This window comes from Neobacillus sp. KR4-4, assembly GCF_042136325.1.
GTDB lineage: Bacteria > Bacillota > Bacilli > Bacillales > Cytobacillaceae > Neobacillus.
Genome location: NZ_JBHHJU010000010.1, coordinates 1 through 57,671, shown reverse-complemented (window position 1 = coordinate 57,671; position 57,671 = coordinate 1). Strand labels below are relative to the sequence as shown.

General features: G+C 37.8%; 53 protein-coding genes (1 of these 53 running past the window's edge). 12 read left to right on the top strand and 41 right to left on the bottom strand.

All coding sequences use genetic code 11. The features are described 5' to 3' along the window. Window positions 1-1,457: the 5' portion of a SulP family inorganic anion transporter gene (locus ACE198_RS12305; RefSeq protein WP_375375738.1), read on the bottom strand. The gene continues 292 nt to the left of window position 1, outside the view; 1,457 of the gene's 1,749 nt are visible here — the first part of the coding sequence; the start codon lies at window positions 1,455-1,457; its stop codon lies off the left edge, out of view. Window positions 1,458-1,796: 339 nt separating this feature from the next. Between ACE198_RS12305 and ACE198_RS12300 the strand changes: the two genes are divergently transcribed. Then, on the top strand, window positions 1,797-2,591 hold the full coding sequence (locus ACE198_RS12300; protein WP_098575250.1) for a TIGR00266 family protein: 795 nt from the start codon (window positions 1,797-1,799) through the stop codon (window positions 2,589-2,591). Between the two features lie 131 nt (window positions 2,592-2,722). On the opposite strand, the gene ACE198_RS12295 is transcribed toward ACE198_RS12300, so the two are convergent. The 7 genes from ACE198_RS12295 to ACE198_RS12265 all read right to left on the bottom strand — a co-directional run bounded on the left by ACE198_RS12295 (window position 2,723) and on the right by ACE198_RS12265 (window position 9,045). After that, the gene (locus ACE198_RS12295) at window positions 2,723-3,712 is read right to left on the bottom strand and encodes an ABC transporter permease subunit (protein ID WP_375375737.1); all 990 of its coding nucleotides are present in this window, start codon (window positions 3,710-3,712) and stop codon (window positions 2,723-2,725) included. Continuing rightward, window positions 3,709-4,584: an ABC transporter permease subunit gene (locus tag ACE198_RS12290; protein WP_251460582.1), complete on the bottom strand. Its 876-nt coding sequence runs from the start codon at window positions 4,582-4,584 to the stop codon at window positions 3,709-3,711. Before ACE198_RS12290 ends, ACE198_RS12295 begins: the two co-directional genes overlap by 4 nt. Window positions 4,585-4,719: 135 nt before the next feature. Continuing rightward, the gene (locus ACE198_RS12285; RefSeq protein ID WP_375375736.1) at window positions 4,720-6,192 is read right to left on the bottom strand and encodes a DUF4153 domain-containing protein; all 1,473 of its coding nucleotides are present in this window, start codon (window positions 6,190-6,192) and stop codon (window positions 4,720-4,722) included. A 69-nt stretch (window positions 6,193-6,261) separates the two neighbouring features. Continuing rightward, window positions 6,262-6,897, bottom strand: coding sequence for an HAAS signaling domain-containing protein (locus tag ACE198_RS12280; RefSeq protein ID WP_375375735.1), 636 nt, complete (start codon window positions 6,895-6,897; stop codon window positions 6,262-6,264). Further along, the gene (locus tag ACE198_RS12275; RefSeq protein ID WP_375375734.1) at window positions 6,878-7,225 is read right to left on the bottom strand and encodes a PadR family transcriptional regulator; all 348 of its coding nucleotides are present in this window, start codon (window positions 7,223-7,225) and stop codon (window positions 6,878-6,880) included. Before ACE198_RS12275 ends, ACE198_RS12280 begins: the two co-directional genes overlap by 20 nt. Before the next feature lie 110 nt (window positions 7,226-7,335). Then, window positions 7,336-7,509 carry a hypothetical protein gene (locus ACE198_RS12270; protein ID WP_251460573.1) on the bottom strand — a complete coding sequence of 58 codons (174 nt, stop codon included), beginning with the start codon at window positions 7,507-7,509 and terminating at the stop codon, window positions 7,336-7,338. 93 nt (window positions 7,510-7,602) lie between these two features. Next, window positions 7,603-9,045 (bottom strand): amino acid permease, encoded by a 1,443-nt coding sequence (locus ACE198_RS12265; protein WP_251460570.1) that lies wholly within the window; start codon window positions 9,043-9,045, stop codon window positions 7,603-7,605. Window positions 9,046-9,526: 481 nt separating this feature from the next. Between ACE198_RS12265 and ACE198_RS12260 the strand changes: the two genes are divergently transcribed. The 3 genes from ACE198_RS12260 to ACE198_RS12250 all read left to right on the top strand — a co-directional run bounded on the left by ACE198_RS12260 (window position 9,527) and on the right by ACE198_RS12250 (window position 11,561). Then, window positions 9,527-10,945, top strand: coding sequence for a sigma-54 interaction domain-containing protein (locus ACE198_RS12260; RefSeq protein WP_251460558.1), 1,419 nt, complete (start codon window positions 9,527-9,529; stop codon window positions 10,943-10,945). A 16-nt stretch (window positions 10,946-10,961) separates the two neighbouring features. Continuing rightward, window positions 10,962-11,129, top strand: a complete 168-nt coding sequence (locus tag ACE198_RS12255) for a hypothetical protein (protein ID WP_375375733.1) — start codon at window positions 10,962-10,964, stop codon at window positions 11,127-11,129. A 225-nt stretch (window positions 11,130-11,354) separates the two neighbouring features. Beyond that, window positions 11,355-11,561, top strand: a complete 207-nt coding sequence (locus ACE198_RS12250; protein WP_098575244.1) for a DnaJ-like cysteine-rich domain-containing protein — start codon at window positions 11,355-11,357, stop codon at window positions 11,559-11,561. An 87-nt stretch (window positions 11,562-11,648) separates the two neighbouring features. On the opposite strand, the gene ACE198_RS12245 is transcribed toward ACE198_RS12250, so the two are convergent. Then, window positions 11,649-12,680: a VanW family protein gene (locus ACE198_RS12245; RefSeq protein WP_375375732.1), complete on the bottom strand. Its 1,032-nt coding sequence runs from the start codon at window positions 12,678-12,680 to the stop codon at window positions 11,649-11,651. A 356-nt stretch (window positions 12,681-13,036) separates the two neighbouring features. Here ACE198_RS12245 and ACE198_RS12240 point away from each other — a divergent pair, with 356 nt between their 5' ends. Next, window positions 13,037-14,179: a polysaccharide deacetylase family protein gene (locus ACE198_RS12240; RefSeq protein WP_375375731.1), complete on the top strand. Its 1,143-nt coding sequence runs from the start codon at window positions 13,037-13,039 to the stop codon at window positions 14,177-14,179. Between the two features lie 58 nt (window positions 14,180-14,237). Here the strand turns inward: ACE198_RS12240 and aspA are convergent, their stop codons facing one another. Next, a complete protein-coding gene (aspA, locus tag ACE198_RS12235) occupies window positions 14,238-15,656 on the bottom strand; it encodes an aspartate ammonia-lyase (protein ID WP_375375730.1) in 1,419 nt (472 codons plus the stop codon). 208 nt (window positions 15,657-15,864) lie between these two features. Then, window positions 15,865-16,287, bottom strand: a complete 423-nt coding sequence (locus ACE198_RS12230; protein WP_098575240.1) for a MarR family winged helix-turn-helix transcriptional regulator — start codon at window positions 16,285-16,287, stop codon at window positions 15,865-15,867. 197 nt (window positions 16,288-16,484) lie between these two features. Between ACE198_RS12230 and ACE198_RS12225 the strand changes: the two genes are divergently transcribed. After that, the gene (locus ACE198_RS12225; protein WP_375375729.1) at window positions 16,485-17,729 is read left to right on the top strand and encodes an MFS transporter; all 1,245 of its coding nucleotides are present in this window, start codon (window positions 16,485-16,487) and stop codon (window positions 17,727-17,729) included. Between the two features lie 138 nt (window positions 17,730-17,867). Here the strand turns inward: ACE198_RS12225 and ACE198_RS12220 are convergent, their stop codons facing one another. The 9 genes from ACE198_RS12220 to ACE198_RS12180 form a co-directional block, all read right to left on the bottom strand. Next, the gene (locus tag ACE198_RS12220) at window positions 17,868-18,752 is read right to left on the bottom strand and encodes a YitT family protein (RefSeq protein ID WP_098575502.1); all 885 of its coding nucleotides are present in this window, start codon (window positions 18,750-18,752) and stop codon (window positions 17,868-17,870) included. Window positions 18,753-18,950: 198 nt separating this feature from the next. Beyond that, entirely contained in the window at window positions 18,951-19,679 is a 729-nt protein-coding gene (locus ACE198_RS12215) for a sirohydrochlorin chelatase (protein WP_375375728.1), read from the bottom strand. A gap of 95 nt (window positions 19,680-19,774) precedes the next feature. Continuing rightward, complete coding sequence (cysC, locus tag ACE198_RS12210) at window positions 19,775-20,374, bottom strand: adenylyl-sulfate kinase (protein WP_375375727.1); 600 nt, start codon at window positions 20,372-20,374, stop codon at window positions 19,775-19,777. A 15-nt stretch (window positions 20,375-20,389) separates the two neighbouring features. Beyond that, window positions 20,390-21,538, bottom strand: coding sequence for a sulfate adenylyltransferase (gene sat / locus ACE198_RS12205; protein WP_251460540.1), 1,149 nt, complete (start codon window positions 21,536-21,538; stop codon window positions 20,390-20,392). Between the two features lie 111 nt (window positions 21,539-21,649). Beyond that, window positions 21,650-22,363, bottom strand: a complete 714-nt coding sequence (locus ACE198_RS12200) for a phosphoadenylyl-sulfate reductase (protein ID WP_251460538.1) — start codon at window positions 22,361-22,363, stop codon at window positions 21,650-21,652. Next, window positions 22,360-22,425 (bottom strand): DUF2292 domain-containing protein, encoded by a 66-nt coding sequence (locus ACE198_RS12195; protein ID WP_373561726.1) that lies wholly within the window; start codon window positions 22,423-22,425, stop codon window positions 22,360-22,362. Before ACE198_RS12195 ends, ACE198_RS12200 begins: the two co-directional genes overlap by 4 nt. Window positions 22,426-22,616: 191 nt before the next feature. Then, complete coding sequence (locus tag ACE198_RS12190; protein WP_375375726.1) at window positions 22,617-24,653, bottom strand: YhgE/Pip domain-containing protein; 2,037 nt, start codon at window positions 24,651-24,653, stop codon at window positions 22,617-22,619. A gap of 123 nt (window positions 24,654-24,776) precedes the next feature. Then, window positions 24,777-26,726 carry a lipoteichoic acid synthase gene (gene ltaS, locus ACE198_RS12185; RefSeq protein ID WP_251460533.1) on the bottom strand — a complete coding sequence of 650 codons (1,950 nt, stop codon included), beginning with the start codon at window positions 26,724-26,726 and terminating at the stop codon, window positions 24,777-24,779. A gap of 262 nt (window positions 26,727-26,988) precedes the next feature. Next, a complete protein-coding gene (locus tag ACE198_RS12180; protein WP_375375725.1) occupies window positions 26,989-30,147 on the bottom strand; it encodes an efflux RND transporter permease subunit in 3,159 nt (1,052 codons plus the stop codon). A 153-nt stretch (window positions 30,148-30,300) separates the two neighbouring features. On the opposite strand from ACE198_RS12180, the gene ACE198_RS12175 reads away from it, so the two are divergent. Together ACE198_RS12175 and ACE198_RS12170 are read left to right on the top strand one after the other, a co-directional pair. Next, window positions 30,301-31,161, top strand: a complete 861-nt coding sequence (locus ACE198_RS12175; protein ID WP_251460527.1) for a TetR/AcrR family transcriptional regulator — start codon at window positions 30,301-30,303, stop codon at window positions 31,159-31,161. 110 nt (window positions 31,162-31,271) lie between these two features. Continuing rightward, window positions 31,272-32,876 (top strand): MDR family MFS transporter, encoded by a 1,605-nt coding sequence (locus ACE198_RS12170; protein ID WP_375375724.1) that lies wholly within the window; start codon window positions 31,272-31,274, stop codon window positions 32,874-32,876. 42 nt (window positions 32,877-32,918) lie between these two features. Here ACE198_RS12170 and splB read toward each other — a convergent pair whose 3' ends face one another. Together splB and ACE198_RS12160 are read right to left on the bottom strand one after the other, a co-directional pair. Continuing rightward, window positions 32,919-33,947, bottom strand: coding sequence for a spore photoproduct lyase (splB, locus tag ACE198_RS12165; protein WP_098575230.1), 1,029 nt, complete (start codon window positions 33,945-33,947; stop codon window positions 32,919-32,921). Further along, entirely contained in the window at window positions 33,940-34,188 is a 249-nt protein-coding gene (locus tag ACE198_RS12160; protein ID WP_251460523.1) for a transcriptional regulator SplA domain-containing protein, read from the bottom strand. Before ACE198_RS12160 ends, splB begins: the two co-directional genes overlap by 8 nt. Before the next feature lie 188 nt (window positions 34,189-34,376). Between ACE198_RS12160 and ACE198_RS12155 the strand changes: the two genes are divergently transcribed. Continuing rightward, window positions 34,377-34,712 (top strand): hypothetical protein, encoded by a 336-nt coding sequence (locus ACE198_RS12155; protein WP_251460521.1) that lies wholly within the window; start codon window positions 34,377-34,379, stop codon window positions 34,710-34,712. A gap of 63 nt (window positions 34,713-34,775) precedes the next feature. On the opposite strand, the gene brnQ is transcribed toward ACE198_RS12155, so the two are convergent. The 3 genes from brnQ to ACE198_RS12140 all read right to left on the bottom strand — a co-directional run bounded on the left by brnQ (window position 34,776) and on the right by ACE198_RS12140 (window position 38,349). Beyond that, window positions 34,776-36,089 carry a branched-chain amino acid transport system II carrier protein gene (brnQ, locus tag ACE198_RS12150; RefSeq protein ID WP_251460518.1) on the bottom strand — a complete coding sequence of 438 codons (1,314 nt, stop codon included), beginning with the start codon at window positions 36,087-36,089 and terminating at the stop codon, window positions 34,776-34,778. Between the two features lie 134 nt (window positions 36,090-36,223). Next, window positions 36,224-37,435 (bottom strand): GNAT family N-acetyltransferase, encoded by a 1,212-nt coding sequence (locus ACE198_RS12145; protein ID WP_251460515.1) that lies wholly within the window; start codon window positions 37,433-37,435, stop codon window positions 36,224-36,226. 143 nt (window positions 37,436-37,578) lie between these two features. After that, complete coding sequence (locus tag ACE198_RS12140) at window positions 37,579-38,349, bottom strand: L,D-transpeptidase family protein (RefSeq protein ID WP_311315830.1); 771 nt, start codon at window positions 38,347-38,349, stop codon at window positions 37,579-37,581. Between the two features lie 43 nt (window positions 38,350-38,392). Between ACE198_RS12140 and ACE198_RS28030 the strand changes: the two genes are divergently transcribed. Further along, on the top strand, window positions 38,393-38,719 hold the full coding sequence (locus ACE198_RS28030; RefSeq protein WP_483870110.1) for a YczF family membrane protein: 327 nt from the start codon (window positions 38,393-38,395) through the stop codon (window positions 38,717-38,719). A 2-nt stretch (window positions 38,720-38,721) separates the two neighbouring features. On the opposite strand, the gene ACE198_RS12135 is transcribed toward ACE198_RS28030, so the two are convergent. From ACE198_RS12135 to ACE198_RS12060, 16 genes are all read right to left on the bottom strand, one after another. Continuing rightward, entirely contained in the window at window positions 38,722-39,822 is a 1,101-nt protein-coding gene (locus ACE198_RS12135; RefSeq protein WP_251460512.1) for a GerAB/ArcD/ProY family transporter, read from the bottom strand. A 17-nt stretch (window positions 39,823-39,839) separates the two neighbouring features. Beyond that, window positions 39,840-41,024 carry a Ger(x)C family spore germination protein gene (locus ACE198_RS12130; protein ID WP_251460509.1) on the bottom strand — a complete coding sequence of 395 codons (1,185 nt, stop codon included), beginning with the start codon at window positions 41,022-41,024 and terminating at the stop codon, window positions 39,840-39,842. A 1-nt stretch (window position 41,025) separates the two neighbouring features. Further along, window positions 41,026-42,549 (bottom strand): spore germination protein, encoded by a 1,524-nt coding sequence (locus ACE198_RS12125; RefSeq protein ID WP_375375723.1) that lies wholly within the window; start codon window positions 42,547-42,549, stop codon window positions 41,026-41,028. A gap of 155 nt (window positions 42,550-42,704) precedes the next feature. Beyond that, on the bottom strand, window positions 42,705-43,553 hold the full coding sequence (gene kynA, locus ACE198_RS12120) for a tryptophan 2,3-dioxygenase (protein ID WP_375375722.1): 849 nt from the start codon (window positions 43,551-43,553) through the stop codon (window positions 42,705-42,707). 56 nt (window positions 43,554-43,609) lie between these two features. Then, a complete protein-coding gene (locus ACE198_RS12115; protein ID WP_375375721.1) occupies window positions 43,610-45,025 on the bottom strand; it encodes an amino acid permease in 1,416 nt (471 codons plus the stop codon). A 23-nt stretch (window positions 45,026-45,048) separates the two neighbouring features. Then, a complete protein-coding gene (gene kynU, locus ACE198_RS12110) occupies window positions 45,049-46,320 on the bottom strand; it encodes a kynureninase (protein ID WP_251460498.1) in 1,272 nt (423 codons plus the stop codon). A gap of 54 nt (window positions 46,321-46,374) precedes the next feature. After that, on the bottom strand, window positions 46,375-47,163 hold the full coding sequence (locus ACE198_RS12105) for a 2-keto-4-pentenoate hydratase (RefSeq protein ID WP_251460495.1): 789 nt from the start codon (window positions 47,161-47,163) through the stop codon (window positions 46,375-46,377). Window positions 47,164-47,207: 44 nt separating this feature from the next. Continuing rightward, window positions 47,208-47,987 carry a 2-keto-4-pentenoate hydratase gene (locus ACE198_RS12100; RefSeq protein WP_251460478.1) on the bottom strand — a complete coding sequence of 260 codons (780 nt, stop codon included), beginning with the start codon at window positions 47,985-47,987 and terminating at the stop codon, window positions 47,208-47,210. A 68-nt stretch (window positions 47,988-48,055) separates the two neighbouring features. Further along, complete coding sequence (locus ACE198_RS12095; protein WP_375375720.1) at window positions 48,056-49,522, bottom strand: aldehyde dehydrogenase; 1,467 nt, start codon at window positions 49,520-49,522, stop codon at window positions 48,056-48,058. Further along, a complete protein-coding gene (locus tag ACE198_RS12090) occupies window positions 49,515-49,988 on the bottom strand; it encodes a RidA family protein (RefSeq protein ID WP_026566857.1) in 474 nt (157 codons plus the stop codon). Before ACE198_RS12090 ends, ACE198_RS12095 begins: the two co-directional genes overlap by 8 nt. Before the next feature lie 23 nt (window positions 49,989-50,011). Beyond that, window positions 50,012-51,022, bottom strand: coding sequence for an amidohydrolase family protein (locus ACE198_RS12085; protein ID WP_375375719.1), 1,011 nt, complete (start codon window positions 51,020-51,022; stop codon window positions 50,012-50,014). Next, window positions 51,007-51,546, bottom strand: coding sequence for a 3-hydroxyanthranilate 3,4-dioxygenase (locus ACE198_RS12080; RefSeq protein WP_375375718.1), 540 nt, complete (start codon window positions 51,544-51,546; stop codon window positions 51,007-51,009). The genes ACE198_RS12085 and ACE198_RS12080 overlap by 16 nt, the downstream gene beginning before the upstream one ends. 35 nt (window positions 51,547-51,581) lie before the next feature. Next, window positions 51,582-52,148 (bottom strand): NADPH-dependent FMN reductase, encoded by a 567-nt coding sequence (locus ACE198_RS12075; RefSeq protein WP_375375717.1) that lies wholly within the window; start codon window positions 52,146-52,148, stop codon window positions 51,582-51,584. A 60-nt stretch (window positions 52,149-52,208) separates the two neighbouring features. Continuing rightward, window positions 52,209-52,733, bottom strand: a complete 525-nt coding sequence (locus ACE198_RS12070; RefSeq protein WP_375375716.1) for an FAD synthetase — start codon at window positions 52,731-52,733, stop codon at window positions 52,209-52,211. 33 nt (window positions 52,734-52,766) lie between these two features. After that, window positions 52,767-54,245 (bottom strand): 4-hydroxyphenylacetate 3-hydroxylase family protein, encoded by a 1,479-nt coding sequence (locus ACE198_RS12065; RefSeq protein ID WP_375375715.1) that lies wholly within the window; start codon window positions 54,243-54,245, stop codon window positions 52,767-52,769. Window positions 54,246-54,418: 173 nt separating this feature from the next. Beyond that, window positions 54,419-55,690, bottom strand: coding sequence for an MFS transporter (locus ACE198_RS12060; RefSeq protein WP_375375797.1), 1,272 nt, complete (start codon window positions 55,688-55,690; stop codon window positions 54,419-54,421). Between the two features lie 464 nt (window positions 55,691-56,154). Between ACE198_RS12060 and ACE198_RS12055 the strand changes: the two genes are divergently transcribed. Beyond that, window positions 56,155-56,787, top strand: coding sequence for a Crp/Fnr family transcriptional regulator (locus ACE198_RS12055; protein ID WP_375375714.1), 633 nt, complete (start codon window positions 56,155-56,157; stop codon window positions 56,785-56,787). Beyond that, complete coding sequence (locus ACE198_RS12050; RefSeq protein WP_375375713.1) at window positions 56,787-57,443, top strand: Crp/Fnr family transcriptional regulator; 657 nt, start codon at window positions 56,787-56,789, stop codon at window positions 57,441-57,443. Before ACE198_RS12055 ends, ACE198_RS12050 begins: the two co-directional genes overlap by 1 nt. The last annotated feature ends 228 nt before the right edge of the window (window positions 57,444-57,671 follow it).

Genomic DNA, 57,671 nt, shown 5'->3' with positions numbered 1-57,671 from the left:
GTTGTATCCATTAATGGAACCCTACTCATGCGCAACAAAAGAATCTTCGGACGATAATTGATGGTGCTCATGATTGTTTTCTCAAAAGTTTCCGCCGCCCCGAAAAATAATGGCCCTTCCACATTAAAAATACTAATTTGCGGACAATCATTTGTATCAGAGACAATACCCGTTTCAACTTTTTCATGCTTGTGTTTCCGGTTCGGTAATGCTTTCGCCGTAACCATGACGTCGCTCATTCGTTTGGCAAAAAGGATGGCAGACATAACTAAACCCACCTCTACTGCCGTGGTTAAATTTACAAAAACCGTTAATAAAAAAGTAACCAATAAAACTAGTGAATCTGTCGATTTTGTTTTTAATATATAGGAGAAAACTTTTCTTTCACTCATATTCCACGCCACGACCATCAAAATTGGCGCCATACTCGCTAACGGGATATAAGATGCATAAGGTGCAAAAAACAATAAGACCAACAAGACAACTACCCCATGAATCATTCCAGAAAACGGTGAAATTGCTCCATTCTTTATATTTGTTGCAGTCCGTGCAATTGCCCCTGTTGCTGGGATCCCGCCAAATAAAGGCGTAATCATATTGGCAATTCCTTGTCCGATTAACTCTTTATTGCTGTTGTGTCTGCTATTCGTCATTCCATCTGCCACCACGGCTGATAACAATGATTCTATCCCACCGAGCATCGCAATGATGAAGGCTGGCTTTAGCATCTTAACAATCGTCTCAATGTTCAGATCCGGAATATGGAGTTCAGGTAAAGTACTTGGAATTTGTCCATAGGCAGTTCCAATCGTCGCAATTTGTGTTGGGTAGAACAATGTTGCAATGACCGAAGAAACCACTAAGCCAATCAGCGGACCAGGAACTCTTGGCGCTATTTTTGGTGTTAGAATGACCGTGGATAAACAAATTGCAGCCGTTAATAGACTAAACATATTAATAGTGCCTAAATGAACAAGAATTTCTTGGACATTTCTAATAAATTCCTCGTGTTTCTTTATACCCTCCAAACCTAGGAAACTAGCAACTTGACCAGTAAATATTGTCACGGCGATTCCTGTGGTGAATCCAATCGTTACAGGTCTAGGAATATACTTTATTAAAGATCCAAGTTTAAAAATGCCCATTAACATGAGAATAAACCCTGCTAGAAACCCAGCGATGAGGAGATTTTCATAACCGTAGGTCATTACAATACCAAATAAAATTGGAATAAACGCACCGGTAGGGCCGCCTATTTGATATTTCGATCCGCCACATAAGGAGATAAGAATCCCTGCAACAATAGTCGTATAGATTCCATATTCTGGTTTCACACCCGAAGCAATAGCAAATGCCATCCCCAGTGGAATCGCGATTACCCCGACAATCAATCCAGACAGGAGATCCTTTGGCACACTCCTTATGGAATAATTATGGAATCTTTTATCAATTAACATATTAACCCTTCTTATCCTCTTATTTTTGTATATCTGATTATTTGAATATATGATAATTTATCTCCAGTTTCAAGTATTTCCGTTAAAAATTTATTTTTTAAGAAATTACTTGTTTGACTGACATTGCCATGGTACAATAGCTAAGCGATGAGCTGAGTTGTGTAAGTCGAGAAACATTCCTTTATGGAACGCACTATGTGGAGTGTGGTTTTTCGCCTCAATACGCGAAGGACGTCTGTGTAAACAGGCGTCCTTTTTTATTGGCTAAAATTAGCACTTTATTCCTAAATTCCTTATAATATAAATAGATTTGCCATTTTAAAAAGTGGAGGGAATAGTATGAATAACCACGAAATTGATTTTAAAATCTTTGGAGATGACATGCAATTTGTTGAGGTTGAGCTAGATCCGCAAGAGACTGTAGTTGCTGAAGCAGGCAGTTTTATGATGATGGATGATGACATACATATGGAGACTATTTTTGGTGATGGCAGTGCCTCTGGGGGTGGAAGTGGCCTCATGGGAAAATTATTTAGTGCCGGAAAACGCGTCCTTACTGGTGAAAGCTTATTTATGACAACCTTTACCAATAATGGCATGGGCAAAAAGCACGTTTCGTTTGCTTCTCCGTACCCTGGAAAGATCATTCCAATGGACTTAAGCCAACTGGGAGGGAAAATTATCTGCCAAAAAGATGCTTTCCTTGCTGCAGCTAAAGGAGTTCAAGTTGGGATTGAGTTCCAACGTAAAATCGGGGCTGGCTTCTTTGGCGGTGAAGGGTTTATCATGCAAAAGTTAGAAGGAGACGGGCTTGCTTTTGTCCATGCGGGCGGAACAATTATTAAAAAAGACCTTTTGCCTGGCCAGTCATTAAGAGTAGATACTGGTTGTTTAGTGGCGATGACCAGCAGTGTTAATTATGATATTGAATTTGTAAAAGGGGTTAAAACAGCGTTGTTTGGTGGTGAAGGGTTGTTTTTTGCTACCCTAAGAGGCCCAGGTTCGGTATGGATTCAATCCTTGCCATTCAGCCGTCTGGCAAGCCGGGTATTTGCGGCAGCCCCTTCACGCGGCGGTGCAAAGGATGAAGGAAGTATTGCACGGGGCATTTTCGATATGTTTAATGGTGACTGATTTAAGAGAGCGGGACCAATGGGTCCTGCTTTTTTTATACTATAAAAACCGAGCATCCGCCCGGTTTCCATAGAAAAATCTATTAATCAAAATCCCGATTATATCCCATGATCCTTGATTTTTACGAATGGCTATTTTTGAACAAACTCAAATTGTTCAGCAGAATAAGCGGCAACTTTTGAACTTAGATCTTTTTTCTTTTTCCTCTTAACCAACTTTATAACATTTAAATTACCTTCTAGTTCATTCTTCATCATATTTACGATAACGATCACTATAAAAAATCCGAACACTGGAGTTAAGATGGCCCATGGCGCACGTACAAATTCACTAAAATTTTGTCCGATCAAACCTGCCCATTCATTTGTTATGGTTGCTGGCTTCTCTGGTTCCTCATACCCCATGACACCTGCCCTATTTCTTCCTCCAAGAAACATTCCAAACAGACCAAGCTGCATGGTAATATGGAGGGTACTTATAAATTGCTGGACTGAAAACAGAATTCCGTAAGAACGGATATATGGCATCAACTGTTTTCTGACAATATGTAATTTCCCAGCCCCCATCAACTTTGAGCTTTGTATAAATGAAGTTTGTAATAATTGATCCGTTACATCAGAGGCGAAAATAGTGACTGATGGAAATCCGATAAATACAAGAATAATAATTTGATAGGTTACGATTGATGAAATAGCAACATCATTAAAATCGCCCACAATCGGAATCATCAACAGTATCGCAATGAGAATTGATGGGATGTAACGGAAAGTTAGGAAAAAGTCTTTCACATAACCTTTTAAGAATGGAGCCCACATGGATAGAAAAATACCGAAAATCCCCCCGAGAAAAACTCTTAATAATGCAACTCCAAAAGCTGAAATTAAGGTGAATTTTGCACCATAAAGTAATAACCAATGCATGTCTTCACCATTTCGGTTCGTTCCTAATAAATGTTGTTCAGAAGGTGGAAATGGCGCCCTTCCGATGATATCACCCTGTTCATTTTTAACAAGCACCTGATGATTAAAATCCTTTGGCCCATAATAAGGATATAAGAGACTCATGATCAATAGAAGAAGCAGTAAGGTTGATCCAATAATCGTCTTTTTGTATTTTCTCATATACTAACCGCCCCCTTCCCTTTGATTAACTTAGAAATAAACCATCCTGCAGTTTCGATTATCACCAATGGAATGGATAACATAAGCAAACACATAACAAGGATAAAAAATTCTCCATCCATAAAAATGATTTTAAACAATTGTTGATTAAACCCGCTAATATTAAATAAAATTTCGACCAAATAAATATTGGATAGTAATATCCATACGATTGTTCTTAACTGCAATATTAAAAGTGGAAAAATGTTTCTCAGCATATGGACAAGTAATGTCCAAACTCTGTCCATTCCCTTTGCCTTCGCATAGAGAACATATTGTTGTTCTTGTTCCTCATCAATAATCTTAATGAGAAATTGTAGTAATAAGAAAAATGGTAGAAAAGAAACGGTCATAATTGGAACAAAATAAGGCTTATGACCAAATAATCCATACAGTTGTAAAAATTTTAATCCTGTTGATTTATATAGGGTGATAACAAAAAACTGGAATAATAAAATAATGAGTAAATCCGGAATACCTTCGAAGAAATTAAGTCCATTTTTCAATTTATTTTTTACTTTTTCTGGTGAGAGGAAAATCAATAAAGCCGAAATCATTGCAAGGAAAATGATAAATAAAAGACTGCATAATAGAATTGTCATCGTATACTGATAGCTCTCAGCAATATGTAATTTTTTAAGAATTTCTATGTATTTATCTTGATTTGCTTGAAGTAACAATTGAAAATCGGATTTAAGATTAACCCAAAAACTTTCAAAGTTAACTTCTATATGATCCTTTCCAATCCCTAATAATGAGGGAAGATTAAAAATAAAAAGAAATCCTCCTATTATTAATACAATTCTGACAAGTCCCCGGAAAAATCGCTTCATTTTATCCCACCCTACTATTTTTGTTAAAAAATTACAGTCCCTTTCCTTTTTACCATTTTATTAGTATTTTTGCAATATTCCTAATTTATTTTAATAAAAAGACGCTTCGGCCCTCCCTCCGAAACGTCTTTTTATTCATTGGATATCTAACTTCCTAAGTTCAGATTCTAGCTGCTCTCGTTTTAGATTATACGACTGCCAGGGGAGGTCTTCAGCAAGGACATCCTGTTTTCGTTCTAAGAGAACTGTTTTTAATTCCGGAAAATCCTGGTCTTTTTCATAGAGTTCGATTAATCCTAAAACTCCTGTAAAAGATAGGTTATTGAGGTAATGAACATCAATTTTCCCGCTGAACTCGTACCGATTCAGATTCTCACTCACGACAATTTTATCTAAATCAATCATTGTAATAGCCGTATAATAGATTAATGATGAAATAAAGTAAAAATGAAATAATGATAGCTTATCCACCCATATTTTCACAAGTGTATACGTAAAAATAATAACAAGATAAATCATAAACGAATGGACAAGAACCCTTGTGAACGTAAATCCATACGCATCTTCATACATACTTAACCGCATATAGGCAGAAGTAAGCATAACAGAGCTCGCGAGGACAAGGATGGTTGACATTATTTGTGTGGCTCTTTGCAAAAACCCTGCTGCCCTCTTTACGTACGTTAATACGATGACTGTTATTGATAAATTGATCAGTGTAACAAACAGGAGCTCAAAAAAACCCTTTCGAGCGTATTCTGCATAGGTAAAGTCTTCCGATAAAGACCCGCTGAAGAAATACCGAAATTGAACCAGTATAAACAAAAGATACACTAAATTAATGATCACAAGAACTGTAATGGTGATTATCCCATCTAGTTTAAGGGGGTTCTCATTTGTTGGCTGTCTCATTACATTAATACGTCGGGTATAAAGGATTTGCATGAAACCAAAGAAGGCAAACGTGCAAATTAAAATAACTATAAGTCTAAAGATTCGTTCCCCATTGATGACTTGAAACCATTGGGGGATGCCGCCAATTAATTGTTCGAATTGTGAATCTGCCGATATTAGTAAGTTCAATACAACAAATAAGATTGGCAGTGAGATCGCAATCCCGAGAAATACCTTTTTCCATACTATTAGTTTGTCATCATGACCGCTTTGTTTTAAGATCTTCCCAATCAATGATACAAAACCGATATTAAATTTTACTGATTGGATTAAGCGTATAAATATCAATGTAATAAAAGCAGGTTTATTCCATTGAAAATTTTTCGGACTAGTTATTAACACCAAATGAAAGATTACCAGCCCAGGGATCACCAAGATATTTAAGCCATAAAAGAGAAAGTTATTAGTTAGGAAGTAGTTGGCCGACATCAGCCAAACACAACAAAGAATTAAGTATCCTAACCGTTGATGGGAAAATTGATAGCGTCGGTACCGCCAAAGAAACACTGAATAAATTGCGGAAATAAACACGAAGTAGGAAATCCCTATCTCACTGCGAAAAAATGCTTCTTCTGCTAAAATACCAAGCAATAAACATAATAATAAGAAGATCCAAGCAGGCTTACCTATTTTTGTTTCTATTTTCGTTTCCATCTTCATCCCTCATTTTGTATAGATTTTCTATATATATAGTTTTACTAGGTATGTATCCAAAAAAAATGCTTATACCGAAGCTTTTCTTCCCCACTGATATCCAATCCAACTGATTGGATATAAGATGATGGTAAAAAGGATACAAGCAAAAATAAACGTTTTCGTTAACAATGGGGCAAACCATGAATGCGGAATAATTTGAAACACAGTAAGGATCATTAGAATTAAATTTGGAATAAGAGAAAGTAAAAACGTTTTATTTAGAAGCACCCTTCCATTATGGCCAAACCCCTTTCCTATTTCGTATCCTAATAAGGCCCAAAAAAATAGATACAAAATAGCAATCAAGGCGGGAATCGCTGTCAGGTGGTTCCAAGCAGCTGTGATCCATTTCCATTGATAGACATTGTGAGCAAGGGTAAGTAAACTCCCCCCTCCGAAAAAAAGTACATTTAAAAGGATAAACAGCCACTTCATATTGCTGGGAGTAACAGAAAACTCATCTCTCCAAATTTGGATAATTTCCTCTGGAGTGCCTAGGCGGGATACAATTAAATCATAAACTATATCCACATCCTGAACTCCTAATTCAAACAGAATTTCATCGATATGTGACTCATATTCACGGAGAATTTCTTCTTTATCTAAATGGTCTCCTAATCCCTTTGCCAATTCATTCAAAAACCTATTCTTCGGCCGTTCCATGCTTCGATCTCCCTATCACCTTGTTCATCACTTTAACAAAGTCCTGCCATTCACGTGTTTTTTCACCCAATAATTCTTTTCCTGCTTTTGTGATCTTGTAGTACTTCCGTGCCGGCCCCTTTTCCTGTTCCTTCCAGTAACATTCAATGTACTCTTGCTTCTCAAGTTTATGTAGTGCAGGATACAAGGTTCCCTCTTTTACACTCAGATCATTATCACTTCGTTGTTCCAGCTCTTTCACGAGTTCATAGCCATACATATCTCGTTCGTTTAATAGCTGAAGCAGGATTAAGGAAGTACTGCCCTTTACTAATTCCCGGTTAAACATCTTCTCACCTACCTAGATATTTTAGGTACATAGATATTCTATATTGAATCCTTCTAAATGTAAATAGCTTAAAAAAAAGTGACGATGCTTTCATCGTCACTACACTTTGCTTATTTTGCTCTCCCGTTATTTCTAAGCACCTTAATGTTTTGGTCACGCTCGCCTCCATCAGATAATTCCTCTGAAAACTCGTGTTTCGCTTCGGCTCCAACTACTTCACCATGCTTGATAGTCCTTGGTGGCAAATTATTATTTGGCGCCGCTTGTTCATTCCAATCTCCCATTACTATCACCTCGATACATAGTATTTAAAGTTTGGGATTATCCTATGCAAAAAAACAAAACGCTTGGATTTTTCCAAGCGTTTTTCAATGGAATTAGATCACCATTTTTTTATTTTCGATCAGTTCAATTTCGTGTTCATCAATCATATCCTGTTCTCGAAGCTTTTTAATTTTAAAATGGTAAATCAAGTAACATGCACCCACAAATGGAACTCCTAAATATAGAGCTAAGCGTTGTGCTGGGTCAAATGCTAAACTTACTAAAACCGAAACGTTTAATACTAAGGCGATTAGTGGTAAAACCGGGTAAAGTGGTGTTTTGAACTTAAGGTCTGCGACTTTTCCACCTTCGCGGATAAATCTTCTGCGGAAGGCAATTTGTGAAGCAGTAATGGAAATCCAGCCAACTTGAGCACCCAAACCAGCGACGGAAAGAAGCCACATAAATACCGTTTCTTCTGCAAAGAAACCTGAAAGTAATGATAATAAAGCAATACCAATTGTGAAAAGTAGTGCGTTAATCGGTACGCCTCGTTTATTTACTTTTGTGAGAATAGGACTCGCCATTTTTTCTTTTGACATCGCATACAACATCCGGGTTCCCGCATATAATCCAGAGTTTCCAACAGAAAGCAGTGCTGTAAGGATAACAAAATTCATAATATCTGCAGCGTAAGGAATACCAATACTATCAAATACGACAACAAATGGACTTTCAACAACCCCTGCTTTGTCCATTGGAATTAAACTAGATACAACAAATATAGCTAATACAAAGAACACAAGGGTACGCCATACAGTTTGTTTAATTGATTTTGGGATGGTCTTTTCTGGATTTTCGCTTTCCCCTGCAGCTATCCCAATCAATTCTGTTCCTTGGAAAGAAAAATTAACCGCGATCATGGTAACAATTAATGCTGAAAATCCGTTAGGTAAAAGACCGTGTGCAGTAAAATTAGATAAATATGGTGCAGCTTGACCGCCATTCATGTCAATTAATCCAAACATGGCAGCGCCGCCTAATGCGATAAACAGAATAATTGCTAAAATTTTTATACTTGAAAACCAAAATTCTGCTTCACCAAATGCTCTTGCAGATAGAGCATTCAGTAAGAATAAAATGACCGCAAAAATACCACTCCAAATCCATACTTGAACATCAGGAAACCATCTTTGCATAAGTTGACCAGCAGATAGAAACTCTAAGGCAACTGTAACGGACCAGCCTAACCAGTATAGCCAGCCGAGCGCAAATCCTGTTCCTGGTCCAATAAATTTTGTCGTGTACGTTTGAAACGAGCCTGAAACAGGCATGGCTACAGACAATTCTCCGAGACAAAGCATGGTTAGAAACATGATAAAACCGCCAACTATATAGGCGAGGATGGCACCTATTGGGCCAGCCTGACTGATTGTGTAGCCAGAACCCAAGAATAAACCTGAACCGATTACCCCACCCAAAGAGATCATAAATAAATGTCTCGTCTTCATCGTCCGTTTTAATTCATGATTCGAATTGTTTTCCTGCAAATTCATTAAATTTCCCCCTTCTCCCCAAACAAAAGAATACGCTTCCAACTCTCAATATCCAAAAAAGTAGGATAATTTTTTGCTAAAGGCAATAATTAAACCTTTACCATTAGAAATTATAGAGAAATAGTAGTCTATTAACAACAGATAATAATTTCTAAATTATCACTATATTTTTATAAATGTAGAATGCAAATTTTGTGCCAAAATTAAAATCATCTAAAATGTGTATATTCTTTGAACAGACAAGCAAAATATTTTTGCATCTCAATAAAAATTTTGCACTTATGCTGCAAAAATAATTTTTCCACTAAAAAGGAAAACCATTTATCTACAAATAGGGAAAAATAAAGGAAATACCTAACTAATGCCAATATTCTTTGCAAATTTAACACTTTTTCAATAAAACTGCAAAACTATTTTGCATTATTAAGTTTTATTTGATTAAATAGTTGCATAAAGGATTAATCAAAGGGAATGAATCTAAATGGAGAAAAATAATCATACCGTCAATTATTTGCATTACCTAAATCGGATTTATAAACGGATCTTAGACGAGGTAGATGTGGGTGTCCATGCAGTAGATGAAACGGGGAAAACAATTATTTATAATAAAAAAATGATGCAAATGGAGTCCATGGACCTTCAAGATGTTATAGACAAAAACCTGCTTGATGTATTTATGTTTAAAGACGACCAATCTAGTACACTAGTAAAAGCACTCCAGGAGGGCAAAGAAACAAGAAACGTCAAACAAACTTATTTTAATAATAAAGGCAGCGAAATTACGACCATTAACAATACCATTCCTATTTTTAACAACGAAAAACTACAGGGTGCTGTCGAAATCGCCAAGGATGTAACAAAGCTGGAACGTCTCATTAAAGGCAACCTAAATAAAGGGCAGACCAGATACACTTTTGATAAAATCATTGGAAACAGTCCAGCTATTAAAGAAGTTATTGAATCTGCCAAACGTGCAACTAGGACCTCTTCCTATGTTTTAATTGTTGGAGATACTGGTACAGGGAAGGAACTTTTTGCTCAGAGCATCCACAATGGGAGCACTCGGCTATCTGGCCCGTTCATTTCACAAAACTGCGCTGCCCTGCCTGATAATCTAATCGAAAGTCTTCTGTTTGGAACAAAACGCGGTGCCTTCACGGGGGCGGTCGACACCCCTGGGTTATTCGAACAAGCCAATGGAGGTACCTTGTTACTCGATGAGATTAACTCATTGAATCTAAATTTGCAGGCAAAATTACTACGTGTTTTACAGGAAAAAACGATAAGGCGAATTGGGGATACGAAGGATACGCCTGTGGATGTTCGAGTCATTGCCAATATGAATGAAGATCCGATTGATGCGATTGCTAATAATCGGATGCGCAAAGACTTATATTATCGTCTGGGAGTTGTCACTATTTTTATCCCTGCGTTAAAGGAGCGAAAAGAGGATATTCCATTATTAGTGGAGAGTTTTATTCAAAAATACAATGAACTGTTTCAGATGAATGTAAAAGGTTTATCAGAGGAAGTTAAACAGTCATTTTTCGAGTATGAATGGCTGGGGAATGTCCGCGAACTTGAGCATATCATTGAAGCTGCGATGAACATTATGATTGATGAGGAATGGATTTCCTACTCTCATTTACCCTACCAATATCGAAGCAAAATGCAGATGAAAGAGAGAATGATTCCCCTTTCCACGGTGGACACCTTTATTAAGGAACATTCAGATGCAGCAGTACCACTAAAATATCAAATGGAGCTATTTGAAAAATCTTATATTGATCATGTATTATCCAAAAATGATTTTAATATATCCCGGACTGCTAACCTTCTCGGACTAAGCCGCCAAAGCCTGCAGTATCGGATGAAGAAATTAAATATTACAGGAAAATGAGATTTTATTAATTGCTGTGTTAAAGGTTAATGCTGATTTTGGCACTCTGTTGATTGGAGCGGAAGGCACGAAGACTCCTGCGGGAGTACGGGGCAGGGGAGACCCCGCAGGAGCGCAGCGACGAGGAGACTCCCCGGACCGCCCGCGGAAAGCGAAGTGCCTGGAGCGGAAATCAACAGACTAGTTTAACACAAACTATTAAATACGTCGGAAAGCTAGATGCTTTCCGCTTTTTTTATGCTGATCCAGCACAAAACTACCTTTTTTTACATAAAATTATTATAGAAAAGTAAATTAGTTTGATAAATGGAATCTTTATTCCACTGAATTCCCTATAGGCAATAAACTAATACAAGCATAAATATTCCATTTATTCTCCATACTAAGAAGAAAAGATGAGGTGAATAAAATGGGACTACTCAACTCGTTTAACCAATGGAAAGAGACTAAATATCAAAATCATGTCTCAAATATGAAAGAGCAAGGCAAATGTCCTGACTGTCACGGCCGTGGCTATACCGTATATCCTTATAATGAATTTGCTTACTTTAATTCATTTGAATGCCCAGGCTGCCAAGGTACAGGTCAATATACTGATTGGGAAGAAATGCAGTAAATTGAGAATAAATACAAATCCCTCCATTAATTCCGTTTGGATTAATGAAGGGATCTTTTTGATTTCATACCTTTATCATTTGGCTACTTAGATTCGTTTCTTAAGTTGACTTTGATACGTTTTTGACGTCCTAACTTCAACAGTTAGTGAGCCTCCATTTACGGTCGCTTTTAAAATTAAAGGCACACCCGTAGTATTTTTAAATCTAAAATCTTTACCCCCATAAGAAACTGTCGCATCTCTTCCTTTTGGCACGTAACCTACTGTTAATGAATGGTGGTGTTTTTCGATGTACTGGACGGCCAATTGATCGATCGCATTATATAAAGTAGAAGAAGTTTGACATATGCCCCCGCCATACCCTTCAACCAACTTACCGTAATTTATTTCCGGTGCTTTTTGGTAACCGTGTTCAGCATCACTCGGGCCAACTGTTGTATTATATGAAAAAGAATCATTGGTCCCAAGGATGACATTATTTATTGCCTCTGCTGAGAGTTTAATATTTTTAGTTCGTCCCACCGTCCCACTATTAAAATGGGTCGTATATGAGGCGACTACTACGTCATCTAATTGGGAAGCCTCCTCAGCCTGATACCCGCTCGCATTCACATATAATGGCAATTCCACATTGCCGCCTTTTTCTGAAACCAACATAATCTTATCTGCCAATTCTTCTTCATCAAGAATTTGTTGAGGGGTCCCTTTGATGATATTCCCTTCTTCATCAAGTTTATCAAGAATCATTCTTTTGTCGTAGCCAGGCTTTGATTGGGTTCCTCGAGCTAGTTCTCTTGTCAATTTTGATATTTCGACTTTATAATTGTCAGGATTCGTTATGTATCCTAAATCCTTTGTATTAAAAGTTTTTACGATGTCTTTTGTGTTTGGATCCAAAATATTTACATATACAGGTCTTGCTTCTTCCCGTTTTCGTTCTTCTTCCCGTTTCTTTGCTTCAGCCAGCTTCTTTTCTTCTTGTAACTTCTTCTCTTTTTCAATTTGTTGTTGCTTTTCTGCTGCCTTTGCCTCTTTTACTTTTGCAGTTTGTCCAGAACATCCAGTGCCAATTAAACACACCGCTGCCAATAGTGATATTACCCAATTACGCTTCGCCATTTTCTACCACTTTACTCCTTTTTGTATAGCCTTATGCCCTTTTATATTGTTAGACGATATTCAAGGGGATATGTTTCATATGACTCTCCTATTCTATTCCATTTTTTATGCCAATGTCCTGCTAAAAAATTGGAAATCCTTATATAAAAAAGGAGATTAATTTGATGTTCGGGATTTGTTAAGCTTTTTTTAAAAGGTACGTAGCAACTAAGCCCAAATTCTCATATGGTATTATCAAAGCAGAAATTAATTTAATATCAATACTCCTTTAGTCCTCAATTTACTCCATCAAATGATTCCTTGCAAACAAAATGATTCTGCTCCCTAGCCATAATTGAAATTAAGGGGGACATACCATGAGAGAAATCTTAATTTTAGTTAGCATTTTATTATTTTCTGTATCTCTAGTTTTAGGCTTAGTATCTCAGGTCCATCGAAAAAGCGGAAAAGGAATTTATTATTCTCTAGCCACAATCTGTCTAGTATGCGTTTTTTTCTTATTGTTTTTTCAAAACTGGAACATTGCTGGCCTTTGGAGTGGTGAACCTGTCAATCCCCCTAAAACGGAGTCTCCTATAGGGCCTGGACAAAATAATGATGGTAAGGACATTGCTGATGAGGAACACCCCCCATCCGTGGAGCCTGAGGAAGAAGAACCAAATGACCCTCACCCCACTACTCCTGAACAAATTATTCTGGGTGATAACGAAATAGTTGAATACAAAGTTGTTAAGGGAGATACTTTATTTTCCATTGCCACTAGGGCCGAAGTGACGGTGGAAAAAATAAAGCAATGGAATAATCTATCCTCCGATGCCATCTTTGTAGATCAAATCTTAAAGCTTTATGGAAAGAATGTGAAGCCGACTCCACCTAAGCAGGACCCTCCACCGACAACAGCTTCCTCTGTTATTATTTCAGAGGGAAGCCCTCAGCAAAAACAGATCTCATTTACCTTTGATGCTGGAAGTGATGCCGCAGGGATAAGAATATTGGATGTCCTTAAAAAGCATAAGGTCAAAGCTACGTTCTTCCTTACAGGTAAGTGGGTTGAGAAGTATCCTAGCCTTGCCAAGAAAATTGTCGAAGAAGGACATGAAATTGGTAACCATTCTTACTCTCATCCTGATGCCGTAAAAACAACTGCCAATGCGTTAAAACAGGATATCATCAAAGCAGAAGAAGCTATTAAGGAGGCAACAGGAAAATCTCCACAGCCCTATTTTCGTTTTCCTTTCGGGTCGTACAATTCTACCGCCCTCAAAACTGTTGGTACAGCGGGATATCCCTTTAGCATCCAGTGGTCACTTGATACAATTGATTGGAAGCAGCCAGCCACTGAAGTCATCATTTCCCGTATAAAAACAGGAGCAAGCAACGGTGATATCATCCTTATGCATATCGGAGGAATAAATACACCGGAAGCCATCGACCAAGTCATTCCATGGCTAAAGGACCAAGGCTACCAACTCGTCCCGTTAGGCGTTCTATTAAAATAAAAAATGGTGCCTGACACCCCAATGGGTGTCAGGCACCAAATAGACTTAAATCTAAATATTAATCTCTATCTAGGAGGGCTGCCCCAGATATTCCAGGCTTGGTCATTTCATAGATGTTTAAAATCAGATCTAATTCTTCTTCAGTAAGGACATCATACTTTAAGCATAGTTCACGAACCGATTTCCCAGTTACAGTTGCCTCTCTGGCGATTCTTGCTGCCACTTCATAGCCGAGATGCGGGTTTACTGCCGTTATTATGCCGACACTCTTTTCGACATTCTCTCTTAAGCGTGCCTCATTAGCCTCGATACCTACTAAACAATGGTCGGTAAATGAACGAAAGCCGTTGTTCATAATGCTAATTGATTGAAGTAAATTAAATACCAATACCGGTTCCATTACGTTCAATTCAAGTTGCCCTGCTTCTGACGCAAGACAAATGGTATGGTCATTCCCAATCACTTGGAAGGCAATCTGATTAATTAACTCTGGCATGACAGGATTCACTTTTCCTGGCATAATCGATGAACCTGGCTGACGTGCGGGCAGTGAGATCTCACCTAAGCCAGCACGGGGACCCGAAGCCATTAACCGGAGGTCATTGGCAATTTTTGACATATTCATCATACATACTTTAAGGGCAGCTGAAACTTCAGTATATGCATCCGTATTCTGCGTGGCGTCAACTAAATGTTCAGCATTGACCAATGGAAGCCCACTAATGTCCGCCAGTTCTTTAACAACATCTTCGATATATTGAGGGTCTGCATTTAAACCTGTTCCAACCGCAGTAGCTCCCATGTTCACTTCATACAAATTTTCACGGGATTGGTTAATTCGCTTTATATCCCGTTCTAGCACACGGGAATATGCTTCAAACTCTTGGCCAAGGCGAATAGGAACAGCATCTTGGAGATGGGTACGACCCATTTTAATTACCGTTTCAAATTGCTTTGCTTTTTCTTTAAATACCTTATGCATATCTTTCATCGTCATAATTAACTTTTCTAATACTCTTAGTGTGGCAATATGAATGGCAGTTGGAAAAACATCATTTGTGGATTGCGACATATTGACATGCGTATTGGGACTTAAATGCAAATAAGCACCTTTTTCATATCCAAGCAACTCAAGTCCACGGTTGGCAATCACTTCGTTTGCATTCATATTCATGGAGGTCCCAGCCCCACCTTGGATTGGGTCTACAATGAACTGATCGTTCCATTTCCCTGCAATAATTTCATCTGCTGCTTGGCAAATTACATCCCCAAGTCCACTATACAAACGCTTCGTTCTCGTGTTTGCAATCGCTGCAGCTTTTTTAATCATCGCAAGAGCAATAATTAATTCTTCATGAATTCGATAACCTGTGATTGGAAAATTTTCAACTGCCCTTAGTGTCTGAATACCGTAGTAAGCATTTACTGGTATTTCCTTTTCCCCTAAGAAGTCTTTTTCGGTTCTTGTAGTTTCCATGATTACCTCTCCCACCCTTTATAAAAACTCTTGATGTGTAATTGTTACTCACACCAAAATAATAACAGTTAAAACAACCTTTGTCTCTCTTTTCACTGTAATTACTCTGTTAATATAAAAATATCTGTAAAAAAAAAGAGGTTGATCAAAAAAAGTCTATCATAACTTTTGAGATCAACCTCTTTTTTCAATTAACTCGAAATAACTATTATTTAAAAGACCGATTGAATTTTTCCAAAAGTACCCCGAATAATTCACGTTCCTCATCCGACCAATCTTCTAGTAATTCAGCAACTCTCTTCAAGCGTGCCTGTTGATAATCAAATAATTCCGTTGCACCCAGTTCAGTTAATTGAAGAGAATATGCTCGACCATCCAATGGATCGGGAATTCGATATAAATATTCTTTATGTTCTAGAGCGGCTGCCTGTCTACTGACTGTCGAAATATCCAGATTAAATTCATCTGCTAATACTTTTACTCCGACAGCACCCTTTTCATTAATTCTTCGTAGGATTAAATAGGCCGATCGATCAAGATTCCCCAATTTCTTATTACTCGAAATTGACGTGGTTCGGCGGATCAGAATGGCTAATTCAAGCTCGATTAATTCTAAAGAATGTCCATGCATTTACTTTTCTACCTCACTGTTATTTCCTCATATAAATTATGATAACATACTCACATTCTCATTTGTAAGAAACACTATTTGACTGTTATGGCAAAAGCACTATTGACGTAGTGGAAATTGATTGTATAATACAATCATATACTTTCATCATACAACTAATTCAAGAAGATGGAAAGAATCACATAGGGGGAAATTTAATGGCATCAGCATCAAAAACTAATACCGCACCACCTCAACAGAGACAGTTGAAACCCAATGAAAAGGCAGGTTTACTTAGCCAGCCAAAAGCAGTTTGGGCCGTTTTTTTTGCAAGCATTATAGCGTTCATGGGGTTGGGTTTAGTTGATCCTATTTTGCCGGCAATTGCCGAACAACTTCATGCCTCACATAGTGAAGTTACCTTGCTGTTCACTAGTTATAATGCAGTTATGGCGGTTGCCATGCTTATTACTGGGGTGATTTCTACAAGGCTGGGCATCAAATGGACGTTATTGTCAGGAATTGTGATCATTGCAGTCTTTTCAGCACTCGGAGGATTTTCAAACGGGATTTGGACCCTGGTTGGACTTCGAGGCGGATGGGGACTCGGAAATGCACTTTTTGTAGCTACAGCTTTATCAGCAATTGTTTCACTATCAAAAAGTGGAACTGCAAAAGCGATCATCTTATATGAAGCAGCAATCGGTCTTGGTATTTCTGTTGGCCCCTTACTTGGCGGATGGCTTGGTGGAATGTCTTGGCGAGGCCCATTTCTTGGAGTAGCCGCATTAATGATTATTGCCTTTTTTGGTCTCTTAATATTAATGCCAAAGTCAACCACACCAACCGGCGTAAAATCACGTTCTTCGTTAATGGATCCATTCCGCGCCTTAAAACATCGTTCACTTTTAGTCTTCGGTATTGCAGCGGCACTTTATAACTTCGGCTTCTTCACTTTGCTTGCATATGCACCATTTGTTATGGGCTTGGATGAGCATGGATTAGGATTTGTCTTCCTTGGCTGGGGAGTTTTACTAGCTATTACCTCAGTTTTTATGGCTCCAAAAATGACTGAATGGTTTGGAACCATCAAATCAATGTGTTTGATGTTAATATTATTCGCCCTGCTTTTGGTGGTAATGGGAATATGGACATCTACTCAATGGGTCATCATTGCAGCTGTTATTTTAGCGGGCGCCTTTTTAGGTAATAACAATACACTAATTACAACAGCCGTGATGAATGCAGCCCCAGTTGAACGATCAACGGCTTCTGCTGCCTATAGCTTCCTTCGATTTATTGGAGGCGCGGTAGCCCCATTTACGGCAGGTAAACTTTCCGAAATCTATAACCCAAGTGTACCATTTCTAGTTGGAGGCGGGTTTGTGGTCGTTTCAGTCCTATTTATCTGGGCTAATAAAAAACATATTAATCATGTAGATAATATCGAAATTGGCCATTAAAATGAAAGCAGGATCTGTGAATGAATCGCAGATCCTTTTTTTCATTGGCTGTGTTAAACTTGTCTGTTGATTTCTGTTCCAGGCACTTCAATCAACAGAGTGCCAAAATCAACATTAACCTTTTACACAGCCTTTTCATTAGTGAATATCTTTTTTCTTAAATCGGCCTCCACGAACTTCTGAAATGTCACCAATCGCTAAAAATGCGTTCGGGTCAATATCCTGAACAATCGTATTTAATTTTGACTCTTCCAACCTCGTAATAATACTGAAGATGACCTTCTTACTATCACCAGTGAAAGCACCTTGCCCATTAATATAGGTTACTCCCCTTCCAAGTCTTGCATTGATTGCATTTCCAATTTCTTCTGCATCGTCACTGATAATCCACACTGATTTGGATTCTTCCAGACCGGCTACAACGGTATCAATAGCTTTGGACGCAATTACATAAGCTAGCAAGGAATACATGGCACGGTCCCAACTAAACACAAAACCTGCTGCACCTAATATAAAAATATTAATAAACATAATAATTTGCCCAACAGAAAATGGAACTTTTTTGGTAATCAAAAGTGCAAGTATTTCTGTTCCATCTAAGGCCCCACCATTGCGGATGACGACCCCTACCCCTGTCCCAAGAATCATACCGCCAAAAACGGTGGCGAGGAGAATGTCATCTGTAAATGCCGGAATGGGATGAAAAAATGAAGTGAAAATTGATAAAACAATAATTCCATACACGGTTGATATAGCGAAGGTTTTTCCCATCTGCTTATATCCCATATAAACAAATGGCAGGTTTAAGATGAGGAGGAAAATCCCTAATTTCCATCCTGTGATATGCGCAAGCATAATAGAAATACCTGTAATTCCACCATCAATAACATGGTTTGGAACTAGAAATATTTCTAACCCTGTTGCCATTAAGATTGCTCCTATGGTGATGGCGATTGCTCGGAGTACGATTTTCCTTAAAGGTAACTTTCGGTGTTGAACTTTTTCTTGTATAAGTTCTGTCACATCATCACATCTTTTCATAAAAATTTTCCAGTAATTATTTCAATAATATGTGAAAAATCTATATCTATTGGTTAATTATATCACTTTTTCACAAAAAAGGTGAACTCAAGTTCATCTTTTAATAATTTACTTTGTTAATCTACCCTTTTTTTCCAAAAAAATAGCTAAAATCCTAAGATTTTAGCAAAGTAAATAAATTTACGAACCTTCTGTTGCACGTTCAGTGATAATATCTTCAATGACACGATGTTTACTTAGTTGACCGGTGTGAATGATCTGCTGACCTAATTTACGTTTCATCGATACCATTTGGTCCACTTCCTTTAAAAGAAGGCCGGAAAATAATAAATAAGGAATCACAATGATTTTTCCAGTCGCATTTTTTGAAATGGTCTCAAGACCTTCTGGAAGTCTCGGCTCAGTTGCTGCTAAATAACAAACTTGAATATTCTCTATTCCAAGTCGATAACTAATCCCTCTAGCAATGTCAGCAAAGGCTGTGTGAATACTCTTGTCACTACTTCCCCTACCGACAATTAGAATCGAATCCTTAGGTGTTAGATCGGTGACCGTTTCCTTAACCATCTCAGCAATCCCATCGAGAATTTTTCCTTGAACCCCAAATGGATCTCTTATCTTTACATTGATGGTAGGATAGCGCTCGCTAAGAGAGGAAAGAGCTTGTGGAATATCTTCTTTAATATGACCAGCAGCCAATAAAAATAAGGGAACGACAGTTATCTCTGTCGCTCCCCTTTCTACACAGTGCAGAAAGCCCTCTTCAATACCTGGCTTGGTCAACTCGAGAAAACAGACTTCCTGAATTTCAACATTTATTCGTTCCATCACTCTATGAATAAAAGATTTGGCTTCTTCAGCTCCCTCTTTTGAACGTGTACCATGGCCAATGTATAGAATTGCTTTCACCCTCACTGCTCCTTCCTTGCTTCCCTTACTATCCTTTACCATTTAAGACATTACCATACTTTCCTCTTAAACGAGAGAAGGAACCACTGAATCTTTTAGAGAATGTTCTTCTCTTTTAGATAAGCAAATACTTGTTCCACCGCTTCTTCAACTGTTACTTGATCTGAATGAAGTGTAATTTCTGGTTGTTCTGGTGCTTCGTACGGTGAGTCAATTCCGGTGAAATCCTTAATCTCCCCGCGGCGAGCTTTCGCATACAGCTGCTTTGGATCTCTACGTTCACATTCTTCAATCGGGCATTGCACAAAGACTTCAATAAATTCACCGTCTTCGAACAAAGCACGGACTTGGTCACGATCAGAACGGAATGGAGAAATAAAAGCGGTCGTCACTACTTTGCCACTGTCGACAAACAATTTGGCCACTTCGCCAATTCTTCTTATATTTTCAGTTCGATCATAATCGGAAAAGCCAAGATCTTTATTTAATCCGTGGCGAATATTATCCCCATCTAGAACATATTCACTTATTCCCTGGCGGAATAATTCGTTAGATACCGCATTAGCGATTGTTGATTTTCCAGACCCTGAGAGTCCAGTAAACCAAAGAGCACAGCTTCCATGCCCATTTCTTTCACGTCGATTTTCTTTAGAAATAGATGTTTCATGCCATGTAATATTTGTTGGTTTAGCCATAGATTTAATTCCTCCTTACACGGTAGCTGTTTCTTTCATTCCTTCAATCAGTACTTCAACAACCTCTTTACGGCTAAAGGTTGATGGTGGCAATACGCCTGCGCGAAGCATCTCTCTTACTTTTGTCCCGGAAAGGATTACTCTGTCTTCCTTGCTATGCGGGCAAGTTTTATCAGAAGCCATTCCTTCACATTTGTTGCAATAGAAGCTATGCTCAAAGAACAATGGCTTAATACCAAGCTCTTCTTCTGTAAAATTACTAAAAATGTGTTGGGCATCGTATGTTCCGTAATAGTTACCAACACCAGCATGGTCACGGCCAACAATAAAGTGAGTACAGCCAAAATTCTTACGAGCAAGTGCATGGAAAATAGCTTCCCTTGGACCTGCATATCTCATTGCTGCTGGGTACACACCTAACTGTGCGCGCTCCTTTGGATAATAATTATCTAGTAACACGCGGTAGCTTTTCAGACGAACATCTGCTGGGACGTCATCTGACTTCGTTTCGCCAACTAGAGGGTTTACAAACAATCCATCAACAGTCTCAAGAGCCGCTTTTTGAATGTATTCATGGGCGCGATGAATCGGATTTCTAGTTTGGAATCCTACAACTGTCTTCCAGCCTTTTTCTTCGAAAATAGCACGTGTTTCCTTCGGTTCAAACCATACGTCACCGAAAACACCTTTTTCTGATTTCTTAACTAAGACGATTTCACCTGCCACATAGACTGGACCTCTTTCATAAAGGCGTTTCACACCTGGGTGGGCAGTTTCTCCCGTTTTATATACTTCAACTGCTTCTTTATCTAGGTCAGGTTCATACCATTCTGAAACCTTAATCACTCCATAAACCTCGTTATTATAAGTAAGTTTGAATTCCTCACCTACAACGAGTGATCCAGCTACCTCGTAAGAAACTGGAAGTGTAACAGGGATGGACCAAATGGTATTGTCTGCTAAGCGCATATTGTTAACAACGGATTCATAATCCGCTTTCCCAAGAAAACCTTTTAAAGGACTAAATAAACCAATTCCGATTAATTCGAGGTCACTTAAGGCAATCGCATCAATTTCTAATTCTTTTATTACTGAAGTTAGATCGTAATTAGGGTCAAACGCTTGAATAAGTTTTCCTCCATGAGGTTTTGGTAAGTATGACATTTTTAATCAACCTTTCATTAAAGTTTTAGATTCATGTTAGTATCGATTAACTTGAAGATGATTTCCCATTCCCCTCCAATGATCTCAGGTAATGGGAAGTGATTCTCTTTATTACGAGTGCAATCCACACTCGGTTTTACTGCTGCCTGACCAACGTCCAGCACGAGAATCACCATTGGTTCCTACCGCTTGGGTGCAAGGGAAGCAGCCAATACTTGGATAGTTTTGGTCATGCAATTGGTTATAAGGGAGATCCTTTTCCTTGATGTACTCCCAAACCTCATCCCAGGTCCAATGAATGAGCGGGCAAATTTTAATATTTTGGAATTTTTCATCCTTATTTAAGAATTGAGTGTCCTTTCTTGTTGGAGACTGCTCCCTGCGCAGACCTGAAATCCATGCCTCTCTTGGGGTTAGCGCCTCACGTAAAGGAATAACCTTTCTGATTTGGCAGCATTGATTAGGTTCCCTTTTCCATAAGGCAGAACCGTATTCCGCTGCTTGTTCATCTAAACTCAATTTAGGAGTTTTTCGTTCGATTTGAAGCTCTGGAAAACGTGCTTCTATTTTATCGATTACCTCATACGTCTCTGGAAAGTGAAGTCCTGTATCTAAAAAAACGATGTGCGCATCTTTTTTAACTTGATAAATTAAATCAATTAATACAATGGCTTCAGCACCAAAACTGGAGGCATAGACAATTTTTTCTTCAGGATACTGGCTGTATGCCCATTCTAAAACAGCACGTGCACCCTTTGTCTGGTCCTCTACGGAAAAAGTATCCGAAATTTGATTCCAGTTTTCATATGTCACTGCTTTTGTCATTCCTGTGGACCTCCTTGTTGAATTACTAGAGTAATAGATCCATATTTTAATGGATCGAGTATGAGCTTAAAATGTCCTTGTATTTATTATTTAAATTTAATCCTACCATACGCATAGGAATTGTCAAGTTGATTTATTACAATATTTTAAAAAGTATTAACGAAGGCTAAGGGATACATTTGTTTACTCGATAAATAAACAAAGCAGACATGATTACATGTCTGCGAAATCCTACTTATTTCCTAGAAACCCCCTATGGAATAATCCTCGATGTCCTTGCCTTTTCAGCTGTTTTTTGAATCTGTTTACTTAAAGGTTTCTTTAACATCAATGCTAAAAGTAAGCTCAACGCAATAAAGATAACAAGCGCGAACAAATCTTTTATCACGACCTCGACAATCATGCCGCCTACTGTTTCACGAAGCATACTCACGGCATAGGTAAATGGCATATAAGGGTTGATCGTTTGAAAAAATGATGAGGTCAAGCTCACAGGAAATGTTGCACCAGAACTTGAGATTTGCAGAACCAAGAAAATAATCGCTAATCCTTTTCCAATATTGCCAAACACCGAACATAAGGAATAAGTGATTGTAACAAATACCATGCTGATAAACATACAAAATACCACAAACCAGAGTTTGTCAACCGCATATGTATGAATGAAAAACAAGTCGCCAAGGGACACAATCACAGCCTGGAAGATTCCGATAGTAAGAAAGGTAATAAGCCTTCCTAAAAAAAGCTGGTACCCTTTAAAGCTAGGGCCAGGATTATCAACATCTACTTTTAGTGAGGCAATTAATAATGTCGCACCAACCCAAAGAGCTAGCATCGTATAAAATGGTGTCATCGCCGATCCATAGTTTGGAATTGGAAAAAGCCGCTTTGTTTTTAATAAGATCGGATTCGAAAGGAAATTACTTTCTTTTTGCGGATCATGCTTTAGAAATTCGATTAAGTCATACATATTTACACTGCTTTCAAAGCTTCTAATTTTATCGGCAGCATTCCTTATGCTTGACTCAAATCCCGGTAAATCGTTGCGTGCTAAGTCCGCTGCTTTGTGGACATACTTCACAAAGGCATAAAACCTCGTTCTAAATAAATCAGCCGCTTTTCGAATGTCATTCTCTAAAGATGGTAAATCCGTTCGCACAAAATCAGCAGCGCGATGGATTTTTTGCTCACTATTCGCAAAATCACTTTTAAAAAAATTAGCAGCTGTATTAGTTGCTTTTGTCAATTTATCAACTTTCTCAAGCAGCTCTGCCTGTGTTTCCACTATATTTCCATGAATTTTTACAAGTTCTTTGTAAATTCTGTTAACCTCTTCTTGTTCTCCTTTGGACTCAGTCTGCGATACAGAAGCTCCCTTCATTTGTTCAAGTGATTGTAGAAGCATGTTTTCTATTTCTGATAGATTGGTTGCAGTATCAGTAATGAGTTCCTTTGCTCTCTGTAAACTAGAAATTTTCTCTTGAAGGGTAATCACTTTAGCTCCTGTTTCTTTGATAAGCGGTAACCGGTCCTCAATCTTTAAAATACTGTCTGCTGCCTTTTCTATCTCTGGGATCCTCTGCTCCAATTCAATTACTTTCTGTCCCTTTGCTTGGATTTCTGGTAACTTCTTTTCTAGTTCAATCGCCGCTTTCCCCACCTTTTCTATTTCAGGCAACGCTTTTTCTAATGCAAAGATCTGCTTTTCCACATTATGTATGGATGGCAATTCTTGCTCCAATTCAATTCCGGCTCTATAAAACCCCTTGAAAATAGCTTCACTTACTATTTTTATAAAAGCTTGGCTAATTTGAGCGGTTACACTTGAGGCTCCTGAACTTACGATTTTCGGAGCTACAGCATTTATTTTTTCATTTACCGTAAACTCGATTTCTGGTTTTTGGGGATTTACCTCTAAAATACTGGATAACTTTCTCGAAAAATCCTTAGGAATGATGAGATAGGCATAATAAAGTCCCCTCTCCACTCCACTTTCTGCTTCAGTGCGATTAACAAAGACCCAGCCAAGTTGATGATTCTTTTTAAGATTCTTGACGGTATCGTTACCGACATTTATTTTTTTCCCGCGTATTTCGGTTCCTTCATCTTCGTTACTAACAGCCACACGAATCCCAGATGTATTACTATACGGGTCCCACATTGACTTTATGTTCACCCAAGCATAAGCCGACGGCAGAACGATAAGTGCACCTATTAACAACACTACAGTAGGCACGCGAAAGATATTTTTCCAATCAGTTTTATATATGCGCCAAACCTTCCCGATCATAATCCCCCCTATATAGACTTCCTGCTGCCTATATCTTTTCACCTTTTGAAAATAATGATGCAAGCGGAATGTGTTTGTCGAGAAGAACAAAAAAACCGCCTGAGGATTTCCTCAGGCAGTTTACTATTTAGAAACGACATTTTCATCTTTATTATAGTTATATTGTGATCGGTCGACTGTAGTAAAGTTTGCAGGTTTGTAAAAACGTAATAAATCTCCATTTACGACTTTATCTGAAAGCTTTAATTTATATTCGACGATCTTTTGATCTTTTTTCGCTTCTTCCGTTTTTGTTTCATCCAATTTCAGACCCGTTTTAGAATCATAGAACTTTCCATCAATAGAAGTGATGGTTGAACTTACAAAATCACCATTTCTGAACGGCACTAAATCATCATGCTGTTTAGATAATAAGTCGGTTCCAAATTGGACATACTCTTTTGTGTCTGTACCTAGCAAGTGAAGTAGGGTTGGAAGAAGATCGATTTGGCCGCCATATTCGTGGTTTACTCCACCTTCCATTCCAGGGACACGAATGAATAATGGTACACGCTGTAAACCAGTACTTTCAAATGGGGTGATTTCCTTTCCAATTACCTGCTCCATAGCTTTATTATGATTTTCAGAAATTCCATAATGGTCACCATACATAACAATGATCGAACGATCATATAAACCTGATTTTTTGAGATAATCAAAGAATTGCTTCAAGGCTTCGTCCGCATATCGTGCGGTTTGAAAATATCCATCGACAGATTTATCACCTGTTGTACCTGGTGCAATCGTAGCATCCTCTTGATTAATTGGATACGGATAATGATTCGATACAGTAATAAATTTTGTATAGAATGGCTCTGGTAATGATTCCAAAAGTGGAATCGATTGTTCATAAAATGGTTTATCCATTAGCCCGTACTCAGCTAGATCTTTAGAATTGATTTGATAATAGTTTGAATCAAAGAACTTGTTGTAGCCAAATGATTTATAAATTTCATTACGATTCCAGAAGCTTCCTGAATTCCCATGGAACACCGCAGAAGTGTAACCTTGCTGACCTAAAATGGCAGGAGCTGCCTCATAGGTATTTAGCCCTTTTGTTGTATAAGCTGAACCTTGTGATAATCCATATAATGAATTTTCTAACATAAATTCAGCATCCGATGTTTTACCTTGTCCTGTTTGATGGAAGAAGTTATCAAAGTAAAGGGTATTTTGATCCTTCGTTAAAGAATTTAAAAATGGAGTGACTTCTTCCCCGTGCAACTTATAATTAATTAAGAAATTTTGCGTTGATTCAAGATGTAAATAAATTACATTCATTCCTTTTCCAGCCCCAAAGTAAGCTGGATTTGGCTCTGCATAATTAGACTTTGTATAGTTTACAACTTCAGTAGTATCATCGCTGCTGGCCATAACTCTTTGAGCGGATGCTTTCGTACTTTGAACAGCATCATAAATAGTGTAATTGTACATTCCTAAATATTTTACGATATAGTTTCTATCGAATCCTCTTGTAAGTAATTGAGGACGGTCTGTTTCAGCTAAAGCTAAGTTCACACTTGAAATCGCAAGTGCCATTGAAAATAGTGCTGCAACTTTCCCGCGATTCATATCCTTGACTTCTATTTTCACAAATCGGAAAACAAGTAAACCAAATAACACAATGACATCAAGAAAGAATAATAAATCGTATGGCTTCAATAAGGAAGTGACACTGCCGCTTACATCGCCAAAGTTTTGAGTCTGCGTTAAGGTTGGCAAGGTAATAAAATCACTAAAGAATCGGTAAAATAAAACATTTGCATATAAAAGGAATGATAAGAGAAAATCTATAACCATTAGCCCTATATACTTTTTTCTACCCTTTAAAAAGAATGATACGCCCAAGAATAGTAAAGCAGATCCGAGCGGATTGATAAATAATAGAAACTTCTGAAGAGAATTTTCAATTCCTAAGTCAAATTGCGTTAATTGAACGATATACGTTTTTATCCATAAGAAAAATACTGTCAAAAAGAAAAAGCCAACATATTTATTAAAAATACTTTGACCTCTTTGCAATAAGTTAATCATAAAGCACCTACCTTGTTATCTATGATTATAAACTTTTAGTTATTATTTTTATATTAATGAAGGACTACTGCCCTCAATGATCTAGTATCTATGTTAACAGCTAAATATGAACAATCCATGAACATTTAATAAAAAAAAAAAAAATGACCAGCACAAGAACATTACTATACTCTCTTTTTTTGAAATGTCAAGGCTCTAAAAAAAATAACAGCAGCTGAATGTTATTTTAACATAGAATCAGCTGCTGTTTATTTTCGTTCCGTTATACTGCTTTCTCTTCTAGGTTACTCTCTTTTCGCTTCATTTTCATAAGCGTTTCATAAACAATCGGTACAATAACTAAGGTAAGCAGCGTCGAACTTGTTAATCCACCGATGACTGTCACACCTAATCCTTTTGAAATAAGCCCGCTTCCTTCCATTCCGAAAGCTAATGGAATAAGTGCACCAATGGTCGCAATGGCTGTCATTAGAATAGGACGCAGGCGTGTCCCAGCCGCCTCAAGAATCGCTTCTCTTGTAGATAACCCATCATTCTCTTTATGAATGACACGGTCAATTAATACAATCGCGTTCGTTACAACAATACCAATTAACATCAACGCACCGATCATTGCAGATACACTTAATGTTTCACCAGAGATCAACAAACCTAATAATCCTCCGATGATGGTAAACGGTAATGAGAATAGGATCGCTAATGGAGCTAATCCTCCTCCAAATGTAATAACAAGTACTAAATAAACTATCGCAATCGCTGCAAGCATGGCTAATCCTAACTGTGTAAAGGATTCTGCAATATCCTCTGATACCCCGCCAATCGAAACATCTACCGTTGAAGGAAGTTTTAGTTTATCTACCTTCTTTTGAACCGCGGCAGAAACTTTTGAAACATCTTTTGTCGTAATTTCAGCACTTACACTTGCATAAATACGGCCATCACGTCTGGTGATCGTATCCGATGTATGCCCCTTCTTAATATCAATAACATCCTTTATTGGGACTGCCATACCCATCGGAGATTGAATCGTTTTATCGGTTAAATCATTAATATTTTCAAAATCATCTTTTTCTACATCTAAATAGACATTCAATTCTCTGCCATCATTTTGAATGGTTGTCAATACTTGACGCTGGCCATTACCTGCAAGTTCCATCCCTAGTTGCGCTGCGGTAAGTCCGAGTTGGCTTAACTTTTTCTGATCAGCGACAAGGGTATACTCTTCATAGGTATCAGCAATACTAGTTTTCACATTTTTAAGAGTGTCTTTACTTTTAAAAATTTTCTCTATCTTATTTATAACAGGTTCAATTTCATCCATATTGTCACCATACACATTAAATGAAAGTGCATTTGATGATCCCATACCTGAAAAGTCCTGACTTGCCCATTCTCCCTTGTCATTTCGTTGGTTTAGATCGTTAATTACATTTTCAGTTTCTTTTGAGAAGTTTTTGGTGTCTTTATCATATTCAACAAAAAACATGGCCGAATTGCTTTGTCCTGGATTCATTGGGTTTTCTCCGCCCACGGAAAACTGAATAGTTTTTACTCCGTCTCTGTTCCCAAAAAATTCCTCCGCATCGGTTGCAATCCGTTCCACTTCATCCAAGGTTTCTCCTGGTGCTGGTTTATAAGTGGCCACAACCATTTTTTGTTCATCAGATGGAAGGAAACTTACCCCAATCACCGGTACTAGGAACAAACTGCCAACTAATAATAAAATCGCTAATCCAAAGGTAATGATTTTATGGTTCAAAGACCAGTTAAGAAGCTTTTTATAGCCTGAAGCTAATCTGCCTGGTTTATTTTCAACATGTGTTTGCTTAACTGATACGCCTTTTTTAAATAAAGAGTGAGCCATCATTGGAACAATAGTAATCGCTACTAAAAGAGATGCTAATAAAGCAAAAACAATGGTTAATGCGAATGGTAGAAACATCTCGCCTACTGGTCCTTTAACTAAACCTAATGGAAGAAACACAGCAATCGTTACCACAGTGGATGAAAAAATCGGCATGAACATTTCTCTTGTGGCAGCAACAATTAAGTCTTTCCCACTTAAGGTTTCATTATTAAGAGACATCCTTCTAAAGATGTTTTCGATGACAACAATCGAATCATCAATTACACGGCCTATTGCAACAGTCATTGCGCCAAGGGTCATCATATTAAGAGTAATATTCATTTGTTTTAAAAGTAACATCGCAATTAATATGGATAATGGGATAGAAATAACCGATATGATGGTAGTCCGGAAATTTCTTAAGAAAAGCAAGATGATAATCATGGCAAATATTGCACCGAAAATGGCTTTATTCAGCATGGTTGCAACGGATTCTTCGATTGGCTTGCCCTGATCAAAAATCGTAGTAACATTTAACCCATCAATCTTATCTTCAAAATCACCTAATTTATCTTTAACAGCGTTCACCACATCCACTGTATTTGCGTCCTGTGTGCTTGTAATCTGTACTCCGATGGACTCTTTGCCATTTGTTCTTGAAATTGATTCTGCCTTCCCTACTATCTTAATGGTGGCAATATCTTTTAGTTCAACACTAGGAATCGCAGGAGAAGCTTGAGCCGATTGGGTGGCTTGGCCAGCAGGAATACCTGTTTGTTGGCCCTGGTTTTGTTGGCTGGCTGCTGTACCTTGCTGCGCTGTGCCTGCTGATGAGATAACGGGAATTTTGATCGCTTTTAAGTCTTTTATTGTAGAAACATTCCCATCAATGACAACGGACTTTTGCGTATCTTTAAATGTGTACAATCCTAGTGGAATGGTAACATCCGATGCTTTGATTATATTCTTTACCGTATCTTCTGATAAGTTATATTGCTTTAATTTAGACTCATTAAATTTCAATTGAACTTCGTCAACCTGCTGCCCTGAAATTTGAACGGTTGATACTCCTTCAATGCCTTCAAGTTCTGGAATAATATCCTCTTCGGCTGTTTTAGTTAATTCTGCCAAAGATTGTTTAGTATTTGTAATACTTAATGACATAACCGGGAAGGCAGAAAAACTCAATCGTGAGACTTCTGGCTCCTCTACCCCTTCAGGAAGTTCAAGATTGCTTAAGGCTTCCTTTATTTCATTTTGAGCCTTTTCCATATCCTTATCAAAATTATATTCTATTTGGATAGACGAAGCGTTTTGAAAGGAAGAGGAACTAACAACCGAAACCCCATCTAAATTTTCGACTCGTTTTTCAATCGGTTCCGTAACTTTCTCAGCTACCTGCTCGGGTGTCGCCCCAGGATACACTGCCAAAACTGAAACAAGCGGTGTATTAATATTTGGAATGGTTTCTAGTTTCATGTTCATTCCTGAATACAATCCAGCAATTGTAATAATAATGGTTAATAGCCATACAGCAAACTTGTTCTTCAATGAAAACTGAATGATTTTCTTCATTTTTCTCTCCTTCTTATACCATGTTGACATTTCAATTTGATTCGAATAGGATTGACTATGCGGTCATAACAAATTTAATCATACTGACCGGCCAGTCATAAGTCAAGAATTATACGTTCCTACTTAGGAACAGCTATTAATGGAGGGTTTTTTTTGACAGAAAAGGAGAAAGTAATTATTCAATCAGGGATGAAGCTTTTTGCTCAAAAAGGTTTTTCATCGACATCGATCCAAGAGATTGCTACTGAAAGTAATATTTCTAAAGGGGCTTTCTATTTACATTTTAAGTCAAAAGATGATTTATTACTCTCGATACTGGAATATATTTTTGAGACAATAGAATCTAGCAGGTTAGTTTTTGAAAACCAGGATATATCCCCGCGAGAAAAATTCATCAAACAAATCACTGCATTTTTCAGAACATTTATTGGTCATAAAGAATTTATGATAATGCTCTCCAAAGAACAAGCAATCCCAAGGAATGAAGAAATCAAAAAACTTTTTTTCAAAAAACGTTTTGACTCTCATTTATTACATCGCAAAGGATTAGTTTCAATGTATGGTCAAAAGATTGAGCCTTATTCGATTGATTTAGCCCTGATTCTAGAAGGATTGTTTCAAACATATGTGGGATTAATGATGCTTGAGCCTGCTGAGTTTGAGATTGAGAAACTATCCCATTATTTAATGAAAAGGATGGATAGTATCGTAAAAGACATTTCAAGTGATGAACCCTTCTTGACCGAAGAAAAGATGGGGAATATTATAAAAAATTCGAAACAATTTTTCGAATCCGCCAATGTAAATAATATTATCAAAAACTTAAGAAAAAAAATTAATCTGATGGAAAATAGAGAAGTATTAGAAATCTCATTAGACGTTCTTGAAGAGGAAGTACACAAAAAAAGTCCTCGTATTCCAGTCATCAAAGGAATGCTTTCCAATTTTAAAGGAATAGAAACACTAGACCCATTCACTAAGGAAATGGCTGATTTTTATGGATTTGAATTATAAAGGAAATCTTTAGTAGCTTTCCTTTTCTACGTAAATATTGACTGACCGGACAGTAATATTGTATATTTTATGACGGAACTTTTTTAATAACATCTAGATAGGAGAAAAATATGGCAATAGAAGATAAACGGATTAATACCAGATTAGTTATAACCGGTTTAATTATCGGGATGTTTTTCAGTGCATTAGAACAAACAATTGTCGGAACGGCCATGCCGACGATTATTTCAGAATTAAATGGCTTTACTATTTTTGCATGGGTTACGACGGCCTATATGATTACATCGACAACAATTGTACCCATTGTTGGAAAACTGTCCGACTTGTATGGGAGAAGATTCCTTTATTTACTTGGAACAATCATCTTTATTGTTGGTTCTGGATTGTGTGCAACTGCCACATCTATGGAACAGTTAGTAATCTATCGAGGGCTTCAAGGGATTGGCGGCGGGATGATTATGCCACTGTCTCAAACCATTATTGGGGACATCTTTACAGCTGAGCAACGAGCTAAATGGCAAGGTATTTTTGGCGGACTCTTTGGGTTAAGTTCAGTCATTGGCCCTTTCTTAGGTGGAATAATTGTTGATAGTATTAGCTGGCACTGGATTTTCTTGATTAACGTACCTTTCGGGCTACTTTCTGCAATTTTAATCTTTATGGGTTTAAAGCATGAAACTACCGCAGTTAAAGGAAAAGTGAATATTGATTATTGGGGAATTATCACATTAATTCCTGCCATTGTCTTATTATTACTTGGCTTAACATTTGGCGGGGATAAATTTGAATGGACCTCACCTATTTCTTTCCTTATTTTCGGAGGTTCGATTTTGCTTCTTATCGTTTTCGGCTTAATTGAGAGAAAAGCAGTAGAACCGATTTTGGATCTTTCATTCTTTAAAAATCGAACATTTGCAACGATGAATGCGCTAGGATTTTTGCTGGGTTTAGGCATGTTTGGAGCGATTATGTTCGTTCCAATGTACATGCAAGGAATTCTTGGTGTATCACCAACACAGGCTGGATCCACCATGACTCCTATGATGATTGCGATGATTGCGGCAAGTATAGTTGGCGGGCAATTATTACTTAGATTTAGCTTCCGTTCTGTACTAACAGCAGGCATGCTTCTTGGTGCTTTAGGATTCTTTTTAATGAGTACAATGGGTATCGATTCAAACGAATACACTGCCTATGCCTACATGGTAGTTCTTGGCTTAGGAATGGGCTTAGTTATGCCAACATTAATGATTGCAATCCAAAATGAATTTCCAAAATCCCAACTTGGAACTGTAACATCCGCCTCCACCTTCTTCCGATCAATAGGTGGTACAATTGGAATTACGATTTTAAATTCAATCATGAACCATACACTGAAAGGTGAAATGGTAAGTGTTGCTAATGATGCTGAAAATCCAATTGCACATAAAGCATTAACAGCCCTTTCTGAAAAAACAGATTCATTATTCAGTTTGCTGCTCAATCCGAGCCTATTAAAAATGCCAAAAGACATTCAAAATAGCGTAATTCATGGAATTCAAATTGCTTGGTCCGATTCTTTTTCTACGGTTTTCTTGACAGGACTAGTCTTTATAGCAATTGGAGTCTTTGTAGCATTGGCAGTTGGCAAAGGTCGGATTAAAAGGGATAACGAATTAACAGATGGTAGTGAACCATCAATCTCATCGTTTAAACCAGACCCAACGGAATCATAAAAATCCATAATAATAAGAGGGATTCCCCGGAATCCCTCTTTTCTATGTGAAATATTCTATTTTTGCCTGCGGGAAATAGGTGTTAATATATCCACCTAATGTATCCTTTATATCTTCTTGTTCTTCATTGGTATAGACAAATTTACCGATACCGTAACGCCCCCATTTCCATTTCCTCTTTGTCTCATCAAGTTCTAGTTTTGTCATCGGATAATTTTTTTGAATGACACGCTTCGCTGGTTTTGTAAACCGATGCTGAATCATTTCAAAGGTTAAATCTTTTTTAGCAGACTCCGGCAATTCAGCTTCCAGCTTTTCTAACATTTCTTTATACCCTTCTTTCCACCCTTCATGCAGATAAATCGGAGCTATAATGAAGCCTAACGGAAACCCGGCTCCGGCAATCTTTCCTGCAGCTTCGATTCGTTCTGGTAGTCTCGATGTACCCGGTTCAAAATTCTTAATGATATAATCATCGTTTACACTAAAGCGAAAGCGGGTTTTCCCATTATGCTTTGCATCAAGTAAATGATCTACATGGGCGAATTTAGTTACAAAACGAAGTTTACCATATTCCGATTGTCCAAAAAACTCAATGGCTTTTTTTAATGTATGAGTAAGATGGTCTACACCAACAATATCTGATGTACAGGATGCTTCGAACCTAGTAGGTTCTGGCGCACGTTCTTTCATATAATTATCAGCAGCTTCGAAGATATCTTCCAGATTCACATAGGTTCGAATATAGGGTTTACTTCCCATGGTTGTCTGTAAGTAACAATAATGACAATGTCCCATACAGCCGGTTACAAATGGAATTGCGTATTCTGCAGAAGGTTTAGACGTATCAAACTTTAACGTTTTACGAACTCCTACCACGAGCGTCGATTTTGCGGTCCGATATTTTTGAAAATCATTATCACCAGGTAAATTTCGAATTTGATTATGTGATGTTGTTTCCCTAATTTCAATCCCCATATTCTCAAATTTTGCTATTAATTCTTTGCCAAGCGGGTACTCAAGTGCGCTTGGCTCAACATAGACGAGCTGCGGAACAAAGGGTTTAACCATAATACCCCTCCATCTCTGTTAATCCAAACGCATCTTGATAGGCATATTCAGCTTCCTCCGCAGATGAATAAACCGCCACTTCCTCTGTTAGAGGATAATACGTTTCGTAAACAAACAGTGAAAGTTCATCCGGGTTCTCAGGATTCTGAACAACCGCTGCTTGTTGAACATTTGCCACATCTTGAGCATGTGGATTCCGAATGATAATATAGACGACCTGTCCTGGTTGATATGAAGTCATTTATTCACCTAATCCTTTCAAAGCTAAGTTTTTACTATTGATATTATTCTCCAGAGAAGATTTTTAAGTGGCATGAAATATTTCCATTTAAAACATGGAACAACCACTCTAGGTGATTAAGTATAACTTTAGTCCGTTAAGGGAAATTTAAATTTACGTTTGTAAATCATAATTAGGGGATGCTGTTAATGGCAATTTTTGTTTATCAGACATTTGAGATTAAACAAGATAAATTTAAAGAAGGTATTGAAAATTTAAAAGAAATTAAGACTTTCCGAAATGAAAATTATGATCATAATGTTGATATTTTAACACCTGTTTCCGGTGAAGATCATACATACGCCCTTCTTAGCAAATATGAAGGCCTGGCTGAGATGGAATTACAAAACAAAAAGATGTTTGAGGATGAAGAATACTTAAAACTGATAGGTGACTTTTTTCTCCAAAATATTGTTCAAGGCAGTTTATATACCCAAATTTATCGTGCCCTTACTGAGAAAAAAACAGACAAGAAACAATCCTAGTTATCTAAGATTTAATTATATTAAAAAAACACGACTGAATTTAGCCGTGTTTTTTATTTGCAGTTAAGCTTCCATTGGTTCTTTAGTAAATAATCCAAGTAAATATCCAAGTATTAAACCGATTAGGGCTGGAATTATCCATCCCATCCCTTCGGAATAGAAAGGAAGGATATCAAATGCCCCACTCCATTTATTGGAAAGAAACGTTTTATTAATTGTATCAATAATACTAAAAAGAGCAACAAAGCTAACAGCCGTGATATAAATCCAACGGGATTTCTTAATTAAATCATCAAAAAGACCTAATAAAATAATCACGATGGCAATCGGGTAGATCATGCCTAGTATCGGAACCGAGATCTTTAAGATTTGAGTTAATCCTAAGTTAGCAATGGCAGTACTAAGAACTGCTAAAATCATAACCCATGTTTTATAATTTATTCTTGGAATAGCATTTGCGAAAAACTGACTGCAGGAAGTGACTAAACCAATCGATACGCAAAAGCAGGCAATGGTAAAAACTAACCCTAAAATTAAGGTCCCACTTTGACCAAACAAGTGTGTCATTACATTCGCCAATATTTGTGCTCCATTTTCCGTTTTTCCCAAGGATGAGCTAGCAGCACCTAAATATCCTAAGATAAGATAGATTACCGTTAAAAGTAACCCTGCTCCTAATCCGGCGTACATCATATATAACGATCTTTTTTTATGTTCCACTACACCTTGGGATTTTAACGTATTGGCAATGACAATACCAAATGCTAAAGCGGCTAATGCATCCATTGTTAAATAACCATCTAAAAAACCTTGAAAGACAGGATTGGAAATATAATTATCTTTTGGCGTTGCAAATGAACCGATTGGGTCAATTAAGCTTTTTATAAAAATAATGGTGATTAGAACCAGTAGGATTGGAGTTAATAACTTCCCGAAAAGGTCAATCAGCTTAGAAGGATACATACATAACCATGCGACTAATCCAAAGAAAACAATGCTATATAGCAACAATGACATTGGATTTTCGACCAGATTTTCTGATAAAAAAGGAGATAATCCCATTTCGAATGCCAGACTACCTGCCCTGGGTATCGCCAATCCAGGGCCTATTGCGATATAAATGAGAAACGGAAAGATAAAAGCAAAAATTGGATGGACTCGCTGATTAAGTTCGTCAAAGCTTCCTGACTTAGCCACTGCAACGACCCCTAAAATCGGCAACCCAACTGCTGAAAAAATAAAACCTGCAAGAGCTGTCCAAAGATGATCCCCCGCTGACTGCCCTAAAAATGGTGGGAAGATTAAGTTTCCAGCCCCAAAAAACATAGAAAATAGCATAAAACTAATAAAGACAATTTGTTTCACTGAAAAATTCATTTATAAACTCCTTCGCAAAAAAATATTATTCCATAATAATAAACTAAATTTACTCCTTAATGATATATTTATTTTAAACTTCTAATAATTTAAAAATTCCTCTTCCGATTTAGAAAGAGGAAAATAACTAAATTTCAAAAATAATCGGAGAAATATGGTGTCTCTCGTTCGATTAAATTCTCTAATATCTCCACCGTTAGTTCATTACATGAAAGGCGGCCAATTGCTGCCAAATAGGACGGACGTTTGTATCCGAGCAGCATCGTTGTTAATGTCTGAATCGTAACAATAACATCTGGCTGTTCTTCGCTTGGCACCAGTTGACCTTGACCAACTGCAGAAACTTGAAGTGTATATATCCCTTGATTCCACTCTAGAATTGGATCATCCACTTGCATCGTGATGTGAATGTCAGTGCCTGGCGCTCTAAATGGGAATTGTTCGATAAACTGTTTGACATCAACAATACGTGCCATAAAATAGGGAGCGATGGTTTCTTTAATATCCCCGTCTTCCAACCAGAAAGCCAATGGATCATTGGTGAAAATATTCCCGACAACTTTCGTCACCATGGAGAAATGGGCACTGATAAAGTTCCAAAGACCGTTTCGCGCTTCTTCATTCATATAGATCATTTCTTTGACATGCAGTACATCTTGAGAAATCCAGTAAAGTAAATACCCTTGTGGCTGATGAGAACGATCATAATATACGGCAGCAGTTAATTCATCGAGTTCCCATCTCCAGAATTCTTCCCAAGCTAAATTGTTTCGAATCATGGCTACATGCCTTCTTCTTGAAAAAAGCTGATAAACAGTTTTGACATCTGAATGCTCAGTATTTAGCCGATCGACGTAGCCTGAAACTTTCTTAACTTTCGGTAATTGATAGTCTTTGATTTCAAAGGTCATTTTATCAGAAATAATCTCCCAACCCTTTTTACGATAAAAAGGCAATGAATAGGGATATAAATAACAAATTGATTGTTTTCTTTCTTTCATATCAGCCAGTGCCTGCCAAATTAACTTATTCATCAATCCTAAATTCGCATATTCTGGATAGGTGCCAACCCCAGTTAATCCGCCCATCTCAAAGGTTCGACCATATATGTTTACTTGAAAGGGATAAATAGCAACTTGGGAGATTAGTTTTTCACCATCAAACCAGCCTAACACATCAGCCTGCTCCAAAACAGGGAGTTTTGCTAATGCAATTTCACGTTCCTCCCAGCCCACAGTCTGTAGGTCTTTTTTAGTTACTTGAAAAACATAACGTAATAATTCATTGAACTGACGCCAATGTTTTGGTTCCACTTTTTCCATCTTGAGCCTGTCCAGTCGACTCATACCATTACCTCCAGCAAATTACGGTTATACTCTATGTTCATATAATTTGTGTGAATTTATGTAAACTTTCCGGAAAAAACTGTATCAATTCAAAAAAAAGGTTGCTCAATTTTTTGAGCAACTTCATGAACAATTCTTTATTATTATTTCATTCCGAGTGCTTTTTTGGTTGCAGGACCAACAATCCCATCCGCTGTTAATTTACGCGCTTTTTGAAATTTGCGCACGGCAGTATCGGTGTTTGCTCCAAAGACACCATCTACACCCTTTGTACTATATCCAAGGGACGTCAACTTACGCTGAAGTTCTTGAACAGCTGGACCCCGACTACCTTTCTTAAGGATTTCTCCAGTGGTACTAACAGGAACAGATGGTGCACTAGACCCACCCTTCACTTTATATCCATTGGCAGATGCAATCGCATTGAATGATTTTCCAGAAGAGGTAATGATTACTGGGGTGCCAGTTGGGACTTGACTATACAGCCATTCGACTTCGTTATCGTACATACGGATACACCCACTGCTAACATACCCTCCAATAGAGCTGGGGTTGTTGTTTCCATGAATCGCATAGGTTGTACCCCATGTTCCGCGGGCATTTAAACCAAGCCATCGGTTACCTAGCGGATTACGAGGGTCGCCACCTGGAATATGACCCTTATAGTATGGCCGATACTTAATCTTAACTACAATCTTGAACTTTCCTTCAGGTGTATACGATTTCTTTCTCCCAGTTCCAACTTTAAACTGCTTCTTAAACACACCGTTCTCAAAGTACGCGAGCCGATTGGTACTCTTGTTAATAATAATCAATTTTCCACTAGAAGCTGCTGAACTTGTCGGAACCCCCACAAAAAAACTAGAAAACATAAAAAAAGCAAACACAAAAAATACTAACCACTTTCTGGGCAACCTAACCCCTCCTATACGACATAAATACTAATCCGTGTATCCTATGTCGGAAAGGCTTGTCTACATTACAACTTTGTTAAAAATATTACAAATTAGGCTAAACTTACTATATTTACAAATAATAAGGAAAAAATTCGGGGTGATATGCTTGAAAAAATTATTATTAATAATCTTACTTTTATTTTCCCTTGTTATGGGAGTTAGTATCATAATTGATCTGCTTCAAGGTCTTAGTATATATGAGACGTTAAATTCGTTTAAAAAAATAAAACAAAAGATGACGGGTGAAGAAGTTATTCTGATTATTTTATCCTTCTTGCCACTTGTTTTTACAAAGATCAACAGATCTAGTAATAATAAAAATGCTTAATATTAGGCAGTAACTGGCTTTATCTTTCTTTTAATTAAGGCAATTATCAATAAAAATACTGGAATTACTATTTGCATAGGAATATGAAAATAGTACGGTACAATTTTTAATCCTTCGTCAATGTGCGCTATATAATTTGGTGCCATAACGACTGAGCTAACCAAAATAATGATTCCCATGGGATAGATTAATTTTTTTTGCTGTTTGACCTTAAACAAATCTATTGTCCCAATATATGCACAGAAGAAAAAAACAGTTATTTTGACAAATCCTAAAAGGACCATACTAATGATCACCACTGTATCGAGCCTTTGAACAAATTCTGCAATGTTAATGTAACTTACAGCCGTAAGGATAGGAAAGGCAGACCGGGAAGCAATATCTGCTCCGGTAATGGCGATATTCAAAAGGCTAAATGATAGAAGGCATAGACCACTCAATACTATGGCTAAAATACCCACTTTTTTAGCCTTTTCTTGTTTATTTAAGTATGGAAGAAGCATGGTGAACGTAATCATTTCCCCGAAAGGGAAAGTTATAGTAGTCGGAAAGGATTTAATTAATGGATGCCAACCATGTTCTAATAATGGACGGAGATTATGTAATTTTATGATTCCACTAGCCATTTCAAATAATATAATCAGGAGAAGCATGAACACGATGATGAAAAGGCAAAGCTCCGATATGCGAATAAATACTTCAATCCCTTTGAAAACTGCATACATTACACATACTATCATAATGATCCCAAGCGTCAGAAGTGTTGCTGATCGATATGCTGCGATAACTAATAATTCTTCGAAATCACGCAAAACCCTAGAAGCGATGTAAATAAAATATGTTACATACATTAGCCCAAATAGCCAGCCTAAATAACGCCCCAGAATTTTTTGGAGATAACTGGTCAATGGTAAAGTCGGATACATAGTATATAATTTTGTGAAAATAAGATAAAGAACGCAGCCTGAAGCAATTCCAAATAGAATCGTAATCCAAGAATCTTGCTTTGCTTCACCAGCTATCCCTACTAGAATTGCGCTTCCTAATTCAAATAAAAAGATGACACTGAACAACTGAAACCCATTGACCTTTACTTGTTCCATCTCTTTTCCCTCCTAGATCAATAAGGATATGGCTTAATTCGCATTCCTGTCCCTTCAATATTCAAATTCACCTGGATATGGACTTTCGCCTGTGAAAATAACTTATTCCACTGCTGCTTGGATTTTCTCCATTTTTTTGGATGAGTGTCGCGTAATATTTCCCCAAAACCGAACACATCACTCTCCAATTTCTGTGCCACAATAATTCCATCCTTTATCTCTTTTTCCAGTTCTCGTTCACTTCTACGCTCGTATTCTTTTATTACTTCACGTTTACTTATATCCTTGTTACATAGCAATTCAGATAGAGTACCGAAACCATTCACCTGAATTGTAATGACTGCTTGACTGTTTTGCATATCGACTTTAGACTTACTTTTCAAGTGATTCACGAGTAAATTGTTATAGCGCTTTTCGTCACAATGAATTCTCAAACTGCTAATTTGTATATTATTTTTGATAATTTGAAGCGACTTTTGCTTTTTTCCATCGATCCATCCAACTAGTTTTCCTTTTCTAAATACAGCAATTCCATTGAGAAATACGAAGGTCTTTTGCATACTTTCAATGTTTTTCTTGCTGGCTCCAGTTTTTGGATTACCTGTTATGGATATCCCACTTATTGTTGGTTCTGAACCTGCGTTAGTTAAATTTTCAATAATATCGTAAATTTTAATCTCACCATATTCCCCTAGGACTTTTGAAGCATTTTTTACCTTACCTACAAGTGTCCGAACAGGAATTTTATCAACAGAAGAAAGTATATCCATTGTCGTTTTTATGTCAGCATTACGGGTAATTAAAACAGGAACGTTGACACGTACTCCTGCATCCCGCTCAAATACATCAAAAATAAAGTTCAAACTCTCCTTTTTTGCCAGTTGCTCACTAATGAGAACTAACTGAATATGCGAATAAATATTTTTCCGGGGAAAAATATTTGAGGCATTACCCGCCGCTTCAGAAAGTGTTTTACCTCGGCTTTGGTAGTTAACTACTGGCGTACCGCCGGAACCCGTCCCTCTTGCAGCATTTTCACTTGGATTAACTACTTGGTAGGTGATTTCATATACATCTTTTTCAGGGATATAATCAATCCCTAATCCAAGCACAATTGCTATTTCATTTAATTCCGTATAATTTGAACACCCGGTGAGTCCGACTAATAAGAAAATAATCAAGAACGATATTTTAGTTCTCATTCTATTCTCCCTCATTCCTTTTCCCTATCCTTACTTTATTTTTTTTATTTGCAGGTGTTGGTCTGTTTATTAGGTTTGGTAATGCAAAACGAAATAGGACATCCTTTTGTTCCTTTAGATTGAATGGAGCTATAGGAGATAGATATGGAACTCCAAATGAGCGTATCGAACACAAATGCATCCCTATAATAAGGGAGGCAGCTAACACACCATAAAGCCCGGCGTATGAGGCAACGATCAATAATAAAAAACGAAGAGAGCGAGCAGCGATTCCAAGATTGTAGTTTGGCAGTGCAAAACTAGCGATGGCTGTTACAGAAACGATAATAACCATTGCTGCAGATACAAAGCCTGCATCTACAGCAGCTTGTCCAAGGATAAGAGCTCCTACAATCGAAAGAGCTGATCCAACTGCTCTAGTGCCTGCTTCTCTTAGAACTTCAAAGGTAATCTCCATAATAAAAGCTTCTACAATGGCAGGAAATGGAATAGCTTCTCGTTGGGCAGCAATACTGACAAGTAATACAGTAGGAACAAGGGCCTGATGGTGTGTAATCATCGCTACGTATACAGCCGGTGCATATAAGGCTAAGAAAAATGCCCCCAATCGTAAAATCCTTAAAACACTGCCTATATATTGATTCTGATAATAATCCTCTGGAGATTGGAAAAGTTGGGTAAAGGTTACTGGGACAATCAGAACGTAAGGAGTGCCAGTCATAAAAATGGCCACGCGTCCTTCAAGTAAATTTCCAACCACTGCATCCGGGCGTTCTGTATTTTGAACCGTTGGAAAAGGAGATTGCGGGTCATCTTCAATAAAGCCTTCAATATACGCTGATTCTAAAATACCATCTACTTTTATTTTTTGAAGACGATTCTTCACTTCTTTCACAATAGCCTCGTCAGCAATCCCCTTGATGTACATGATTTCAACTGCAGTTTGTGTCACATCACCAATTACCATCGAGTCCAGTCGTAAATTGGGACTTTGGATACGGGATCTGACGAGTGAGGTGTTGGTTCTAAGGTTTTCTGTAAAACTGTCTTTTGGTCCGCGAATGACAGTTTGTGTGGTTGGTTCCACAATTCCACGTGATTCAATTTCTTTAGTATCTAGGATAAGTGCACTCGTATCCCCATCTATTAAAATCACGGTGCCACCAGACACAATTGCTGAAAGGATGTCTTTAAAAGAGTTTTTTTCCTTAATGTTTGTGACAGCGATTACTTGTTGTAATTCATCTTTTATTGTTCTAGAAGCTGGATCAAACTTATTTGTTAAAATTGGTTCTATTACATGTTCGTCAATTTTAGGTGTATTTGATATTCCGTCAATATGAATGACTGCAAAGGCAAACGGATTTTCTTTATGCTTGATCATCCGAACAATCAAATCAGAGCAATCACCTAAATCCTCTTTAATTTGTCCTACATTCTCAATCAAAATTTTGTTTATAAGATCTCCGGAGGAAGCAGTATTCCCTGAGCTTTTTTGCGGTTTTAGACTAGCTTTTTTCCACATAGGTATTCTCTCTTCCTCCTCTTTCCTCAGATTATTTTATATTTACCAAAATGCACTAATTTATGTAATATGCACCTCAGCATTTTATTTACATAAAAAAACCGCATACCTCATAAAGCAAGGTTTCGCGGTCTTTTCCATCATTACCATCTATTTTATAACTTTGTCCGTAAACTCCACAGCTCGGGGAAAAATTGTTGATCTAGGACTCTTTTTAAATAGGTCACACCCGAAGACCCGCCAGTCCCCTGCTTATGACCAATGATTCTTTCCACGGTACTCATATGATTAAAGCGCCATAATTGCTGCTGATTGCCGATATCGACTAGCTTCTCGGCCAACTCATATAAGTCCCAATATTGATCCACATTTCGATAGACAGTGAGCCATGCATCTTCTACACTTGCATTCGGTTCATAGTTTTTTGACAAATCCCGATGCCGAACCTCATGGTCAATAGGTAGTCCACGTGCAACTAGGGCCTTTATCGCAGCATCATAAATACTTGGTTGATGAAGGGCATCTTGCATTTTTTCGTATAATTCTGTTTGGTGTTGATAGACTGCTAGTGTATGAGCATTTTTGTTTCCTAAAGCAAATTCAATCAAACGATTCTGATAAGACTGGAATCCAGAAGATTGCCCCAATTTATCCCTAAACTCCAAGTATTCTGAAGGTGTCAGCGTCGAAAGAACACTCCATGACTGGATCAATTGCTGTTGTATCCTCGAAACACGCGAAAGGATCTTGAATGAAGGCTCTAAATCATTGTTTTGTATATATTCAATTGCCGCAGTTAATTCATGAATGATTAATTTCATCCATAATTCACTAGCTTGATGGATAACAATAAATAACATTTCATCATGGTGATCAGATACCCGATGCTGACTAGTTAAGATTTTATCAAGTTGAAGATAATCTCCATAAGACATGGATTTTTGAAAATCAGTTTGAATCGTTTCCTCTAGACCATTGTTCGTGTTTTTTTCTTGTGAGTTCATGGTATTAGTCCTCCAGTATTCTAATTTAGTTAAGTTATTTATAAGTATTTATTGTGTTAATTTACCTTTTTATTAAGAATTGCATCAGCCTCGTTCTTTTCAGGATTGTTTTTTCTTTTATTAAAAATAAAATAGGCAGCAGTTAAAAATAACAACCATGGAACACCGAATTGAAGCATGATTTTAAAACCTGTAAACCATGTGGTGATCATTAAACTGAGCAGAAGAATTGCTCCTAAAAGCGTCAAATAAGGAAATCCTGGCATTTTAACTGGCAATTTCCGTCCTCCTGATTTTTCCCACTTTCTTCTGAAAAATAAATGAGAAACAAACACCATAAACCATGTAAAAATGGCACCAAACATAGATATTCCCATCATAAAGGCATATGACGAGTCAGGTAATAAGGCATTGACTGCTGCAGCAAGAAATATTCCCAAAGTAGAAACGGTAAGAGCACTTAACGGTACTCCTTTTTTGCTTAATTTACCTAAAAAGGCTGGTGCATAATTTCCCCGTGATAATGAAAACATCATTCGTGTCGAAGCATAAAGCTGACTGTTCATTGCTGACAATGCAGCGGTTAAAATAATAAAATTCATAATTCCACTTGCACCCGGAATATTTAAAAGTTCCATCACTTTAACAAACGGACTTTCTTCAACTCCAGCTGATTTCCACGGAACAATCATTAACATAATGCCAATAGTAATAATATAAAATGTCGATAAACGGAAGACGGTTGCTTTCAAAGCTTTTGGTACCGCAACATCTGGATCCTTGGCTTCTCCAGCAGTAACGGCGATCAATTCCGTACCTAAAAAGCTAAATAGAGAAATAAAGATAGCGACCCACATTCCCCACATGCCGAACGGTAAGAAACCACCTTCATTAACGAAGTTCCCAGGTCCCATTTCCGGCTTAGCCGACCCTCCTATGAAAACATATGCTCCAAGGAGAATGAATCCAACGATGGCACTAATTTTGATCATAGAAAACCAATATTCAAATGTTGCAAAAGTATTGACACTTGTTGCATTTACATAAATTAGGACAGCGGCGAACAATAAAATCCAGACAAACCCAGGGACACCTGGAAACCAATATTTCATATATACTGCAATGGCACTTACTTCTACTCCAACAGCAAGAACATTTGCAATCCAATACGAATAGCGGACCAGATATCCTGCGAACGGGCTAATATACTTATCAGATATAGTTCCAAATGACCCAGAAGTTGGATGGGCCACCGTCATTTCTGATAAACATCCCATTAAAAGTAAAACAATGAAGGCTCCAACCGCGTAACTAATTAATACACTCGGGCCAGCAGTGCTGATCGCAAGACCGCTTCCAAGGAAAAGACCTGTTCCAATCGCACAACCCATCGCAATCATAGTCAGTTGACTGGTTTTTAATTCACGCTTTAATCCTGATCCATTTCCGTTATTAAAATTATTATTCGCCATATATTTCCTCCTCGACCCTTTAGTTAAGCAACGACTTCACGTTCATTTTTAAACTTTTCATATTGCTTTTCATTCATAATCTTCTTAAGAATCTGGACAACTTCCCAAACATCCGTATATGAGGTATAAAGCGCGACAGGAGCAAGACGAATGATGTTTGGAGCACGGAAATCTGGAATGATCCCATTTTCTTTCAACGCTTTACAAATTCGCGCTGCCTCGATATGCTCTAAGCTTACATGACCCCCACGGCGGAAATCCTCAACTGGGTTTCCAATTGTAAATCCCATGCCTGCTGCCTCTTGATCCAGTAGGTCCATTAAAAATTGATTAATCTTTAATGACTTAGCACGAATATTTTCAATTCCTGCTTCTGCAAAAATCTCCAATGCGCCTAGTAACGGAGCAAGACTCAATACATGTGGTGTCCCAATTTGATAGGCTCCTGCGGAATCAGCCGGTGTAAGTGTGTGCTCCATATCAAATTGTTTCTCTTTTTTCGAACCGAACCAGCCAGCCAAACCTGGGGCTGTACCAAAATGTTTAGAATTCACATATAAACCGCCTACACTTCCAGGACCGCCATTTAAATGTTTGTAATTGCACCAATAGGCAAAATCAACGCCCCAATCACTAAACAAATGCGGAATCGCTCCAATCGAATGACACCCATCAAAACCAATTAGTATTCCTCTCTTATTGGCCTCTGCTGTTAGACGTTTCATATCTAATATTTGGCCGCTTCGATATAGGACTGTCGGAAGAATGATCAGTGCAATCTCATCTGTCATTGCATTAATAATATCTTCTTCCTCTAAAAAGCGTCCATCACGGCTTTTTACACGTACAAGATGTGTCTCTGGATCCAACCCATGAATGCGAAGTTGGCTTTGCAGCGCATAGATATCTGAAGGAAAAGTTAATTCATCAGCCAAAATTTTTGTCCTTGTACCTTCTGGCTTATAAAAAGTAGCAACTAACTGATGCAAATTGACCGTTGTGGAACCTGTTACAATTACTTCATTAGCTGAAGCACCTACTAATGGAGCAAGCATCTCTCCTAGTTTTTCCGATAAAAAAAACCAAGGGTGTTTCCCATTTGTCCAGCCGTCAATCCCATGCTCTTTCCAATCATTTAAAGACTCCAACAGCGTCTGCTCTGCTCTTTTCGATAGAAGGCCCAATGAATTCCCATCCATATAGATGGAATTCGGTTTTATGTAAAATTCTTCTCTAAATCTATTAAGGCTATCTTCTCTGTCTAATTGTTTTGCATATTCTAAAGTTATATGCATATGTATCTCCTCCAATCTTCCACACCATGTTATATAAATTATGAAGCAGTCCGATTATTTACTAGTAAAAGAAACACTGCCTAGTTCCGCAAATTGTGCCAAAATGGTATCACCTGGTTGAAAGCTAATGGCTTCTGTTATAGCGCCACTAAGAACGATATCGCCTTTCTTTAATCCCCGATCAGTTTCGCCGAGCTTATTTACAGCCCAAGCAACGGCAGCAGCTGGATCTCCTAATACAGCAGCACTGCTTCCCGTTGTTTCAACTTGTGAATTCTTAGACATATACACACCAATTTCTTTCAGGTTTAAAGCATCCGGAGATACCCATTTGCTGCCTACAATAAATTTCGCGGAAGAACAGTTATCCGCAATGACGTCTACTAGTGTAAACTTGAAATCTAAATAACGGCTATCAATAATCTCGATTGCTGGTGCTACATATTTCGTCACCTTTAGAATATCCTCAGCTGTAACACTAGTTCCTTGGATATCTTCATTAATCAAGAAAGCAATTTCGGGTTCTGCCTTAGGATGAATAAAACTGCTAAATGGAACGGGTTCCCATTCAGGCACAAGCATATCATCCATTAAATATCCGTAGATAGCTTCATGGACACCCATCATCTCCTGCTTTGCTTTACTTGTTAAACCTAGTTTTACACCAATTCGGCGAAGCCCTACTTGTTCTTTTTGCTCGATTAATTTTTGTTGTATTTCATAGGCTTGCTTAAAGGATAGTGTTGGATAATTAGTGGTAATTTTTTCAACTTCCAGCCTGTTCTTTTCTGCAGCTAATAGGTAGTTTACGATTTCTTGTTCTGTTCCTTGCAACAGGGACATAATAGAACCTCCACTTTTAATATATTTATGCGAGATAGACTCACTTACTTAAATGTTACGGATACAGTTCCTAATGAACCAAAATCTGCACCAATTATGTCACCTTGATTTACTGCAATGGCACCAGAAAGTGCACCGGGAAGAATTAACTCACCCGCTTTAAGAGTAATCCCAAATTCATGTAATTTATTGGCTAACCATGCGACTGCTTGAGCAGGGTGTCCAAGAGCGGCCGCTCCTGATCCTGTAGCCACAAGCTCATCATTTTTATAAAGTACCATTCCTTGGGTTCGCAAATCAATGCCATCTATAGGACTCATTTTTTTTCCAACTACTACTCTCGCAGACGAGCCATTATCTGCTACTGTATCAACCAACTTGATTTTCCAGTCAGAAATACGGCTGTCAATAATTTCGATGGTAGGTACTACATATTTGGTAGCCATTAACACATCTAAATAATTCACATTTGGCCCAACCAAGTCATGTTCCAAAATAAAACCAATTTCCGCTTCAACCTTCGGACTGATAAAATCAGCAATTTTTACTGTTTCTTCATCTGCTATTTTCATAGTATCTAACAGGTGGCCATAATCAGGCTCCTCCACGCCTAGCATTTGCTGCATTGCAATACTTGTTAGCCCAACCTTTTTCCCAATTACTTTATGTCCTTCTTTTACCTTTTTATCGATGACTGCGAGTTGGATTTGATAGGCATCACCTACTGTTAGTTCCGAATAGCGCTCCAATAGTGGTGAGACAGAATATTGATGACTTTCTGCATTAATTAATTCATTCGCAATTCCCTCAATTAATATTTCCATATCCTCCTTCACCTTCCTTTTCAATATTAATAGTTAAAAAGTGGCCTTCCAGCCACCTTTTACTTTTTTTATAATTTCATTGTAATGGTTTTGGCCTCTGTGTAAAATTCAAAACTATGACGACCGCCTTCACGACCAATTCCGCTCGCCTTTGAACCACCAAATGGTGTTCTTAAATCACGATAATACCAGCAATTGATCCAGAATAAGCCTGATTCGATTTGAGAGGCTACCCGATGAGCACGTCTTAAATCATTTGACCAAACTACTCCTGCTAAACCATAAATCGAATCGTTAGCAATTTGAATCGCTTCTTCTTCCGTTTTAAATGGAATGACGACTAATACTGGGCCAAAGATTTCTTCCTGTGCGACTCTCATTTTGTTATTTACATCATAGAGCACGGTTGGCTCGTAAAAGTTACCTTCTGACAATCCAGCCACACGCTTACCGCCTACAGCAAGTTTCGCCCCTTCAGAAAGTCCAATTTGGACATAATTATCAACAGTTTCTAAATGACCTTTAGAAATCAGTGCGCCCATATCGGTCTTTTCATCCAATGGATCGCCCACTCTAATGTTCTTTGCTGCTGCAACAAATTTTTCAAGGAATTTATCATAAACCGATTCTTGCACTAGTAATCGAGAACCAGCTAAACAGATTTCCCCTTGATTTCTAAAAATCGCTTCTATGGAGCCCGCTACCGCTTCATCTAAGTCTGCATCCTCAAAGACGATATTGGCAGATTTGCCGCCCAATTCTAATGATACGGGAATTAGTTGTGATGCTGCATTTCTCATTACCGTTTTACCAGTAGAACTTTCCCCGACAAAGGAAATTCTACGAACGTATGGATGAGTGGTCATTGCCGTTCCCACTGTTCCACCAGGACCTGTCAGTATATTCAACACGCCCGGTGGTAATCCTGCTTCGTTGGCAATTTCACCTAACATGACTGCACTTAGTGGCGTATAGGATGCTGGTTTAACAATCACGGTATTACCAGCCGCTAACGCAGCGGAAGCTTTCCATGTCATTTGCATAAATGGTAAATTCCATGGAATGATTAAGCTTGTGACACCTGCTGGAGCGTATTTGGTATAGCTCATATGCTTGGATTGTTCGTAATGCTCATGATTCATGTATTTTGCCATTTCTGCAAAGAATCTTAAGTTTGACGCTGCGCGAGGGATATCAAAATCTCTGCTTTCTCTTATCGGCTTCCCTACATCCAATGTTTCAATTAATGCTAATTCCTCGACTCGTTCCATAACAAGATCCGCCATTCGGCAAAGAATCTTTGCTCTTTCTTCAACTGGCATTTTACTCCAAATACCACTATCATAGGTGCGCTTGGCAATCTGTATTGCTCTTTCAACATCTTGCTCACTAGCACTAGCAACTTCGGCTAATTTTTGATTTGTGGCTGGATTAAGTGTGTCAAAAGTTTCCCCTGAAATAGCGCTTACATATTCTCCATTGATAAATAACTTGGCATTGTTAATTTGTATTTGTTTTTCTATGACCTTACTCACCAATTTCACCTTCCCAAACTTCTACAATCATCTCGACCTCGACTGCATTATTGTGTGGCAGTTGTGCCATACCTATTGCTGATCTCGCATGCCTTCCCTTTTCACCAAACACTTCCACCAACAAATCGGAGGATCCATTCATTACTTTTGGATGGTCTTTAAAATCAGTAGTGCTGTTGACCATACCCAGGATTTTGACAATCCGTTTCACTTTGCTAAGGTCGCCAAGTTCATTCTTGATTACTGCTAATAGATTAAGCATACATTGCCTTGCCGCTTGGTAGCCTACTTCTATCGAAACATCTTCACCAAGTTTTCCCCGGTATTCATCAGTACCCTGACCTGATGTGAAAATTAGATTCCCTGTTCGTACACAGCTAACATAATTACCTGATGCAGGGCGGAGAGCCGGCAGCTTTATTCCTAGTTCCTCTAATCTTTCTTCTGGAGTCATCACTTTGTCTATCATTTTTCCATCCTTCTTTCTAGTTATATTAGTTGATTAACTGGTAAATTTAAAAATCTAAGTGCATTTTCACCAAGCATCGCCCGTTTCTGATCTTCACTTAGGGTGAGTGTGTCATCAATAATCCTTCCAGGTGGAGTTTCTCGCAGTAAAAATGGATAATCAGACCCCATGATGACTTGTTCAGCACCAAATTTTTCTACTAAAAATTTGATATTAACAGGGTTATTTACGATTGAATCATAGAAAAATTTCTTGGCATAAAAGCTTGGTGGATTTTCCGTAAGCTGTAGATGCGGCCACACATTCCAACCATGATCAAGTCTTGGGAGAATGTAAGGAAGTGACCCCCCGCCATGAGAAAAACAAATTTTTAGTCCGGGAAATTTCTCGATAACACCACCTAGGATTAAACTGGCAGCAGCTAGTGCTGTTTCACTTGGCATTCCAACCGTATACATTAAGTTATGTGAGGAAAAACGGTCTCCGCCCAGTGTTTCCCATGGATGAATAAATATAGGGACATTCCATTTTTCACACATCGCAAAGAAATCAATTAACGATTCATCGTCTAAATTTTTGCCATTAATATTTGTGCCAATCTCAACCCCTTTTAAGCCAAGTTGATGTATACAGCGGTCTAGTTCAAGAATCGCTTCTTCGACATTTTGCAGAGGAACCGTCCCTAGACCAATAAACTTGGTTGGATGTTTAGTTACAGTTTCAGCAATGAAGTCATTTTGAAATCTAGCCATTGCTACGGCTTCTTCTTTAGGTGCCCAATAGGAGAACGTAACGGGAATTGGCGATAAAACTTGTATATCTACATTTTCTACATCCATATCGTGAATCCTTTTTTCTGGACTCCAAACTTGGTCGGTCACTTCACGGAACACTTTTCCGGATACCATGATATTGGCACCGCATGAGCATGTAGGCTTTAGGACCGGCCACTTATCATTTTGGAACTTCGCCGCAAAATCAGGGAAATTTTCAGGGATGATATGTGTATGAAAATCTACTCGCATTTCCATTCACTCGCTTCTTCAGGCATAATATGTCCACAGTTCTTACAAGTGCGAAGTTCTAAATTACTGTTAAATCCATGAATTGCATCTTTTACCTGCACTTCAATATTCGTTAATTGGACGGTAACGCGGTGCATTTCATGATCACATTTATCACAGAACCAAACAAAATCCTCTAATTCCCCATCTGCTCTGTCACGTTCAATAACAATCCCGATTGTATCAGCGACACGGTGTGGAGAGTGGGGAACATTTGGTGGGAGATGAAATACTTCTCCTTCTTTCACGGTAATTACTTCTCTTTTACCTTCTGCATTAATAATTTCAACGTAGCAAGCACCTTTTAATTGGTAAAAAATCTCTTCAGATGGATCCACATGAAAATCACGTCGTTTATTAGGACCACCGAGCACCATAAACATTAGTTCAGAATCCTTCCAAACAACTTTATTATTTACAGGCGGCTTAAGAGAATCCTTATTTTCGTTTATAAATCCCCACAGGTTAATTGGTTTTAAAGAGTTTGACATTGAAATCTTCTCCTCTCAAATTTTAATACACATACTTATCCATTTACTGTTGCAAATTCTTCCTTTGCTGAATTTAATGCCTCCTGCATAAAGACCACTTCTTTGGCTAATGAGGTAATTCGTGTAAGAACCTCAGCATCGATAATTTCATTTTCTCTATTAAAATGGTCGTTATTGACATATACATAGCCTGGTGCTACGAAGGCACGGAAAAATCCAGCAATCGGCTTTAACTGATTTTCAATAACAAGGTAATGCTGGTATGTACCTCCTGTTGCGACAAAACCCATTACTTTGTTGCGAATATCCTTTGGATTGATTAAATCAAACAAATTTTTGAGTGGTCCTGATAAAGACCCCTGGAATATCGGTGTTCCGATAATATAGAAGTCAGCAGAATTAACAATATCGAGAACTTTTTTTGTGTCACCTGTATAGTTTGAAGGATTTCGTCCATCACAGAACTGCACATCATAATCTCTTAAATCAAGCAATTCTACTTCAACGTTAGGATGATGTTTCTTTACTTCCTCTAATACCTTTTGAACAACAATACTTGTTTTTGCTCCAATAATGGTGCCTGAAATTCCTAATAACTTCATAGTGTGAACTCCTTTCTATTGCTGAGTGATATCAAGTAGTTTCATTTACTTTTCTCCTGATTATAGTCCTAGTAACGAGTAGGACTGCTGGAGATCTCCCTCTGAAATTAACTGTCGGATTCTCGTCGAGGAAATAAGTTCTCCACCTTTACAATAAACAGGAGGAGTGATATTGATATGAAAATACTTTTCTAAAAAATTCACATCGCCTTCTCTATTTTTTCCAAAATGAAAATCAGCCCCCACTGTAATCTCTACCGGGTTTAGCTTAGATAATTCACAGATAAAATCCTCAGGGGGCCTGGTCGCATACCATTCATCGAAGCTGGCAACAATTATATAATCAACACCTAACTTCGAGATTCTGCAAACCTTTTCCTGAATGGGTGTCAAAATTTGAACGCCCTTAAAATAATTTCGAGGAGGCGGATCGAAAGTATAGACAACGCTCGGAACCTGATTAACCCTACTCTTTTCCACTGCTTGCTTAATCACGGCTTGATGTCCTTTATGGACACCATCAAATGCACCAATGGCAATCACAGAACCTTCAAGTTTCAGAACTCCATCTTTAAGCGTTTGCATCGTTCACACCTCCTCTTTCCTATTAATTTACGTTTATAAGCTAGTAACCTCATTTTTTTGTTTAAATATTTTCATTGCTTCATCAGCCAGCTCAAAGGAATTATTCCTTTTGTGGTTGTTATAGAAAATCGCTCTTTTACGAATCGGATCTCCCGTATAATATCGTTCGTATTGAAGTACCCTTTGTCCGAATGCTTCACCGCATAAATCCCATGCTAATTTAAAGAGATGGACACGCTCTTCCGCTGAAACACCGTCTCTACCCAGATAATACTTCTCTAAATCCTCTCTTAATTCCGGATTCTCGAAATCGGCATTTGTCGGTGACATAAGTAGTCCACCTGCTCCAATGATTTGCATCACCTCAATCGCACGTGGGTACATTTTCGGCAGCAATCCTCTAATGGTTTCAAGTGGTGCATAGGCTGGCATCGCTTCGCCAGTAGCAGTTACTTCATGTTCATACTCTGAAATTCGGAGCAATGCCCTAATCGATTCAACTGATTGGACTAATTCTCCTAAATCATTTTGTACATTAAGGTAACTATCAACACCAATAGAGTCCGCGATTTTACAAGCCACTTCGGTTGCAAATTGTAGTTTGATTAACCCTCTTACACCTGACTGATGAGCTGGCTGCTGAGCGATTCCTGTTTTCGGGTAAAGTAAATTGGCTGCTTCTACATTGTTATAAAGGAACACACGCTCCCAAGGTACTAAAACATCATTAAAGACTAGGACCGCATCCATTTCTTCAAATCTTGATGCTAATGGGTGGTCATAAACAGAACGCTTTCCATCCTGCATAGCTTCTCGGCAGATAATGCGAAGGCCTGGTGTATCTAGTGGAAGTGCAAACGCGAGCGCATAACGTTCATCTCCAGGCTTAAAGCCAGGGAAAGAATAGACAATTACTTCGTCAGTAATGGGTGCAAGAGTAGCAAGCATTTTCGCTCCTCTTACGATTAATCCATCAGGTGTTTCTTTAACCGCACCTAAATGGGTAAACATATCTTGTTGTTCGTGTGAAGATTTACTCCGGTCATTTTGCGGATTGATGATGGCATGTGTTAAAAATAAGTCATGATCACGGATATGCTTAAAATAAGATCGAATGTTTTTTCCCCATTCAGGATTGTATTTATCTAAAAACTCGGAATTACTCGCCATCGAAGTTACGACGACATTTAAGAAATCAGGAGTCCTGCCCATTAACCCAAATGTTGCTTTGGCAAACTCTTCGAACGTTCTTCTTCTAGCTTGCAAATCTTGATAGCTTTTAGGTACTAAGAATGCATTCGAGATTCTTTCTCCCGTTTCTTCACAAATATGAGTAATCTCCTCTTGATACTTGGCATCATGCTGCATATCATATAGCTTTGCAATTTGAAGAATAGGCTGATGAAAAACTGGTTCATCAAAAATATTTTTAACTTTTTTTCCTGATAACCAAACTTCTGGTGTTCGGGCTTTTAACGCCTCGATATACTGTGCTCCTGTACGAATTCCCATAAAACATCCTCCTTTTAATTTATATTTTTATTATAAAATTGAAATTTTTGAGTCATTGTAGTCTGATTAACATTTTTTCTAAAAAGATATAATTTTCACTTTATTAGGACTAATAAAACAACCCACATCATTCTTTATACAAATGATGTGGGCTGTTTTTCTATTGATAATTGTTAAATTTTCAGGTTGCCTTTTTTAGGAATAAATAGAATGGTGATGGATGCAAGGACTCCTGCTACAGCAAAAAGATAAAAATTGATGGAAAAATCCAAATTTGAGCTCATAAAAAAGCCAATTAGAATTGGGCCAGAAATTGCACCAATCCTTCCAAATCCAAGCGCCCATCCAAGTGCTGTGGCTCTGTTTTCTGCTTCAAAATATTTGGAAATATAGGCATTGAGAATAAGTGTTGTCCCAATTGTTCCAAACCCTGCCACTCCTACTAAGCAATACACCAACAACATCGATGATTTAATGCTTAAGAGAGCAATTGAGACACCTGCTAAGAAATAAGAAATACTGATGATTTTCTTGGATCCCCAGCGGTCTGCTGCAGTTCCCGCTATCAAAGCACCAATCGCTGCCGATAAATTAAGCATCATCAAAAATCCTAGGCTCGGTCCAAGTGGATATCCAGCTTCTCTCATCATTTTTGGCAGCCATGTACTCAAACCATAAATCATAAGCAGGCCCAAAAAGAAAGTGATCCAAAAAAACATGGTTGCCCGAATATTCTTTTTGGCAAAGAGACTCGCGATTGCCGAAAATTTGTTTCTGGAGCCTTTCTCTTCCTCCATATGGCTTTGGACAAAGTCATCGGGAAGATGATATTTTTGAGCAATACTTTTAGCTTTTGCCAACTTTTTCTTTGCTATTAGGAAACTAATCGACTCAGGTAGGAATTTAATAATAAAAGGAATAACCAAAAGTGGAGTCACACCAATCCAAAACATTAATCTCCAGCCATAATTCTCTAATAGAAACATAGAGAATAATGCACCAAGGACTCCACCAATTGGATAACCTGTATACATAATAGCGTACAGTTTTGATCGATGCTGTGCAGGGGAATACTCAATTGTTAATGCGGATGCAGTAGGTATTACCCCGCCTAGACCAAGACCTCCAATAAATCGAAATAATCCAAACATTCCTGGAGATGTTGATAGAGCAACAAGGCACATCGATAAGGAAAATACTATGATACAAAAAACCAAGGTCTTCTTTCGGCCGATCATGTCCGTAATTGTTCCTACACAAATTGCACCGATAAGCATTCCCACTAGAGCATAACTACCGATAGCCCCTGCTTGTGCAGGTGTCATACTCCAATCTTTGTACTCCATTAATGATGGTAAAACTGCACCATAAATTCCTAAATCATATCCATCCGCTAACATCGCGAACCAGCACAACACAACTACAAGTAGGGTTGCTTTAGGCATACTCTTCAATGAAAGATTAGTAGCGTTTAGATTGTTTGTTTGAGATAAATCTTGGGTTACTACTGATTGCACATCCTGATTCATTCAACCATCCCCTTTTATAATTTGCTCCAATAGTCTATTTTGTTATGTCTAAGGTGCAAACCCTCCTTGTCCCTCCTTTTATTTGATCTAACCATAATGTTCTGCCCTTGATTCGATCCTTGGGTGTTATAACAGGATCGTAAATCGAATGGGGCAAACCATGGTTTTGGCTGAATTTTAAAAATTCAATCACAATGTTGATTTTATATCTTGAATCTTTTACACTACTGTTAAGTGGTTAACACAAATAAATTTTTTTACCCCCAAATGTAAGCGCTAACAAATAATTACATTAAGTCATAGCACAGGATTAATTACATATTTCATAGATTTACAGTTTTATGGATTAGATTTCACCATTTCAATTAGGAGTTGATTAGTTGGCAATCTTGTTTGACAGTGATATCAATTGGGATTCTTGCTTACAGTTTGGTACTAGGCAATTCTTCAAAGAGAAAGCATCTATTTACCAGCAAGGGACGATGGGGGATGGATTTTATTATATCCAAAAGGGATTAATTAAAGTGACTACTACCACTTCGATTGGAAAAGAGCGCTTGTTAAACATCGCCATTCCTGGGCAATTATTAGGAGTACAAGCGATGGACCGTCAGCCCCATTTTACGACGGCAACAGCGGTAAATGACTCTATACTTTATTTTTTCTCTTGTGATCATTTTCAAAAATTAATTAAGGATCAGCCATCTATCCTTAACATTTTTATCAAAACCGTCATTCATAAAATGCACATCCTAGCTGATAAAATATATTTGGACACTCTCACACCAGATCAACAATTGGCGGTGATTCTTCTAAATATTTGTTACGAGTTTAAGAATTATGAAGTTCCTCTTACACAACAAGACCTTACAAAATGCACTGGCTTAACGAGAATCACATTATATAAGATTTTAAAACAATGGAAAGAAGAAGAAATCCTTGAGATCCATAAGAAAAAGTTTTTAATAAAAAAACCGGATGAATTAAAAAAACTTCTTGGTAAGGTGTTGTAATGAAAAATCTGCGTTATTCATGGCGACCATTTTTAAAATACGGAAAAAAACTTAAGGTAGAAGAAAATGAAATCGTTTACCATCAGGGCAGTGAAGGCAAGGGCTTTTTCTATTTAGCTAGGGGTGGTATAAAGATCACTCTCCTTTCACATGAAGGTGTAGAGCGAACGGTGAATTATGTTCCAGAAGGTATGTTATTTGGGGAGCATGGAACTAGAAATGAACCCTATTTAACCTCTGCCATCTCAAACTGTCAATCTGAAATTTATTTTTTCTCTGATGAAGCTTTAGTTATGATTTGTAAAGAACATCCTGAGGCGGCATGTATTTTTACTAATTCATTAATCTATAAATTTAGGATTCTGGCAGAAATTATTGCCTTTCTTAATTCACCTATAGAACAGCAAATGGCTCATTTCCTTTTAAAACTAGTAAGTGAAAATGGTAATTTTTCAATCGACCAAACATCGTTTGCCCGCTACATAGGGACTTCCCGGATTACCGTAAATAAAATACTTAATAAGTGGAAAAATCAACAATGGATTCAAATCTCAAACCGTACAATCGACATCCTTGAAATCGATCGATTAAAAGAACTCAGAGACTCAGGTGTGATAAACATTTTAAACTTGGATGTATTAATGTTATCCAATTAAGAATAAAGATAAATGAATAGAAGCAGGAACCCTTGTAGGGTTTCCTGCTTCAGATTGTAGACAAAAGGCATTCGATGAGCTTAATCGAATGCCTTTTTATGGTTTTTTTGCTCGTAAGAGCAAAATTTTGACCTTTCCTATACCTATATCTAGGCCATTTCTGGACTTTTCCATGTCCAGTTGGCCATCTTTTTCAAATTCATGGCAGCAAAAGTAAGCATCGCTTGC

What these genes read in the sequence shown, in the direction of transcription:
- ACE198_RS12300 (WP_098575250.1), top strand. Translation starts at nt 1,797, where the DNA reads ATGAATAACCACGAAATTGATTTTAAAATCTTTGGAGATGACATGCAA.
- ACE198_RS12295 (WP_375375737.1), bottom strand. Translation starts at nt 3,712, where the DNA reads ATGAGAAAATACAAAAAGACGATTATTGGATCAACCTTACTGCTTCTT.
- ACE198_RS12290 (WP_251460582.1), bottom strand. Translation starts at nt 4,584, where the DNA reads ATGAAGCGATTTTTCCGGGGACTTGTCAGAATTGTATTAATAATAGGA.
- ACE198_RS12285 (WP_375375736.1), bottom strand. Translation starts at nt 6,192, where the DNA reads ATGGAAACGAAAATAGAAACAAAAATAGGTAAGCCTGCTTGGATCTTC.
- ACE198_RS12280 (WP_375375735.1), bottom strand. Translation starts at nt 6,897, where the DNA reads ATGGAACGGCCGAAGAATAGGTTTTTGAATGAATTGGCAAAGGGATTA.
- ACE198_RS12275 (WP_375375734.1), bottom strand. Translation starts at nt 7,225, where the DNA reads ATGTTTAACCGGGAATTAGTAAAGGGCAGTACTTCCTTAATCCTGCTT.
- ACE198_RS12270 (WP_251460573.1), bottom strand. Translation starts at nt 7,509, where the DNA reads ATGGGAGATTGGAATGAACAAGCGGCGCCAAATAATAATTTGCCACCA.
- ACE198_RS12265 (WP_251460570.1), bottom strand. Translation starts at nt 9,045, where the DNA reads ATGAATTTGCAGGAAAACAATTCGAATCATGAATTAAAACGGACGATG.
- ACE198_RS12260 (WP_251460558.1), top strand. Translation starts at nt 9,527, where the DNA reads ATGGAGAAAAATAATCATACCGTCAATTATTTGCATTACCTAAATCGG.
- ACE198_RS12250 (WP_098575244.1), top strand. Translation starts at nt 11,355, where the DNA reads ATGGGACTACTCAACTCGTTTAACCAATGGAAAGAGACTAAATATCAA.
- ACE198_RS12245 (WP_375375732.1), bottom strand. Translation starts at nt 12,680, where the DNA reads ATGGCGAAGCGTAATTGGGTAATATCACTATTGGCAGCGGTGTGTTTA.
- ACE198_RS12240 (WP_375375731.1), top strand. Translation starts at nt 13,037, where the DNA reads ATGAGAGAAATCTTAATTTTAGTTAGCATTTTATTATTTTCTGTATCT.
- aspA (WP_375375730.1), bottom strand. Translation starts at nt 15,656, where the DNA reads ATGGAAACTACAAGAACCGAAAAAGACTTCTTAGGGGAAAAGGAAATA.
- ACE198_RS12230 (WP_098575240.1), bottom strand. Translation starts at nt 16,287, where the DNA reads ATGCATGGACATTCTTTAGAATTAATCGAGCTTGAATTAGCCATTCTG.
- ACE198_RS12225 (WP_375375729.1), top strand. Translation starts at nt 16,485, where the DNA reads ATGGCATCAGCATCAAAAACTAATACCGCACCACCTCAACAGAGACAG.
- cysC (WP_375375727.1), bottom strand. Translation starts at nt 20,374, where the DNA reads ATGGCTAAACCAACAAATATTACATGGCATGAAACATCTATTTCTAAA.
- sat (WP_251460540.1), bottom strand. Translation starts at nt 21,538, where the DNA reads ATGTCATACTTACCAAAACCTCATGGAGGAAAACTTATTCAAGCGTTT.
- ACE198_RS12200 (WP_251460538.1), bottom strand. Translation starts at nt 22,363, where the DNA reads ATGACAAAAGCAGTGACATATGAAAACTGGAATCAAATTTCGGATACT.
- ACE198_RS12190 (WP_375375726.1), bottom strand. Translation starts at nt 24,653, where the DNA reads ATGATCGGGAAGGTTTGGCGCATATATAAAACTGATTGGAAAAATATC.
- ltaS (WP_251460533.1), bottom strand. Translation starts at nt 26,726, where the DNA reads ATGATTAACTTATTGCAAAGAGGTCAAAGTATTTTTAATAAATATGTT.
- ACE198_RS12180 (WP_375375725.1), bottom strand. Translation starts at nt 30,147, where the DNA reads ATGAAGAAAATCATTCAGTTTTCATTGAAGAACAAGTTTGCTGTATGG.
- ACE198_RS12170 (WP_375375724.1), top strand. Translation starts at nt 31,272, where the DNA reads ATGGCAATAGAAGATAAACGGATTAATACCAGATTAGTTATAACCGGT.
- splB (WP_098575230.1), bottom strand. Translation starts at nt 33,947, where the DNA reads ATGGTTAAACCCTTTGTTCCGCAGCTCGTCTATGTTGAGCCAAGCGCA.
- ACE198_RS12160 (WP_251460523.1), bottom strand. Translation starts at nt 34,188, where the DNA reads ATGACTTCATATCAACCAGGACAGGTCGTCTATATTATCATTCGGAAT.
- ACE198_RS12155 (WP_251460521.1), top strand. Translation starts at nt 34,377, where the DNA reads ATGGCAATTTTTGTTTATCAGACATTTGAGATTAAACAAGATAAATTT.
- brnQ (WP_251460518.1), bottom strand. Translation starts at nt 36,089, where the DNA reads ATGAATTTTTCAGTGAAACAAATTGTCTTTATTAGTTTTATGCTATTT.
- ACE198_RS12145 (WP_251460515.1), bottom strand. Translation starts at nt 37,435, where the DNA reads ATGAGTCGACTGGACAGGCTCAAGATGGAAAAAGTGGAACCAAAACAT.
- ACE198_RS28030 (WP_483870110.1), top strand. Translation starts at nt 38,393, where the DNA reads ATGTCGGAAAGGCTTGTCTACATTACAACTTTGTTAAAAATATTACAA.
- ACE198_RS12135 (WP_251460512.1), bottom strand. Translation starts at nt 39,822, where the DNA reads ATGGAACAAGTAAAGGTCAATGGGTTTCAGTTGTTCAGTGTCATCTTT.
- ACE198_RS12130 (WP_251460509.1), bottom strand. Translation starts at nt 41,024, where the DNA reads ATGAGAACTAAAATATCGTTCTTGATTATTTTCTTATTAGTCGGACTC.
- ACE198_RS12125 (WP_375375723.1), bottom strand. Translation starts at nt 42,549, where the DNA reads ATGTGGAAAAAAGCTAGTCTAAAACCGCAAAAAAGCTCAGGGAATACT.
- kynA (WP_375375722.1), bottom strand. Translation starts at nt 43,553, where the DNA reads ATGAACTCACAAGAAAAAAACACGAACAATGGTCTAGAGGAAACGATT.
- ACE198_RS12115 (WP_375375721.1), bottom strand. Translation starts at nt 45,025, where the DNA reads ATGGCGAATAATAATTTTAATAACGGAAATGGATCAGGATTAAAGCGT.
- kynU (WP_251460498.1), bottom strand. Translation starts at nt 46,320, where the DNA reads ATGCATATAACTTTAGAATATGCAAAACAATTAGACAGAGAAGATAGC.
- ACE198_RS12105 (WP_251460495.1), bottom strand. Translation starts at nt 47,163, where the DNA reads ATGTCCCTGTTGCAAGGAACAGAACAAGAAATCGTAAACTACCTATTA.
- ACE198_RS12100 (WP_251460478.1), bottom strand. Translation starts at nt 47,987, where the DNA reads ATGGAAATATTAATTGAGGGAATTGCGAATGAATTAATTAATGCAGAA.
- ACE198_RS12085 (WP_375375719.1), bottom strand. Translation starts at nt 51,022, where the DNA reads ATGGAAATGCGAGTAGATTTTCATACACATATCATCCCTGAAAATTTC.
- ACE198_RS12080 (WP_375375718.1), bottom strand. Translation starts at nt 51,546, where the DNA reads ATGTCAAACTCTTTAAAACCAATTAACCTGTGGGGATTTATAAACGAA.
- ACE198_RS12075 (WP_375375717.1), bottom strand. Translation starts at nt 52,148, where the DNA reads ATGAAGTTATTAGGAATTTCAGGCACCATTATTGGAGCAAAAACAAGT.
- ACE198_RS12070 (WP_375375716.1), bottom strand. Translation starts at nt 52,733, where the DNA reads ATGCAAACGCTTAAAGATGGAGTTCTGAAACTTGAAGGTTCTGTGATT.
- ACE198_RS12065 (WP_375375715.1), bottom strand. Translation starts at nt 54,245, where the DNA reads ATGGGAATTCGTACAGGAGCACAGTATATCGAGGCGTTAAAAGCCCGA.
- ACE198_RS12060 (WP_375375797.1), bottom strand. Translation starts at nt 55,690, where the DNA reads ATGCCTAAAGCAACCCTACTTGTAGTTGTGTTGTGCTGGTTCGCGATG.
- ACE198_RS12050 (WP_375375713.1), top strand. Translation starts at nt 56,787, where the DNA reads ATGAAAAATCTGCGTTATTCATGGCGACCATTTTTAAAATACGGAAAA.